The following is a 57,195-nucleotide window of genomic DNA, read 5'->3' on the forward strand; positions in this document are numbered from 1 at the left end:
GAGATCGAAGCCGTCATCCGCGCGATCGGCCTCGTCGACGAAATCACGGCCCGCGGGCCGCTGACAAAGGTCATCGGCGAGCGCCTCAATCCCGGACGGGGGGTCAGCGCGGCCGAGCTTCCCGCCTGGATCCGTGCGGAAACCCAGCACATGTACCACCCGGCCTGCACCGCCCGCATCGGCACACCGGAAACGGGCGTAGTGGACGCGGAACTGCGAGTCCACGGTGTCGCCGGCCTGCGGGTAGTGGACGCATCCATCATGCCGGAGATCGTCTCCGGAAACACGAACGCGCCGACGATCATGATCGGTGAAAAGGGCTCCGATCTCATCCTCGGCCGAGTTACCAGCCAACACGGAAAGTAGACAGCAGTGAGTGGATACGCAGACGGACGTTTTGCCATGGTGGCCGTCGGGATGGGAGATATCTTCTGGCTCGCGCCCCTGGTCGCGCCGGCCGGCTCGAAACGGTGGAAAGATATCGGGCTGGACGATTTCTCAAAAATGTATTATGCCATCAGGTCCGCGCCTCTCGGCCGCGTCCCTGCCGAGGTGGTCGCCTCGGCATTCTACGGATTTCATCCAGCCAAAGTAGCCCGCTACATCCCGGCTGTGTGGGAAACGACGACTCCGGACGAGACGCTCGAAACCCTCCGTTCTATCGCGGACGACGTGTTCCGCGCTCAGCTGGGCGACTGGGTAGGATCGGCCGACGCACAGCAGGCCGCCGACCTTCTGCGGCGCGCGGCGGATGCCAGGTGCGAGGCCGTCGGCGGCCGCCCGCTCTCTGCCGGGTACGCGTCGCTGCCCTGGCCCGACGCGTCTGATCCGCACCTGACGATCTGGCATGCCTTCACTCTGCTGCGCGAGTACCGCGGCGACTCGCATATCGCCGCCCTGGTGGCCAATGACATCGACCCCTGCGAGTGTCACCTCCTGATGGCGGCCGCGACCGAAGGCGGATGCGAATGCCATCAGGCGTTCCGCCAGATGGGTCTCCGTGTGGACACCGAGACCCCGCCTGATCCTGCCGTCCCCACCGACCGGGAGTGGCCGGTCGCCGACCGGCGGGCAGCGCTCGCCCGGCTCTGTGAACGCGGGGTCGTCCGGGAAGACGGAGCGATCACCGAAGCCGGCATGGAACTGCACATCGAAGTGGAGCGGTTGACCGATCGCATCGCGTCGGCGCCCTCGAACAGCGCCTTCGAGGACGCGGAACAGCTGACAGCGCTGATCGCGGACCCGGTCCACCTGCTTCGAAGTGCCGGCGATGTGGCCGCAGTCGCGGCCATCCGCAATGAAGACCGCTGAACTCGAGAGAGAAATGATGTCGCGCCATCGTCGCGCTGTCCCCGTCCACCGAAGGGGCCACGGCTCCTCTCGGTCCCGCCGCGGGGACGGACGGGTCACGCCTGGTCGATGGGTCTCAGCACGATCTCCGCCACGGCGATGCGGCGGGGGTTCTCCACGATGTACGCGATCGCGTCGGCGATGTCCTCGGTGCGCAGCTGCTCGAGATCGCTGAGCAGCGCGCTGGCGTAGTCCGCCATGTAGTCGCGCTGGACGAACAGCTCCGTCGCGGTAGCCCCTGGCTCGATGACGGAGAACCTGACACCGCGCTTGGTGAACTCCTGCCTCCACGCCTCGGTCGCGGCGCTCACCCCGAACTTGGTGGCGTTGTACCCCGCCACGGTGGCGCGAGCGAAGCGCCCCGCGATCGAGCTGATGTTGACCACGTCCGCGACTCGGCGCGGCTCGGTCTCCGCGGCGGCAAGAAGGTGCGGGAGTGCTCCCTTGACCAGATAGAGGACGCCCTTGAGGTTGAGGTCCACCATCATTTCCCAGTCATCCAGGGGAATGTCGAGCGACGGTGCGTTGAACATGACACCCGCCGCGTTGACGAGGGTGTCGAGGCGGCCGAACTCCTCGACCGCGGCCGCCACAGCTCCGAGCGCCTCGTCTCGCTGAGTCACATCCGCCGGCACCACCAGGGCCGTGCCGCCGTCGGCTCGGATGGTCTGCGCCAACTCCTCGAGACGCTCCTTCCGGCGCGCGACGAGCGCGACCGCGGCGCCGTCAGCCGCAAGCCGGCGAGCGGTAGCCGCACCGATGCCGCTCGAGGCGCCTGTCACCAGGCCCACTGTGCCTGCGAGTTCGTTGCTCATCTGACGATGTACCATCCTCTCGATCCGGCCCCGGAAGGCAGTCAGCCCGTCCACCACGATGTTCTGGCTACACGCGGCACTGGACACGATAACAACCCGAACTGGGCGTGAGTGCGCCGCCGGATCCGAACGTTCCTGTCGACCAGGCCACCGACGCCGCCCTTTTCGGTGCGATCGTCGGTCGAGCACGGTGGGAGGTGGAACATCAGCGACCGAAAATCTTGTTCAAAGCTGGTGCGACATCGCGGTGGGTTCGTATCGGAGAGAGGGTGCCGTGCCCGAGCCGAGCCAGGTCGCGACCGAGCGGAAGGTCATGCTCACCGTCCATCTCGAGCAGTACATGCAGCGCACCGAAACGGCGGGCCAGTTCCCGCGGATCAGGACCGGCGTTGTGTACGGCATCGGTGAGCAGAATGGCGGTGCGCCGGTGTACCCCGGAACGGTTCAGCTCTGTATGCCCCACCGATAATCCGAATCCGACATTGGTCAGCCCGCGCGCCGGGATTCGTAGTAGCAACTCCAAGAGCTCGGCCGAGGTGGCAGAACCGATCAACGGCTTGATCACCGCGGCATCCGACCAGAAGGCCACAATTCCGAGTTGGTCACCTGCGGTCGATAGGTCGGCAGAGAGTGCGGCGATCGTCGCTGCCGCGATCCGCACCTTTTCACCACGCATGGAACCCGACACGTCGGCGATGAGCACTGCGGCCTGCCGTGAGCGTGTCCTTTCTCTGACGACGATGTCCGTGTCCTCGAGATGAGGCCGTCCGGCCATATTCTCCAGAGTTCTTTCGAGATCTATGTCGTCGGAGCGGTACGAGTACGGCATCGGGCTCGGAATACCCGCATTTCGCTGCGTTCCCGAGGGGCGAGGTCTGCGGCCTACGGTCAGCCTGTGTGCGATAGCCTGCGCCATAGCAGCCACAGTAGGATCGAGAATCGTATCTTCGAGCAGATCGTCGAGTTCGCACTGCGTCGCCGCCTGCTTGGTCACAAGCGTTCCTTGCCCTCCGACCGGTCCGGATTCATCATCGGCGCGGCGCGACTCGTCGATGTCGGCAACGACCATGCCCGTATTTCCTCTGGTGAACAGGCGAGGCGCGGTGTCGATCTTCTTGGGTTTGCGGCGCAGCGGAGCAAGTGGCCGCCGCTCACCGAAATCCGCAGTGGGCAGCGCGACGGCACTGTCGACGTTCAGACTGTTGCGACCCGGCGCTGCCCGCCGGGGTCGCAGAAAAAATGGTTCTCCCAGATTTCGGTGATGACTTGTTCCGGGGATACGTCGGCCGCATCGTCCACGGCCACCCGGGCAGACAGTGCCAGGAGAGCCGCGTCACGCACGATGTGCAGCCGATCGGAATCCGATGCGATTGCTCTCATTGCCGTGGCTATCGCGGCGAGGTCGATCGCCCCGCGGACAGACGATCCGCGCCGAAGATCGGGGTGGATGCGCGTAGCCCGGGTCAGCGCGACGCTGTCGTCGATCAGGTCCTGGTCCGTGCAGCCTGTCTGCCGAGCCACGATGGCGCACTCTTCCTCGGCACTCTGATAATCCACCGCCAGGCGATTCCACCGGTCGTATACGGAGTCCGAAATTCGTGCCGTCCCGATGTTGTCGAACGGATTCATGGATGCCAGCAAGCGGAAGGTCGGCTGCGCGGTGACCTTCCCGACTCGGGGAATATGGACACATCGTTCGGCCATCGCGCCGAGCAACACGTTGAGAGTGTCCTCCGGGGTGCGGTTGAGTTCTTCGATATACAAGAACCCACCGGTCCGCATAGCCTGCACGAGCGGCCCCGCGACGAAATTGTCCTCGGAATAATCTTCGCGCAGGACCCGAGCCGGATTGTGATGGCCCACCAGCCGCGCAGGTGTCAGTTCGGCGTTACCTTCGACGAGAACGAAGGGAACGCCCCAATGATCGGTAATCGCACGCAGTAATGTCGACTTGGATGTCCCCGGAGGGCCCTCGATCAGAATATCCTTGCCGGCAGACACGGTAGCGAGAACCATCGTCAATTCCCGGGTCCGCCCGACGACCGCGTTCGCGATATCTTCGCGCGCCTTCACATCCAGCAACCCACCGGCCTCCGTACGCCGGACCGGTGCCTGGCGGGTCATATCGCAGCCAGACGACGGAAGCGACTGCCATGAAAAATCAATGGAGGCGTATCCGGCTCCGCGCGAAGTCCGTGCACCTGAAGTATGGCGATGGCGTGATCTCCCGCTTCGACCTCGGCATGGAGCGAGCACTCGAGCCACAGGCTCGAGCCGTGGACGAAGATGCCGCCGCCGCGAGAACGGTCCCACTCGACGCCGGCGAATCGATCGCCGGTCTTGTTCGACAAGCTGCGACAGGCTTGATCATGTCCCTCCGCGAGGACACTCAACCCCAATCGGCGGGAACTCCGCAGCCGCGGCCAGGTTTCCGACGTGTCCTGTACGCACACCGACACCAGCGGAGGGGTGAGCGACACCGCGGTGAACGAGCTCGCCGCCATCCCGACCGGTTCACCGTCGACGATCGAACATACGGCTGTCACCCCGGAGGGAAAGCACGCGAAGGCCCGGCGGAGCCCGCCGGCATCCTGGTCGAACGGATCGATCTCAATCATTCTGCGTCACACCTTCTCGGAGACGTTCACAAGTTCTTCCGCGCCGCTCATGCGCTGGCCCGCTCGGCGAGGATCGGGGCCGGCGACCCCGAAGCAAGGTCGAGGGCGGTGAGCTGAGCCGATGCAACACCCAGATCCGACAGGATGCACGCGACAGCGGCGTTGATCCTCTCGGTATCGCCGACACGCGAATGGCCCGAGAGCCCACAGGCATTGGGCGGACCATCGGGTCGTACGTACACGACCACACCACACTTCATACCGGCCACGGTGTCGAGCGCGGCCGCGAGGCGCGTCCCGCAATCACAAGCGCCGGAACCGAATACGTCTCCGGTCAGGCATTCTGTATGCACATGGATGGGAACATCCGCGCCGTCCACGTCACCGCGGACCAGCGCGACGTACTCAGCGGCATCGTGATCGCCGCGATAACCCACGGCACGAAACAGTCCATACGCCGTGGGGAGTCCGGCATCAGCGTGCCTGTGTACCTGGGGTTCGGTGAGTCTGCGGTAGGCGACCAGGTCCTCGATGCCGACCAGTTGGAGATCGTGCTCCGCGGCAAACCGCTCCAGTTCCTCCCCCTGCGCCATCTCACACGGTCGATCCGTCGAGACGATCTCACAGAGACCTCCGGCCGGGCGAAGACCCGCGAGCCTCGCCAGATCGACCGCGGCCTCCGCCCGCCCGGGGCGCCCGAGCACACCGTGCGCACCGACCGCGATCGGTATGACGTGTCCGGGGCGACTGAAATCGTCGGGTTCGGCATGTGCCGAGGAAAGTCCGGCAATAGTACCGGCACGATCGACCGCCGATATTCCGGTGCCATTTCCACGAAGATCGACCGACACTCGATACGCGCTTCCCAGCGTGTCCCCGACACTGTGACTCACCGGAGGAAGTTCGAGTCTCGAGCAATCCTGTTCGGTCAGTGCGACACACACGAATCCCGAGGTGTGGCGAATGGTGAAGGCGAGCAACTCCGTCGTGGCATATTCCGCGGCGAACACCAGGTCACCGCTGTTCCGGTCGGTGTCGACAACCACGACCACGCGTCCGGCTTTCATCGCGGCGACCGCACGCTCTACGTTGTCACGTACCAGCGTGGATGAAACGGGGAGCCGGCGCATGCCTGTCCTTTCTTCGCGAGGCGACACCGGGACTCAGCGCCCTGGGTCCGCAGTCTTGTTCTTTATGAGGGTCCGTAGAGCACGAATACGTTGTTCCAAGGATCGGCGGCGACGGCGCGAACTTCGTGCGGTCCCCGTTCTGCCTGGCGAACGATCCTGCCGCCCGCTCGTTCGACAGCGGCGAGTGCCGCGGTCACATCGGCAACCTTGAAGGACGCCGCCACGCGCTCGGCAAGGTCCTCGCGTGGCGAGACCAGCGCCAGCACCGGCCCGCCGGCGTCGAGCGCGGCGTACCGATCCCCGTCGACGAATTTTGCGACAAGGCCGAGGCTCTCCCGATAGAACGACGCTGCGGCGACGACGTCCTCGACGGGATGCGTGACATTGCCCAGCTTTACCTCGAACGATTCCACTGCGTTTCCTCAGAACGTGGTCCAGCCGGCATCTACCGGCAGCGCCGCGCCGGTGATGAAGGCCGAATCATCGGAAGCGAGAAATACCACGGCGCGCGAAATCCCATCGGGCGGAATGAGACCGTCGGGCAGGAGCGACCGATCGAGCGAGAAGAACCGCGGCTGCCATTCGCTCGACTTCTCGATCGTCCCGCCCCGAAGCATCTCGGTGTCGACCATGCCCGGAAGAATCGCGTTGGCCCGGATGTTGTGGGATCCCGCCTCCCAGGCAAGGGTTTTCATCAACCCCAGCACGCCGTGTTTCGCGGCCGTGTAGGCCACCGAGGATGGCTGAGCCTTGATGCCCATTGCCGACGACGTGAGGACGACGGACCCACCTCGGCCACCTTCGATTATTTTCGGAATGAAAGCCGTTGTCGCCTTCCAAGCCCCTGTCAGGAGAACGTCCACGCTCTCCTGCCAGTCCTCTTCTTCGGTCTCCCAGCTGTTTTCGGAAATGGCCCAGATTCCGTGATTCACCACGAGGACGTCGATTCGACCGAACTCGGTCATCGCCTCGTCGGCAAGCGATTTCAGGGCAGCAAGATCGCGCACATCGACTTTGCGCGCCAAAATTCTCTGATCTTCCTTCTCGACCAGGCGTACGGTCTCGGCCATATCCTCCGCCGTCGAACCCGCGTGCAGCGGCGTGCGCAACTTTTCGAGAACATCGACCGCGACGATGGTCGCACCCTCCTTGGCCAGCGCAACAGCGTGACTTCGCCCCTGACCACGTGCAGCGCCGGTGACCACCGCGACTTTCCCTGCGAGTCGTCCCATTTCGATAACTCCTTGTATAGACGATATATGGCACTGCTCCGCGCACCATCCCGACGAAGTGCGCCAGAGACGAATCAGAGGATTTCGACGACGTCCACAACGAATGTCATCGTGCTGGATCGGGCGAAAGGCAGCGACTCGAGCGCTTCCTCGAGCGCGGCGGCATCGGGAGCCTCCATGATCAAGAAGGCGCCGGTGTCGTCGGTACGCCGGATCAACTGCTCGATGACGCCCGCAGCGCGCAGTTCATTGACACGAGCAAGTTCGGCGGCCATCTCGGGTGCGGGATCCTTGCCCTCGACGAAGCGTGCGTCTACGTGGAACTTCACCGGTACTCCTCCTCGGACCGCCGCTACTTGAGGAGCAGACCGGCGTCGATCGGCAAGGTGATCCCGGTAATCAGCCGGGCATCATCGGAGGCCAGGAAGACGACGGCCTTGCTGATATCGAGCGGGTCGGCGACCGCCACCGGGAGAATGTGCAGCGAGGCCGAGGCTTCCTCGAAGTCCTCTTTCGTCGGATGCTCGAGATCCGGCCGGAAGATCTTGTACGTCTCGTTGTTCATGATCATCGGTGTATCGACCTGAGTCGGATGCACGCTGTTGACACGAATAGAGTGCTGGCCGAGTTCCGCGGCCATTGTCTTCATCAACCCGACCACCCCGTGTTTCGCGGCGCTGTACGCGGCAATCCCCTGATAGACGCGCAGCGCGGCCGCCGAACTGGTGAGGATCATCGAGCCGCCGCGGCCGCCCTCGATCAGGTACGGCACTGCGGCTCGGCAGGTCTTCCACACTCCGGTCAGGTTGATCGCGAGCATCTGCTCCCACTGGGCTTCGGTGATCTCGTGAGCCGGGATCGACGAGGCCGCGATTCCGGCGTTCGCGACCACGATGTCGAGCCTGCCGAGTTCAGCGACAGCGCTTCGCAGCGCCGCACCGATCGCTTGACCGTCACGGACGTCGACATGCGCGGTGACGACCCGCCGGTCGAGGTTTTCGACCTGTTTCGCGGTTTCGGCGAGTTCCTCTTGCGACCCGAGCGGATACCCGAGTCCCAATTCCGGTTCGTCGTGAGCGATATCGACCGCGATGATATCGGCGCCGGCTCGCGCGAGTTCGATTGCGTGACTTCGTCCCTGGCCGCGGGCGGCTCCGGTGATGAAGGCGACTTTGCCTGTCAAATTGTTCATGAAACGACCTCTGTTCAGGAAGCGGCGGCGGTTTCCGCGGCGTGCTTGGCCATGGCGTTCTCGACGCTCTTCATCTGTGCGCCGCCGAGGTCGCTGCGGGTTGTCGCGGCCCATTCGGCGCTCGCGCGCAGCGCCTCGACGCTCCCCTGGAAGGCGGGGAATACCCGCTCCGCCATCAATTCATAGGAATGCAGGGTAGTTGCCCAGTCAGCCCACTCGTGCGTCATCACCAGATACGCTCCGAATCCGCCCTTGGACTGGGCCTCGAGCTTCGAGATCTGTTCGATCGCATCGTCGGGCGTGCCGATCACCCCGAGACCGGAGTTGATCACGAAGTCGATACGCTCCTCGGTGGTTCTGCCGGCAACGTTGAAGTGGACCGCGGCCTGCACGTCCTGGAAGTAATCGAACCAGGCATCGATGCCGTGGCGAACCTGCTCACGGGCCAGCTCCCGGGTCTCCGCGATATGCATCGGACCGACGAGGCGCCACTTGGAGCGATCCGCGACCTGACCGAACTGGGCAGCGCGCTGCTCCATGACATCCCAGTGCAGAGCAAGGGTGTCGACGCCATCGGGCGCCATCGCCGACATGGTCGCGCCGATCGACAGGACACCGTCACCGTACTTACCCGCGATCCGCGGACCGGTGGGCGATGCCACCGCCGCGACGGCGACCTCGAAATCCGAATAGGGCCGCAATTGGGTGCGGGCCTCGACCAATTCGTAGCGAGAGGTCTTGTGGCTGACGGTCTCACCGGCAAACAGGCGCTTGAGGATATCGACGTCTTCCTCGAGGGCGTTGCGCTGCTCCAGCGGATCGATGCCGATCATATAGGCGTCGGTGGTGAGTGCACCCGGTCCGAGACCGAGCATGGCGCGACCACGGGTCAGGTGGTCGAGCAGAATGAAGCGATCGGCAACCCACAGCGGGTGATGGTAGGGAAGCGACAGCACGCCCGTGCCGAGCTTGATCGACTTCGTCTGAGGCGCCACGTTCGCGATGAAAGTGATGGGATCACTGATGATCTCGCATCCACACGAGTGATGCTCACCGATCCACGCCTCATCGAAACCGAGATCGTCGAGATGCTGGATGAATTTGATATCACGATGCAAGGCAAGATTGGGATTCTGGCCCATCGGCAGGTGGTACGGCGCGTGGAACACACCGAAGCGGAGCCGGTTCGTCATAGGATTCTCCTTGTTTACTGCTGAGTCAGGAAACGATCGCAGGGCGGGCCGAGAGATCTGCCGTACGCGCGTTCCTCGCATCGATTGCCGAGCGAGCGGATCGCCACGGCTGCTGTCGCTTCCGCGTCGCCGCGTTGGCGACCTTTACGTTCGCATTCGACGCTACGAGGTAGATGAGACCCGCGTCACTGTCGTTTCCGACAGGATCCGGGTCACGGTTGTCATGGTCAGCCCACTGCGGCGGTGGCCGACGTGTCGACACCGTCCAATAGGAAAGGCCTATATCGGTTGGCTGCTATTTCGTCGCATTTGTCCCGATATCGATCGAGGCCCCCGGCGTAGGGAAGGAATCGACGTGGCTTACCAGGGACGTTTTCGCCGGTGTACCACGACTTGGCCTTCACATAGAGGGTGGTCGAAGCGATCTCGTCGACATGCTGGGCCCACTGCTCGTCGAACTCCGCCGTCGATTCGATCGTGGAGAGGCCGTTCGTGCGCAGATAGTCGATGCAATCGGTGATCCACTCGACATGTTGCTCGGCGAAGGCGACGACGTTTCCGAGCACGGAGGGGCTGCCGGGTCCGTTGACCAGAAAGAGGTTCGGGAAGCCCGCGACTTGAATGCCGAGCGCCGCCTTCGGCCCTTCGCGCCAGTACTCCAGCAGCCGGCGATCGCCTCTCCCCCTGATGTCCATTTCCAGCACGGCGCCGCTGATCGCGTCGAAGCCGATTGCGAAGATGATCACGTCGACGGGGTACTCCACCCCGCCACTGACAAAGCCGGTGCCCGTGATGCGCTCCACGGGGTTCTTCAGTAGATCGACCAACTCCACATTCGACCTGTTGAAGGTCGCGTAATAGTCGGTGTCCGCACAGAGCCTCCTGGCGCCGAACGGGTAGTCGGTGGGGCTCAAGGCCCTCGCAGTCCGAGGGTCGTCGACGGTCTGCGTGATCTTGGACCGAGCGAAATCACCTACGGTGGCGTTGACCTCGAGATCCGCCAAACCGTCCGAGAATGCTCGTAGCACGGCAGGCGCCCCTCCGATTCGCCAAGCTTCTTCGAGCACCTCTCGACGCTCTTCCAGTGTGAGATCAGCGCCCGGCCTGGGCTCCAGGAGAAACGGCATTCCGCCCGGCGTGCGGCGCGTGCGAGTCCGGCGTGCGGCGTAGTCGGCCTTGACGGATCCGAGTTCATTGTCGGTCAGTCGCCGATTCCGTGCCGGCACGGTGAAGTTCGGGGTGCGTTGAAGCACGTAGAGGTGTTCTGCCTCCTGCGCGACTTTCGGGATGACCTGGATTCCCGTGGATCCCGTGCCGATCACGGCGACCCGCTTGCCTGCGAAATCGACTCCCTCTCTCGGCCAGCGGGCAGTGTGGAACCATTCTCCCCGAAAGCCGTCGAGGCCTTCGAACTCCGGACGCTTCGGCGCCGACAGCCCACCGGTCGCCATCACGCAAAAGGTAGCGTGAACGATTTCACCTGTAGCGGTCTCGATTTCCCAGCCGCCCCCGATGAACCGGCAGCCGGTGATCCGGGTGTCGAACACGATGTGGCGGCGAAGATCGAAGCGGTCGGCGACATGGTTGAGGTACGCCAGGATCTCCTCCTGCGCCGCGTACCGCTCCGACCACACCCACTCCTGCTGGAGTTCCTCCGAGAAGGAATACGAGTAGTCGACGCTCTCCACATCACAACGGGCGCCGGGGTAAGTGTTCCAGTACCACGTACCGCCCACGTCCGCGCCGGCCTCGAACACGCGAACCCGCATGCCCATCCGCGTCGCGCGGTGGGCCAGATAAAGCCCGGAAAAACCCGCGCCGACAACAACCACGTCGAAATCGGGTTCGTGCGCTGTGTGCTGCACTATCTGTGATCCTTTCTGTGCAGATCAGCTGCGAGGGAGCGTGAAGGGATCGCGAGTCCCACCCGACAGTTCGAGCCACACGGACTTGACCTGGGTGTAGTCCAGGACTGCGTCGAGGCCGTTCTCCCTTCCGAAACCGCTTTTCCGCATACCGCCGAACGGAACGTGTGGTGAGTAGTTGCGGTAGCAGTTGATCCAGACGACCCCGCACTTCAGACGCTTGGCCATCCGGTGAGCGCGCTGCACGTCCCGTGTCCACACACCACCGGCGAGGCCGAATTCGGTGTCGTTGCCGAGTTCGACGGCATGCGCCTCGTCGCGGAACGGGATGACAGCGAGCACCGGGCCGAAAACCTCTTCGCGAGCCAATCGCATATCGGGCCGGACCCCGGCAAAAATGGTCGGCTCGACGAAATACCCACCGGAAACCTGTTCGGGAGTAGCTCGCCTGCCACCGGTGACCAGGGTGGCTCCCTCGTCCACGGCACTCGCGACCAGGCCGAGAACCTTGGTCAACTGCGCTTCGCTGACCAGCGGCCCCATCTCGCTGGCCATATCCTGTGGGTCACCGAGCCGGATCTTCTCCGCCCGCGCGCGAAGCCGCTCGACCAGCTCATCGTGGACCTCCTCCTGTACGAGCAGACGTCCGCCGGCTATGCACATCTGTCCCGTCGAGGCGAACACTCCGCCGATGACACCGTTGACAGCCGCATCGAGATCGGCGTCCGCGAAGACGATGTTCGGCGACTTGCCACCCAATTCGAGGGTCACCGGCGCGACATGCTCTGCGGCCGCCTTCATGACCTTGGCCCCTACCGCCGTTGAGCCGGTGAAACTGACCAGCGCGACACCGGGATGCCTGGCAAGGGCGTCGCCGACGACACCCGTTCCGGTCAAGACATTGAATGCTCCCGCCGGAAAACCCGCTTCTTCGACGAGTTCGGCCAGGAGAAGGGTAGAAGTGGGAGTCTGGTCCGCGGTCTTGATGACCACCGAACAGCCGGCAGCCAATGCCGGAACAACCTTCATCGTCGTGATCAGGAGCGGGGAATTGAACGGGATGATCGCTCCCACGACACCGACCGGTTCGCGCGTCGTGTAGACGAAGTAATTGGAGTCTCCGGTGGGGAGCGTATGACCGGCGATCTTGTCCGCGGCGCCGGCGAAGTAGCGAAGCCACGCCACGACCTGCCCCACGACCGGTCGGGTCTCGCGAATCAACTTGCCGTTGTCGCGTGTCTCGACGGCCGCCAAACGGTTGGCATCACGTTCGACGAGGTCTGCCAGCTTGTTGAGCAACCGTGCCCGCGCCGGGCCTTGTGTTTCGCCCCACTCCCCCGCCAACGCGTCGGTCGCGGCGGCGACTGCCCGGTCGACGTCAGCGGCATCCCCGGCCGGCACGCTCGTCCAGGCCGTGCCGGTCGATGGATCGATGGATTCCAAGACCGCACCGCAGTCCGCGGCCGTCCATTCCCCTCCGATGTACATCGAGTCGGGAAGGTTGCCGAACAAATCGGCCTGCGATTCGTCTTTTGTGGTGGAGGACATACATTCACGCTACGAGTCCGGGGATGCTGCCGAACCTGTTGCATCCGTCAGGGTTTCGATGGACGGCAGGCGTCGGAGATCGCGACCGCGACCGCGCGAACGGCGTCGTCGGCGACTGTGAGAGCTCCGACCATGGAAAAGAACCCGTGAGCCATCGTGTCGTAGCGATGTACCGTCGTCGGTACGGATGCCTCGCCCAGCCGGTGTGCGTAGTCGAGGCCCTCATCGTGCAGCGGATCATGTTCCGCGACAACGACTATCGTTGGCGGGAGCCCGCGCAGGTCTGCCGACAGACCGGGCGAGGCGCCGACCTCGCCGCGCATGGCGATATCGGGGACGTACTGTGACCAGAACCAGTCCATATCGTCGGCACTGATGAGCAGGCGTTCACCGCGATCGCGATAGGAAGCCGTGCTCATTCGATGGTCGAGAACCGGATAAACGAGCACTTGCAGAACGATCTCCGTACGTTCCGACCTGCTCGCGTGCTGCACGGCCGCCGCGACGAGGTTGCCGCCGGCACTGTCGCCCATCACCACCAGCGGTGCTTGCGCGGCTATCGTGTTCGAAACCCAATCGACCGCATCGACGGCATCATTGGCTGCCGCTGGATAGGGGTGCTCGGGCGCGAGCCGATAATCGACGCTGACAACGTCACAACCGGTCAGACCCGCGAGCAGGCGACAGAGCCCATCCGATTCGTCGATACCGCCGAATACCCATCCGCCGCCGTGGAAATACACGACCACACCCTGCGCCGGTCCACTCTGCGGACGATAGTGGCGTGCCGGAATGCCACAGTCTCGACCAGGAATAACGAGATCCACGACGGCCGCGAGCTCGCTCGTCGGACTTGCACCGCGACTCAGCGCAGCCCGGCGCGCACGGATCTCGGAGGCTCCGAGAACACGCATGGGTTCGTCGAAGTGCTGTTGAAACATTTCAACCACCGCTCGCATTTGCGGATCGAGCGCAAGCCCCAGGTGATCGTCGCGCAGAGCGGGACTCACTCGTCCGACATCAGTCATCGCAGGACTCCTATCGAAACAGGGAACACATCGGTCCTCGGATACGGATACCGCATGCCCTCCATCGTGTAGACCGGGGTAATCCTGCGGCAACTGGCGCTTACGCCAGTTGACGTCGCTTCCCCGGCATCTCGATGATGACTTCGACGCCCCCGGCGGGCCCGGGCTTGAGCACCATCGACGCGGACTGCTCGGTCAACTTACGGCGAGTGGAGGTCAGTCCGTAGCCGGGTGCCGCACCCCCGAGCCCGACACCGTCGTCGGACACTCGAAGAATCACCCGGTCCGGAATTCGGCGGGTCAGCGTCGCAGAGATCGTGCACGGACCCGCGTGCTTCGCGGCATTGATCATGGCTTCCCGCCCGGCGGCAAGCAGCGCCGCGGACGCACGGGCGCCCAACTCGGGCAAGTCGTCCCCATCGGGCAGATCGACTCCGATCTCGATGCCGAACTGCAGTTCGACCTCGGCCACTGTGGCGAGCAGTTCCTCACACAGGGATCGCCCGGGGTCGGCCGCTGCCGCAAGGTGGTTGATCACCTGTCGAACCTCGTAGTCGCTGCGCTCCATCAGGTCCAGCGCGCGTCGCACCTCCAGGGATCCTGGATGATTCGCGGGCATCTCGCGTTCGAAGAACTCCTCTAGACTCTGCAGAGATAGCTTTCCGGCGAAGAGCAACTGTGCTACCCGATCGTGGATATCATCCGCGATACGCAACCGTTCCTTCATACGCGCGGTCTCTGCCTGCTCACGCAAATACCGATCGGTCGTCCATCCCAGTGCGATCGTCTCGGCCATTCGTCGGGCGGCGTTACGCTCGTGTCGGCGGAACGGTAACCAAGGCGTTCGGAGCAACGCCAGCGTTGCGCGCACCTCACCGTCGACCGTAATGGGAACCTGAATGGAGACCCATCCGAATTCGCCGGGCAACGCGGGCCTGTACATCGCACTACGCAGACCGGAGGACTCCGCGTCGATCCCTTTCAGGAATCCGGTCACCGACTCCACCGATTCGGGATCGCCGGTGATCGCCCGATGCCCGGTTTCCCGGTAGGCGACCACCGCGGACACGCAGGACAGCACCACTCGAAGTTCGTCCAGAAACGGCTCGATCTCACCGAGACCGCGCCCCGATGCGATAGCGGCGGCCGCACGACCGACGGTGGCTACCAACTCTTCGCGTTGTTTCATTTCGAGGCGCTGACGAACTTGCGCCACCGCCGATGCTATGAACGGTGTGAGGCGCTCGGCCAGATGCGCGTGACGCCAGGTGAATGCGGTCGGCCGATTGGCGACGTGGACGACACCCAGTCTTTCTCCCCCGACATTTATCGGCAGCGTGATGAGGCGCTCGACCCGGAAGGCCGCATACCACTCCGGAAAGCGAGGGATCTCGACCTCGGGATGGTTCGACAGCATGGTCTCACCGCTCCGGAACACTTCGGCCGTCGAAGTGGCCACATCCGTACGCTGCACGACAGCCGCGGCCACGAGATCGCCGGACGCCCCGAACGAGCCGGGAAGTACTTGGAGGATATTGCGGTCGTTGAGCACCGATACCCCCGCGGATGTCCCGTCGACGAGAGCGCCCAATGCGGCGGTCACACCTCCGAGCAGCTCTTCGATCGACTCCACCGTCAACGCGAGCTCAGCCAGGATGTGGCCACCGGCGACGATCAGGCATTGTTCAGCCGGCCGGGTGTTGTCGACAGCGGCCGCCGCAAGGCGTGCCAGTGCGCGAAAGGCCACCGCTACATGCCGTTCGACGACGGGCGTGTAGGTCCATTCCGCCGTGAGCGTGTAGCGGCCGTCGGCGCCGCTGGACACGGTGGCGACTGTTACGTCGCGAGACCTGTAGTGCTGCAACGGAAAATCCGCGCACAACCGGGATCCGTCCACCGGCGCCGGCGAGCTCAATCCGGTGGGGAGGCCGCAGCACGCCACAATCGCGTGCCGGTCCGACAACGTCACGGTCTGTGCACCGAGTATCCCGCGTGCGGTCTGCACGAACCGGAGCGCTCGCACGTCGTCCACGGTATCGGCGGAAACAGAATTCAGCGCAGACATGTGGTTTCCCCTGCTGTGGCCACTTCGGGGTCGATCAGGCCCTCGCGAAGAGCGGTGACGATGAGTTCGGGCGTCGTTCTGACCCCGACTCTTTCCTTGATTCCGTTGACATGGAAGCGAACTGTGGACTCGGATATGTGCAGGCGTCGCGCTATCTGACCATAGGTCAGTCCTTCCGCTACCAGCTCCAATACCCGTATCTGGTGCTGTGTCAGCGCCCGGCCGCCCTGTATCGGCCGAGAGTGTTCCGATGTGCCGGGCATCAGGTCACGACGCACCACACCTACCTGACCGGCCAGCACGGCGGTGAGCAGACCCCGAAGCTCCTTCAGACCCGCACCCTTCGTGGCATATCCCGCGGCTCCGGCGCGAAGGCACCGATGAATGACGTCCTCCGCGTTGGAGCTGCTGACGACGACCACTGCTGTATCCGGCCGCGCCTGCAGGAGTGCCTTGCACAATCGGTCACCGGACATGTCGGGAAGGCGATAATCAACGAGAAAGAGCTCGGGCCGTTCGAGGGACTGCACCTTCAAGGAATCCGCGCCTGTGCCCACTTCCCCCACGATCTCGACGTGGGGGTTTTCGAAGGCGCAGAGTATCGCTCGCAGGCCCTCTCGCACAACCTCGTGATCGTCGACGATGCATACCTTCACCACTGTTTCGTCCTTTCGCGTCCGATTCAGATGACGCTTTCTTCCCGCAGTCGGCCGATATCTTCGGGGGACATCTCGAGGAATGTTCGAAGTACCTCCTCGGTGTCTTCGCCGAGCAGCGGCGCAGGAGCGGCGGGCGCCGGCGAGTCACCCATCTGCAGCGGGCTTCCGAGCACGGTGCACGCACGCTCTCCCTCTCCGATCTCGGTGAGCATCCCCCGATCCCGCAGCACCGGATCGTGAATCACCTCGTTCAGAGACCGGACCGGCGCGGCCGGAACGTCCGCGGCCTGCAACAGACGGAATGCCTCGGCCTTGTCCAGCCCGCGAGTCCACGCCGACACGGCGTCATCGATGTCATCCATCTTCAGAACCCGGCCGGCCGGAGTCGCGAGTGCCGGATCGTCCGCGAGATCGTCACGGCCCATGAGACCGCAGAGATCGGTCCAGTGCTTCGGACGTAAGCACAGGATTGCCAGCCAGCCATCGATGACCGGGTAAATGTTGTACGGGCACACCGCGAGACCACCGTGCCGATTGCCGGTGCGCTCGGGAAAATCACCGCCGGCTTCGAGCAGACCCGCGATATTGGATGTCAATGTCGGGACGATGGCGTCCTGCATCGCCACCTCCACGTGTTGCCCCTCCCCGGTCCGCTCCCTTTGGAACAGGGCAGCGAGAACCGCGGACGTCAGGTGGCTCCCGGCAGCGAAGTCCACGACCGCGGGCCCGGCCTTCACCGGAGCCTGGTCAGCGAACCCTGTCGTGGTCACGACCCCGGACATGGCCTGCACCGTGACGTCCATCCCCCGCATTCCTTCGGCCGCAGGGTGGTCGCCGTAGGCGCGACCCGACGCGAGGACGAGTGTCGGTCGCACCGCGTGCAGCACATCCCAGCCGATGCCGAGCCTGTCCATGACACCAGGGGCGAAGTTCTCCACGACGACGTCCGCTCGACGTACCAGCTCGAGGAAAAGATCTCTGCCCTGCGGTTTCTTCAGGTCCAGACGCACGCCCTTCTTACCCGCGTTGAGCATGAGAAACGCCTGTCCGGATGTCGCACCCGAGGACCGCCAGCGAATCGGCTCACCGCCGAAGGGCTCGATCTTGATCACTGTGGCACCGAGCGACCGCAAAAGATGGGTGCAGTACGGCCCGGCATAGACCTGCCCCAGGTCGAGCACGACGATCCCCGCGAGGGCGCCTCGGGGCGAACCGAGGTCTTGCTCGCGAATGGTCCCCGCGTGGCTGTCGTTCATGCCGCTCCGTCCGTATATCCGGATACAAATCCGTACCTACGGATACGATAAGTACGGCGGACCACGCCGTCAATGTCCTCACCGTTAGAGTCGGAACGATGCCGCCACGTCACCACCGCACTGTCGATCGAATCGCCGCCATCCTCGACGCGGTCGCTCCGGTGACCCCGGGCCTGACGCTCGCCGCGCTCGCGGACCGTCTCGACGCGCCGAAGAGCTCGATCCACGAACTGGTCAACGGGCTCCTCGCAACGGGATACCTCGTCGAGAGAGATCACCGGGTCAACCTCGGTCCCGCACCCTTTGTGCTGACGCTGAACGGAAACCGGATGGCGGCCCGGGAGATCGACCGCGATCTCCTCCCGCGGATCCATGACGCCGTCGGGTGCAGCGTGCTGATCGGAATCCAGGTTGGCATGTCGCTGGTTTACATCGATCAGCTCGGCGACGAGCCGGCACTCGAATTCGCCGCCCGGAACCACAACAGGCGCTCGCTGTACGGAACCGCGTCGGGAAAGGTGATCCTGGCGAATCTTCCCGGACGCGACATGGATGCGCTGCTGCACTCGGCGACTCCGGACGAACGTGAAGAAGTGGACCGCTTCCTGACCGAACTGCCCGACATCAGGGCCACAGGACTCGCCTATAATCCGGGATTGACAATTCCCAATGTATACTCCGTGGCCACCGCTCTGCGCAGTCCGGACGGTCTTCCCGTCGCTGCCGTCTGCGCCATCACCCGGAGTGAGCGGAAAGAAGAACTTCCAGGAATCGGGCGAAAGATGCGCACACTGCTGGCCGGAGCCGAGACCATTCCCGACGCTTCCGGCCTGCGGTGCTAGAAACAGGATTCTCGTAGCTATCGCACGCCGAGCCGTTGCGCGACCAGATGCCGGTTTAAATGTGAGCATCGTTCACACGCCTCGCCGCCATCGATTGTTCCGGCCCCGCACCGTGGCTGCATGCAAGGGATTTCCCCAAGCATGCAGCCATGGATTCACTTCTTCAGGAGGAAGCCGGCATCCACCGGCAGCGAAACTCCCGTGACAAACCTGGCATCGTCCGAGGCGAGAAACACGAGAGCGTTGCTGATGTCGACCGGGTCCACCCATGGAATCGGCAGGATATTCGCCCGCACATAATTCGAGTCCGGAAGCTCGGCGTCGGCGCGCGTCGGCTTTTCGAGATGAGGCATGAACAATTTGAGAATTGTCTCGTTCTGGATCATGTCCGTGTCCACGTTGGTCGGGAGAATAGCGTTCACACGGATGAATTGAGGACCCAATTCCAGCGCCAGCGTCTTCATCAACCCGAGTACGCCGTGCTTTGTGGCGGTGTAGTGTCCGAGATTCGGCACAGCCATAAGGCCCATAGCGGAGCTGGTGAAAGTGATCGAGCCACCGCGTCCGCCGGCGATGATGTGCGGAACAGTGGCCTGCACAGTGTGAAAGGCACCGGTGAGATTGACGTCGATCACATCCTGCCAGCTCTGTTCCTCCAGATCGAGAACCTGGGATGTCGACGCGATACCCGCGTTGACCGAAACGACGTCGAGGCGGCCCAACTCGCTCACGCAGGCCGACACCGATTCTTCCAGGGCGGCCCGGTCGCGAACGTCGGCCTTCGCCGTGACGATCCGCCGGTCGAACTTCTCTACAAGACTCACTGTCTTCTGCAGATCGTCCTCGGTCCCCATCGAGTGACCGGCACTGGCGATCTGATCACAGATGTCGATCGCGATGATGTCCGCGCCCTCTTCCGCGAGCCGCACCGCATGACTGCGTCCCTGCCCCCGAGCAGCCCCGGTGATCAGGGCGACTTTGCCGTCGAATTTTCCCATTTTGCGCTCCTGCAGTTCAGATCTATATCGAATTCACGAAATTCGAGTCGTGTCGACGTATACCCGGTATCCACTTATCCGGTCGCCATCGAAATCGAGAAAAGAACTGCCCTTGACCTTTTCGATACGTCCGTCTGTGAACTTGTAGGAGACGATCAATTCCAGACCCACCGACCCTCGGGCCGAATCCGTGGTGAGGCTGACGATCTCGTGCGTAACGGATGCGAAATTTCCTTTCCAGTCTACGACGAATTTCCCGATCGCGTCACGTCCGGATACCGGGTCATAGTCGTTGAAGGCGAAGACGGCGTCTTCCGTGAGCCGCCGTTCGAATACACCGGGATCATTCGCGTCGAGTTCGCGGTAAAAATCGGTGGCTGCGGCCGCGTGGTCGAATGTTGTTCGAGTCATGGACTTCTCCTTTGGAGTCGGGTATAGCAAGAAACTATTTTGTGGCAATCGAGGCGGGGCCTGCTTCCGCACGGGCCACCACCTCCTGAGACTCGGTCCGACCGGTCACTTTCCGGATCAAAGCTGGAACATCTTCGGGCAACCGATCTCCACGCCAAGCGACGTGACCGTCCGGTCGGACCAATACCAGATCCCGCTCGTATACGACCCGGGCGTTCGCATCGTCGACCTCGAGAACTCGCAACGGGACACCAGCGGCCGCCGAAGCCTCCAGCAGCTCTGCGACCGCTGATTTGCCGACGAAGCTGACGATGGTGAAGTTGTTCCGGTAGACGTCGAGTGGGGAAGTCCCACTCGCGAGCATCACGTGCGGTGCGCGCACGCCGGGAGTTGTCGTGGGGGTGTAGCTCGAGCCGTCACCATCCGCCACATCGCTCCCATCGGGGATGATGGCCGACGAACGGTATCGATAGCCCATCTCGACACCGAAACTCTCGTGCTCGCCCGTATTCGATGCGAAGTAGTCGACCAGAAGTTTGCGGTGCGCTTCCGATTCCGCACTGTCGCCCTCGATCAACACCCGGTCGGCGATTTCCTGGGCATTGACGTGAACATTCAGGTGCCGGAAAGACCAGTCGCGCGCGGTGACGGCCACCGGCCGCCGCTCGGTCTCGTAGGTGTCCAGCAGCGCGTCGCCACCGAACCCCTTGATGACGGCGGCGAGCTTCCATCCCAGGTTGACGGCGTCGGCGATTCCTGTGTTCAGCCCGTACCCACCAGTAGGGATCACCTCGTGCGCGGCGTCACCGGCGACGAACAGCCGACCATCACGATAGCGGTCCGCCACCAGCACGTTCGCTTGCCATACGCTGCTCTGCAGCACCTCGTCCACTTCGAGGTGCCGGCCGCAGACCTCGTCGAGGAGTTCCTGCTTGTCGATATCCTCGGTTCGAACGCCGTCGGTAATCGCGCTTGTCTGGAGGGTCCATGTGTCACGCTCGTCCTGAGCGATGATCGCCCCGACTCCACCGCCGACAAAGAACGTGTGCCAGAACTGCCCGTGCGAATGCAGGGTCTCGAGATCCCGCGACTTGAAATGGATCTGACAGAACGTGATCACACCACGCTCGCCTTCCATCTCCAGGTTCATCGCGCGGCGGACGACCGATCCCGCTCCGTCGCATCCGACGACGTAGTCCGCGTCGATCGTATGACCGGCGCCACCGGAAGGAGGAACGACGTCGACCTTCACGCCGCCGTTCGCCCGGTGGACCGCGTCGACTCGCCACGGTCGCAGTACCTCGATGTTCGGGTCAGCTAGGCAGTGGCTCATGAGGAGCTTCTCGACCTCGATCTGGGTGACCCGTTGCCAGGCGTGCGCAGGGGTGGTCCCGTCGTTCGCGGAAGCGATCCTCTTCGACATCTCCTCCACGCTGGGATATGACCAGCGGCCTACCTCCGGGCCCGCCATGGACGTGCAGAATACGACGTCGTGCGAGTGCTCCGCCGCCACTCCGACAGAGCGGATCTCATCCACCAGGCCGAGGCGGTCCAGTAGTTCCATACTGCGTGCGTTCGTCAGATCCATCTTCGGAAAACCCGTGGTCTGCGGCGCTTGCTCGACGATCGTGCTCGTCACTCCATGAAGACTGAGCTCCAATGCGAGAATCATGCCAACGGGGCCCGCACCGGCGATCAGCACGGACCGACGAAACGTCGTGTCGATCGCAAGGTCCCCGGAAGGCGCCTCGCGTTCTGACGAACTATTGGTCGGATGACTCATGAGGATGCCTTTCAAAGCTGATTCGCCGCTGTGGCGCCGGGTGCGTGCAACGCCACCTGGGATCGCCGATGGGGAAGGGGGAGCGCTGGTTCGCCTCTGATGGGCGTTTACCAGGGAAGGCGTGTCATTCGGGAAGCCTCACCTCGACCGATCGAGGCTCGTAGCCCCGATCGTGGCGTCCATGATCCCTCGGGTTCCGTATGTGTCTTGCGCCACAAGTAGAGCGCAGAAGGGACACACACCGCACTGTTGCGTGACACAGCATTGCTGCCTGTTTTTGGTTTTCAGGCCAGTTCGCCCCGAAACGGCCGCACCACCGCCAGCGGCCCGAACGCCCCTATCTCTCGAAGAAGGGGTTCTGGTAGAGCCATTCGTGCACACGCAGCGCGGCACGCAAGTCGGTCGTCGATCCTCCCGTATGCGCACAGAGCGTCAGGGCTTTCTGAACTCTGTAGGTGACGGTGTTCTTGGAGATATGTTCTGCTGCTGCGACTTTGGCGAGACTGTGATCCATGTCGAGATATCGGCGGAGAGTGGAACGCAGGTCTGCCATCCGGGGGTCATCGGAAGCGAGGCGACCGAGGACCCGAGTCACGAACTGGGCGGCAGCGTCGGGATCGGCCAGTAGGAGCACTTCGAGCGCGACATCCTCGTGCGCGACTGCCGTGGCCGGGTGGCCTGAGTGCAGGCGCACGAGCCGCTCGACCGCCCGAGCCTCGAGGTGACTGCGCCGAAAACCTTCCAGACCGTAGGAGAGCTCTCCGACGACGACACACGTCTCACCGAGATCGGCTGCGAACTCGGGAACATCGCCCCGCGGATTCGGGATCACACTGCCCCACGCCCAAATCGCCTGTATGCCGACCGGGATGACGAGCGTGGCGGTCGGAGTGCCCCACCGCCTCAGTACCGGATCGACGATGCTGCGCAGATCGTGCTTCAAATGTCGCCCGCTCCATGCGATCAGCGCGATATGAGGCCCACGGAGAGGATAGCCGAGCACCTGCTCGGCCTGATTGGCGTCGATCTGCTCGGCCGCGATCATCCGGGTCGCGAGGTCCAGGCGTGCCGCGGAGACTCCCGCCGCCCACTCGCTCTGTTCTTTGAGGAACGCGGATGCCGCCACGCCGGTGAAGTCGTCGAGTTCTTCGAACAGCAACATCGAAACACGCCGCAGTTCGGCGCTGCTCTCTCCCGTGACGAGATCGGTCGCCGCATCGAGAAGAGCGGCTGCGAGCACGGCGTAGCCGACTCGAATGGACTTCAGTAGGTCGTTGAGCTCCATACCCCGACGGGCGAATTCGCCTGCGACTTCGTCGACCTCTTCACTGGCGAGAGTGGTGTCCGATTCCCCGATCCCCGCGACCAGCGTTATCGCCTGCAGCGTTGTCGACGTCGTCGCTCTGAGCACCGCGTCTACCGCCGACGCCCCTTCTCGAATTCCCGGTAGCACCCGAGAAATCTCCGCGGTGATGTTCTCACCGACCTCCAGCGCCCAGTTCACCGCGCCGTCGCCGAGGGCTGCGCGAACCCGGTCCGCTTCCGGTCCCAGCCACTCGGGCGCCGACCTCTGTGCACGGCTCGCACGGAGCCTGCTGGTCCAGTGTGGCATCAACACCTTCCAATCAATCACGTCCCTGTTGGTTTACACACCAACGCTCACCGCTTTTGCTGGTTCACAGCCACTAGCGACCCAGCCCGGGGATGGGTTGAACTTATCTCGGTGCCAGGTGACCTACATCACCACTCACCAAGACATGTGTTATCACATGCAGCAATCGTCCGACCGCTGGCGACGCGCGAGAGATGGCTCGAACACCCCCGACGGGCAAACACCAGCGCTTTTCGGGTGCACAACCCGCAATCTGAAGTAGAAGGAGTCGTCGATGACCGCCACGCCCAAGTTCGCACATGTCGTACTGCAAACCAGCCGCCTCGGAGAAATGCGTGACTGGTACTGCACCGTCCTGGACGCGCACGTTGTCTACGAGGGGCACGGACTGTGCTTCATCACTTTCGATGATGAACACCACCGAGTGGCGTTCCTCGAGGCCCCGATACAGCTGGAACCGCGGAACCCCGGCGGTGCGGGCATGCACCACACCGCCTACACCTTCGCCACCCTCGACGATCTGCTCGATCGGCACGACGCCCTGAAGGAGAAGGGCATCGCGCCGAAGGTGCCGATCCAGCACGGTGTCACGACGTCGCTCTATTACCAGGACCCGGATGGCAACTTCGCGGAACTCCAGATCGACAACTTCGCCACCCCCGACGCGGCGACCGCCTACATGAACGGACCCGAATACGGGAACAACCCCGTGGGCGTCGCGTTCGTGCCGGAACTGATGCGCGAAGCACTTGCCGAGGGAAAGCCGGTCTCCGAGATCACCACCCACTCGTGGGCCCTCGAGACAAGCCCTGACCTCCCGAACCCCATGATCGCGTTGACCAGCTGAGTACCTCGCGAGCCCACCGTCGAGCACCTTCGGGACCGATCACAGGAGGACAGCCATGCGCTTGGCCAACCAATCCGGCCGCCTCAAAATCGTCGCAGGCGATGTCGCAGTCGACGTGGAGGATGCCAGCGGCGGACAATTCCGCGCCGAACCACAACAAATCTTCGACAGGTGGGATGAGTTCATCGCGTGGGCGAGTTCGGTCGACGCTACCGTCGGGGCGCCGATCATCGAGTCCGAGTTGCGGGCCCCGGTCCCCAGGCCCGGTCAGATCTTCGCCGTCGGAGTCAACTACGCGGACCATGTCGAGGAATCCGGGCTGGCACTGCCCGATGCGCCTTTCGTGTTCACGAAGTTCCCGGCGTCGATCGCCGGTCCCTACGACACCATCGAACATCCCGGGGGATCGGTGGACTTCGAGGTGGAACTCGTGGCCGTGATCGGCAAGCAGGCACGACACGTCCCTGTTGCCCAAGGCTGGGATCACGTGGCCGGCTTGACGCTCGGACAAGATCTTTCCGAACGAGATCTGCAGTTGTCGGGCCCGGCGCCTCAGCAATACAATCTCGGAAAGTCGTTCGCCGGTTTCGCTCCGATCGGCCCTGTGCTGGTCACCCCGGACGAGTTCGACGATCGCGACGACATCGAGATCTCGACGATCCTGTCGGGCGCGCAGATGCAGAAGTCACGAACTCGGCATCTGATTTTTCCGATCCCTGTCCTGGTCTCGTACCTGTCGTCGATTCTTCCGCTACGACCGGGGGATCTGATATTCACCGGAACGCCTGCGGGTATCGGCTTCACCCGGGAACCCAAGCGCCTCATCGGAACCGACGATGAACTCGTCAGCCGCGCCGAAACCATCGGCGAGATGCGACACCGTTTCGCGAGCACGAATCGAACGCATCCGAGGGAAGTTCAATGAACCACGCGTCCGTCGATGGTGATATCTCACGTATCGCCGCCCGAGTAGGGGATGGCCTGGATCTTGTGGCGCTCGAGGTGATCGAGCAACGCGTGCTGTGGCTTTCGACCTCGATCATTCACCACGCCAACCGCATCCGCCCCAACCCATCGGGATTGAAGGTCGGCGGCCACCAGGCTTCGTCCGCATCGATGGTCTCGATCATGACCTCGTTGTGGTTCGCGCAGCTTCGAGCGGGCGACCGAGTCTCGGTCAAGCCGCACGCCTCTCCCGTGTTGCACAGCATCAACTACCTGCTCGGCGATCTGGACGAGCACTACCTGACCACCCTTCGGGAGTTCGGCGGCCTGCAGTCGTATCCGAGCCGGTCGAAGGACCCCGACACCGTGGACTACTCGACCGGTTCGGTCGGCATCGGCGCCACCGCCCCGATATGGGGCGCGATGGCACGTCGCTACGTCGACGCCCACCTCGGTCCGACCGGAGCCGGTCGCCAGTACTCGCTCGTCGGGGATGCCGAGCTCGACGAAGGCGCGGTGTGGGAAGCAATCACAGACCCCGGGATCGCCGATCTGGGCGAGGTGGTGTGGATCATCGATCTGAATCGCCAGTCTCTGGACCGCGTGGTCCCCAATATCGCCGCAGGCCGGCTCGCGAATATGTTCGACGCCGCAGGCTGGCAAGTCATCACTGTCAAGTTCGGACAACTTCTCGAGTCGTTGTTCACCCGGTCCGGTGGAGAAGAACTGCGCCGGCGAATTCTCGAGATGCCCAACCCCGAATACCAGCGGCTCCTACGTTGCAGCGCTGACGAGGTCCGGACCCGGCTACCCGGCAACGGAACGGACAGTGATGCGATCGCCGCGCTGATCTCGACCCTCGACGACGCCACTGTTTCAGCCGCGATCCGGAACCTCGGCGGCCACGATCTGCCTGCGCTCGTCAACGCGTATCGCCAAATCGACGATACTCGCCCGACCGTGATCATCGCCTACACCGTCAAGGGCTACAACCTGCCGACCGAGGGACATCCCCAGAACCACTCGGCGCTGCTGAGCGTCGACGAGTACGCCCGATTCGCCGAGAGAATGGGGATGGACCCGCGGCAGCCGTGGGGCCGGTTCTCGAATGGCACCGCCGCGGCACGCCTGTGCGAGGAGACTGCGGCACGCCTGCGGCGTGACCCGGTGCCCGCACCTCCGACGGTGGCTTTCCCCGCGGACTTCGGTCGCACCCCCAAGGGCACGTCCACCACCCAGGCCGCGCTCGGGCGCGCCCTGCTGGACCTGACCCGTGAGGCTCCTTCTGCCGCACAGCGTGTCGTGACCGTCAGCCCCGACGTCAGCTCGACGACCAACCTCGGCGGCTGGGTGAACAAGGTGGGCGTGTGGTCGGCCGCCGAACGGCACAACTGGTTCGCCGACGATGCCGAGACGATCATGCACTGGGACGAGCGACCTACAGGTCAGCACATGGAACTGGGCATCGCCGAGACGAACCTGGTCGGTTTGATAGGCGAGCTGGGAGCGACCTGGAGTCGTTGGGGCCAACCTCTGTTTCCGATCGGCGTCCTCTACGACCCCTTTGTCGAACGTGCCCTCGAACCGTGGTCGTACGGCATCTACGCTGGCGGCCAGTCCATTCTCGTCGGCACTCCGTCCGGTGTGACCCTGGCCTCGGAGGGCGGCGCACACCAGTCGATCAAGACCCCGTCGATCGGACTCGAACAGCCCGGTTGCGTCGGCTACGACCTCGCCTTCGCGATCGACGTCGAGTGGACCCTGCTGGCTTCACTGGCACATATGGGGCGGCCGGATGGCACGTCGGCCTACTTGCGTCTGTCGACTCGGCCCGTCGACCAGGCACTGGCAGCGGTTCCGTCCGATCCCGCCGCGCGGGAGCGCCGACGCCGTCAGGTCGTCGCGGGTGGATATCCGCTGGTACGCCGTGACAGCCCACAGATCACCCTGGTCGCGGAGGGCGCGCTGGTAACGGAGGCGCTCCACGCCGGAGACCGGCTCGAGCAGGCCGGCATATCCGCCGACGTCGTCTGTGTCACCAGCCCGGGCTTGCTATTCGAAGCGCTACAGGCCAGAAGAGGCCGCGGCTCGAGCGAGACGTGGATCCTCGACCAGCTCTTCCCCGTCGACCGTGCGGCACCGATGGTCACAGTGCTGGACGGACACCCGCACACCCTTGCGTTCCTGGCCGGAATCAACCGAGTGCGCAGCTGCGCACTCGGGGTGAGCAACTTCGGGCAGGTCGGATCGCTCGAGGATGTCTACCGCTACCACGGAATCGACACCGACAGCATCGTGCGCGCCGCGCTGGACATCCTTCCGTGATCGCCACTCGAACTCTCCGGTAGCGGTCGCATAATAGCCGACCGCTACTCGAATATCGCTTCCGCTATACATCGACACTGCCGGGTTCACCTACCGACGCAAGGTTGAAAACCCCTCTCATCCGCACTACCGGCTCAGCGATCAGCTCAGCCAAACGATCAGCCTTACTTCCCTCGTCCCGGTCGATCGGCGACGTCGATGCGCTGTCGGTAGCTTTTTCCATCTCGATATGCAGCGCCATCCCCGCAGGGGTGACTGACCCATCGGCTTGAAGCAGCCCCCTGTCAACCAGCCTTTGCAACGCGGCCCTCTTTTCGGCAGCCGGCCACTCGCGGTCCGCGAGCACATTCGGATCCGCCGGCGCATCCACGTCGAAAACCAGTCCGAGGTCGTTGAAGAAACTATGACATTCGCACCCGCCGATCGCAGCGGCAGTCATCAGCAAAGCGCACTCGCAACCATCGATACCGTTGGCGACAAGCACTGCGATGTGGGAGTCGCCTCGAAACTCGCGAAGCAGCGTAAATCCGTGCCACAACGTCAGATGAGTGTTTCCTCTGTCCGGCCACGACATAGCCGACAGACCAGCATACAGGGGACGACCCGCAATGTTCCTGCCCTCGGCTGCCCTCCGAACAATTGCGGCCGCCTCCTTGGCATCGGAAGAATCGACCCAATCCCCCAGGTAAACCCGCAATGTTTCGTCAGCCACTTCACGTTGTGCCTCGAGCACTTCAGCCGGAGTCGCCGATGCGAAGACTGAAGGAATATAGCGCTTGATCTTGTCCGGATGGAAGTTATAAAATGTTGCAAGCACCACTTCGGCCGGCACAGCCCCGAGGGGAGCTGACCGCGTGGCAAAGTATGTCTGGGCAGCATCGGTGATGCCGAGACGCTCATAGGGGGCTCTATTTACCGGAGCCAGCCCCGCATTCAAATAGAACTGCTCACCGAGCCCGAAGGCCACCATGACGAAACGACCCGATGCGTAACCACTCATTTGCCTTAACTTCCTTCACTGTCGGAGTAGATGCAGATCTTGCTAAGCCTGCACGACCTCCGCCGTTCATTTGCCGTAATAATGCCGACCGTCGACCGCATTCGATCCGAAACGATTGAGCCCCGAGAAATAGATGCATGAATTAAATCGTTCGGCCCAGGCATGGCCCGCCTGGTCGATGTTATGGCGTAAAGTCGCGAAGTCGATTGGACAACGAGTCTCCTGGTATCGGGACGACGGTCTACGTAGGCATGCTCAGGGGTCGGAAAAAAACGAATGCGATCGGCCTCGACGATCAGCGGTTCGACGCCATCCTCCGGGTCGGTAGCCGGAAGGACTGTGCGCAGTAACGACGGTACAACCTCATTGAGATCTGCGTCACTATCGGATCCGACAGCGTTGCGTTGCGACTGCCTCGTGGAAGTGCTGGCCATCTCGCCGCCATGAGCCTGTCGGACCTGGGACGGAGGATCCCGGTCGCATCGGGAGTGGCTGTCTGACGCACGACACCAGCGGCGCCGCCATGGCCCGGTACTCGGTGGCGCGGCGGCCCGTCAACTGTTGGACGCTCGATCAGTCTGTTGTCCGACAAGATCCAGAACGATGTCGAGAATCATGTCCTCCTGGCCGCCCACGAGCCCACGCCGGCCGACCTCGACCAGGATGCTGCGGGTGTCGACCCCGTACTGGTCCGCGGCTCGTTCGGCATGGCGCAGGAAACTCGAGTACACGCCCGCGTATCCGAGCGTGAGGGTCTCCCGGTCCACGCGAACCGCACGGTCCTGTAGTGGCCGAACGATATCGTCGGCGGCGTCCTGGAGTGCGAACAAGTCGCATCCATGTTCCCAATCGAGCAGGTTCGCCACAGCGATGAAGGCCTCGATCGGGCAATTCCCAGCGCCGGCGCCATGCCCTGCGAGCGAGGCGTCGACGCGCGTGACGCCCTCCTCCACCGCCATGACCGAGTTCGCCACGGACAGCGAGAGATTCTCGTGAGCATGGATCCCGATCTGAGTTTCCGGCCGCAGCACATCGCGATAGGCGCGCACGCGTTCACGGACGTCTCGCATGGTCAGGCGGCCGCCGGAATCGGTGACATAAACGCACTGTGCTCCCGCGGCCTCCATGACCGTGGCCTGTTTCGCGAGCACCGCGGGTTCTGCCATATGCGACATCATCAGGAAGCCGGAGACATCCATGCCGAGCTCACGTGCGGTCTCGATGTGCTGGACAGCGATGTCGGCCTCGGTCGCGTGCGTCGCGACACGAACGGAGCCCACCCCCAGATCGTGGGCTCTGCGCAGTTCCTCGATCGTGCCGATGCCCGGTAGCAGCAGGGTGGTCAGGACCGCGTTCTGCACCACCTCGGCCGCTGCGGCGATCCACTCCCAGTCGGTGTTACTACCGGGACCGTAGGTCAGACTCGCGCCGGCCAGGCCATCGCCATGGGCGACCTCGATCGCATCCACTCCCGCCCGGTCCACCGCCGAGGCGATCACCCGCACCCGTTCGGGGGACAGTCGATGCCGGATCGCGTGCATACCGTCCCGGAGGGTCACGTCCTGTATGTACAACTTCGGCCGCTGAACCTGCTCGGTCATCACGCCCTGCCTTTCTCGGGTGTCCCCGGCCGTCCGGAAAGAGCGGCGGATGGCTCTGCCGACATGACCAGTTGTTCGGCCGTGCGCAGTGCGGCGGAGGTCATGATGTCGAGATTTCCCGCATAGGACGGCAGGTAATGTGCGGCGCCCTCGACCTCCAGGAAGATCGAGACCCGCCATCGGGGACGGGCGGCGTCCCGGATCAACGTCCGCAACGGCTCGTCGGACGCGATCGGTTCGATCTGCACATCCTGCTTGAGCCGATATCCCGGGACGTAGCGCGAAACCTCGGTCCGCATCGACGCGACGCTCGCCCTGATCTCGTCGGGATCACCGCCGGCAGCCAGACACAACACCGTGTCCCGCATGATCATCGGCGGTTCCGCCGGATTCAGGATGATGATCGCTTTGCCTCGCCCCGCACCCCCGACGACCTCGATCGCCCTACTCGTCGTCTCGGTGAATTCATCGATGTTCGCGCGCGTGCCAGGCCCCGCCGACTTCGACGCGATCGAGGCGACGATCTCGGCGTAGGGCACCGGCGTCACCCGTGATACCGCCGCGACCATAGGAATGGTGGCCTGTCCCCCGCAGGTCACCATGTTGACGTTGCGCGCCGCCCGGTGCTCGTCGAGGTTGACCGCGGGCACGACGAACGGACCGATCGCGGCCGGGGTCAGATCGACCAGGATCTTGCCGAGCGGCCCGAGCACCGCGGCGTTCGCGACGTGGGCCTTGGCGGACGTCGCGTCGAAAACGAGGCCGATCTCGTCGAAGACGGGTAGCGCCAGCAGCCCCTCGACGCCGTCGGCCGTGGTAGCGAACCCCAGCCGCCGAGCTCGTGCCAGCCCGTCGGATTCCGGGTCGATCCCGACCATGGCGCCCATCTCGAGCGTGTCGGACAGCCTCACGATCTTCATCATCAAGTCGGATCCGATGTTTCCGGAGCCGACGATCGCTACTTTCGTCTTGATTTCGCCACTCCCGTTCATCGTTCGACACTCGCCGAATTGTTCTCGGCGCCTTGCGGTGTGGGCGTCGGGGCGGTGTCCGGGAACCCGACGGAAACCACCCCGAGACCGGACAGCGTCGCGATGTAGGACCCGCCCGGTTCGGCCGACACCATCGGCCCCAGTGCGCCGGACAACACCACCTCCCCCGCGCGCAGCGGCACGCCGAGGTCCTGACATGTCCGAGCCAGCCAGAGCACCGCGGTGACCGGATCGCCCAGACAATCCGCACCGGTACCGTGACTCACCTCGACGCCTCCGCCGTCGGCCAGTTCCATCCGCACACCCGTGAGATCCAGGCCGTCGAGGGGTGTGCGGGTCCGCCCGAGCACGTAGAGCCCGCTGGAGGCGTTGTCGGACACGGTGTCGACGAACGTGATGTCCCAACCGGCGATACGGCTGTCGACTATCTCCAACGCGGGGACGACGTACTCGGTGGCAGATCGGACCGCGGTCTCGTCCAGGTCCGGCCCGTCGAGATCAGCGCCCAGCACAAAGGCGATCTCCGCCTCGACCTTGGGCTGCAAGAGCAGTCCCGAGTCCACCACCACGCCGTCGTCGACCGCCATGTGGTCGAACAGCACGCCGAAGTCGGGGCGGTCGACACCGAGCTGCTGCTGCACGGCGGGCGATGTCAGCCCCACCTTCCGGCCGACGATCCGCCGCCCTTGCGCCAGGGCCGCCCGCGTGAGCACGTTCTGCACCGCGTAGCCCGTCTGCGCGCTCCCGTCGGGCAGTAGATCCCGGACCGGTGCACAGGGAATCCGGGTGCGGGCCGCGTCGAGCAATCGCTCGGCCGCCCGTTCGATACTGTTGTCGCTCAAGGCAATTCCTCTACGATGTGCCGCGGGCTAACCGCGCTCGACCAAGGGCAGTTCGGGGCGCCGATCGGAAACTCCGGCCTTGTCGGCGAGCACACCGGAGACGGTCCCGGTACCGAAGAATTCCGCGAAGATCGGATTGAATATGTCCGGCCGATCCGTCTGGCCCTGATGCCCGCAGTCGTCCGGATAGAAGAACTGCACGTTCGGGAGGTGATCCTCCTGGACATATCCCCATTCGACCGGGGTGAGAATATCCTGACGCCCGTAGAGATAAATGCCGGGAATATTGATCCGGTCGAGACGTCCCGCGGTGGCGAGCCGTGCCGCGCGATTCTCGTCCGCCCACGGAACGATATGCCGATATTGCAGGAGGGTCGGCCAGAACTGCGCGTGCGCCTCCAGCCGCTCGCTCGCCGACCGATAACGCATCTCGACCAGATCGTCACTGACGGCCGTCTTCCGATGAATGATGGCCTCCATCATCGACCGCATACCGTCACGGGTTCCGTCGTACGCGGTCATGTGGAACTGGCCCTTCGGCGGCGCGACGTCCTCCGGCACGACATCGCCAACGTCCCCGGCGATCAGCGCGAAACTGATCACCCGGTCGGGTCGCGACAGCATGTAGTTGACGGTGTTCATGCAGCCCATGGAGTTCCCCGCGAGATGGAACCTGTCCAGGCACAGGGCGTCGGCGAACTGGCCGATGAACTCGACGAAGCTCTCCATCCCTTTCGGCCAGTACTCCCTGCGCACATCGGAGAGGCCGAACGCGGGCATATCCGGGCAGTAGACCCGGAAACCCCGCTCGGCGAGATACGGCGCCATGAAGCGCCAGCCGGCCAGCCCGGATGATCCGGGAAGCCCGCCGTGGAGCAGGACGACCGAGGGGCCGGTATCACCCGCTGTCATGTAGTGCGCTCGGGATCCGTCGGCCAGCCGGACCCAGCGGCTCGCCAATCCGGGCACATCGATCAAATTCTCATCGGTAAGCGACACGAGTATCTCCTTCGGATCGTGGTGCGTTGATATTTCAGAAATCGCCCGAAATTCCCAGGAATTCGAGGGCGTTGCGAACGAGGATGCCGGAGGCGACATCTCCGGGGAGCACTCCGGATTTGCTTGCGTCGTCGATGCTGCGCATCGACTTGCGCATCTGGTCTCGGAAGAAGGGAGCGTCACTTCCGATCAGCAGTCGCTCGGGCCCGAATCGGTGCAGCAGCAGCCGGAGGTGCTCGTCATCGAAGACCAGTGTGTCCGCGTAGAGCCGCCGAACCATCCGGTCCCCGGCCGCCGGGTCACCGGAGCCGAAAATGCCTGCCGCGGCACGCAGTCTCGGATAGGCCCAGGGGAACGCTCCACATCCGTGCGCGAACGCCACCCGGAGGCTCGAATACCGCTCCAGCACGCCCCCGAAGACGATCGCCGCGGCGGCGATGGCGGTGTCGGTGAGCATCCCCAGGCCGAGGTCGAAAGGTTGCCCGGCCCGCCGGACAACGCCTTTCCCGCCACGGATCGGATGGACGAATACCGCCGCGCCGGTCCGATCGCACGCCGCCCACAGCGCGTCGAGTTCGGGTGCGTCCAGGTCGTGATCCCCGATCCGGGTTCCGATCTCGATCCCACGCAGACCCAGCTCGAGGCACCGGTCGAGTTCCGCTACCGCGAGGGACAGATCAGCCGACGGCAGGCAGCCCAGCCCGATCAGCCGGCCCCCGGACCGGTCGCACGCGGCCGCGATCGAATCGTTCACCCAGGCCGCGTAGCGCGGATCGGCCTCGGCGCCGGCCGCATACTCCATCATGACCGGGACGGGTGAGATCACCTGATGCGACAGGCCCGCCTCGTCCATCCCGCGCAGTCGCTCCGCGACATCCCACAGCTCGTCGGTGACTTCGCGAAACACTGTGTCCCCGAGCATTATCCGGCCATGCTCGGGACCGTCCACGAACAACGTCGGCGCGAGCGCGGTGCGTGCGGAACTCGGCGGCGGATCGACTCCGAAGTAATGCGCATGGACGTCGATGGCCGTTGCGACAGGCATGTTCTTCCTCCGATCGGAGAGACGTCGGGCGAGGTAGCCGCTTCGCTGATGGACGCTAATTGCGACTCATTCCGGATGTGCGGACGGTTTCAGTGGCCGGAACTGGCACACTGGGACAGACACCGACCTGTGCAGTGCGTCACAGCGAGGTCGCTGTACGACGTGTTTCGCTGTCCGCCCGGGGACAGCCCGAAGATGCTGGTGAGTCGCCATGTATGAACAACTTTCCGATACCGACGACCGTCCTACGTCGATCCTGTCGAAGGCCTTCGACGTACTCGCGGTCTTCAACGCCGACCAGCGGGTGCTGACGCTCACCGAGATCGCGCGCGCCAGTGGCCTGCCGAAATCCACGACCCATCGACTGCTGCGACGCCTCATCTCCCTGGGTGTGCTCGAGCCGCACGGCGCGGGTTTCAAGATCGGGTTGTCGATGCGCCGGCTGGGCTCGGCGATGCCGATCGAAAGTCTGCGCGAGTCCGCGCTCCCTCACCTCGGTTCCTTGCACCGCTGGTCCCAGCGACATGTGCACCTGGGTGGGTTGCGCGGTGACCGCGTGATCTTCGTAGAACGCTTCCTGGTTCCGGGGCGGGAGCTGCCGTCGGCCAGCCCTGGCACCGATCTGCCGGCCCACACCACCGCCCTGGGCAAGGCGATGCTGGCCTTCGCCACCGACGATGAGCTGGACACCGTGCTGACGAAGCCGATGGTGCCGGTGACGCCGAAAACGGTGACCGACGCTCGTGTGCTCCGCGCGGAACTGCACGATATCCGCACCCACCGGTTCGCCGTGGCCGTGGGCGAATCGCATACGGACGTGAGCTGCGTGGCAGCGCCGATCCTGATAAAAGGCCGGGCGGTCAGCGCGATCTCGGTGTCGACGACGGCCGCGGAGGGTGGTGTCGACCGCGCCCTCATCGACGCGGTGCGGGTAACCGCCGACCGAATCAGCCGAGACAATCAGAAAGTCCTCGCGGAGGGTCACGAGGGCTGGTTCCCCGCCATCGACTGATCCGGCGATGGCGGACCCCTACCCGAACCCGGCGAGGTGCGGGTCAGCCACCGTAGAGGGCAAAGGGCTTGTTGGAATTGAACACATCCGTGGTGACCAACGTCGACCAGGTCCGCGCGAGCCCCAGTTCCTGAACGGCGCCGAACAGACAGAACCAGTTCAGTATCTCGTGCTGACCTGCCTCGACCACCGCGCGACTCGTCGTCGCGCCCAACTCGTCGTAACGCTCCTGCACCAGGAGTTGGTAGAGGCGCTCGTCCGCGGCCGTATCGGGCCGGATATGCCACAGCGAGTCGGCCAGGAACGCGTGTGACCAGCTCGACGACGCCACGAACGCGACCTTCGAATCTCCCTTCCGGAAATGCCGCGCCACCGCGCGACCGACCGCCATACAGCGGGCCGGGGTCGGGCCCGACGGATCGAGCTGTTCGTCCCGGATGTCGGCGAACCGCGCCAGACCTCCTCGGCGCGCGATCGCGTGCTGTCCATAACAGTTCACCGTGATCGGCAGCAGCCGATAGGGAAACTTCGCACCCGCGTTCTCGTAGTCCAGGAACAGCTGGGTATTCAGAATCGCGTGCGGAAAGTGGGCCGCCACCCGTTTGCGGTAGGAGTACGCCATATCCACGCCGTCGTTGATGAGGCCGTCCGTGAGCTCACGTGCCCGGCTCGCGTCGCCGCGCAGGGTGATCTCGAAGTCGTCGGGCAGACCCCAGACATTCGGGCTGCCGCGCTCGTTCATCACCTCGAACGCCGGTACCTGTAGGTCGTCGTAGGCGAGTACGCAGAATGGGGGGATCACCTCCTCACGGAAGTTCTCGTACTGGTCGTCACCCCAGACCACGATGATGTCCGGAGCGAACGCATCCAGCGCCGCGCGGCACTCGCGCAAACCTTCGACGAGCCTGGCCCGGTGCGCGGCCGCGGACGCACGTCCCTGGTCCTGCTCCCATTCCGCGCGCATCTCCGGCGGCCAGTTCGCGGGATCCTTCTCGGCGTCGGGGATATTGGGATCGGTCAGGGTCCATCGGAGCAACCCAGCCATATGCTCATCGGTGCCCGCGAGTAGCGGATAGTGGGTCATGCCCACGCCGAGGAATTGGTTCACCTCAACAGCTTTCCGTGTGTAGGTCCAGAGCCGGATCGATTGCGGCGCCGCTGTTCGAGCGGTCCGCGGCGGGAGTGACGACGACATTCGCGGAGCCGATGTGTTCCCACCGGACACCGTCGTCGTCGGGCTCGTGCGGGAGGACCTCGATCGTGGTGAACGGCGTCCCATCGGGGTGATGAGTACCGATGATGATGTTGACGTCACACCCGATCGACCGGATGTGCAGGATCTTGTCGGGCCCGTCGGGCGTGGTGTGATCGACGATGCGCATCCTCCGGACGCTAGCCGCGCATCCCGCCGCTCGAGGCCGCCGTTCCGCTGCCTGGAACCTCACTCGGAGACCGCCATCACAACGGTGTTCCATCTGCTGGAACCACAGACCCACGGTGGTTTCCGGCCTCATATCGTCGGGACATCGCTTGGTTGGCGTGCCCGCCGCACAGCCCGCAATCCGCAACGCACGGACCGCTTCCCGTCCCTCCCAATGAAGGGAGTCGCAATTGTGACCGCACCCTATGTAATCGACGACCGAGAAAAGTCGCTGTTCCAGGTCCATCGAGAAGTCTTCACCTCGAGAGAAGTGTTCGAGAAGGAACGAGAACTGATCTTCGCCGACGCGTGGCTCTACGTGGGGCACGAATCGGAGATCCCCGACAAGAACGATTTCCGGACCCGGGATGTGGGCGGCCGATCGGTGATCTTCAATCGGGACCGGCACGGAGACGTCCGCGTCCTGCTCAATACCTGCCTGCACCGCGGCGCTTCGGTATGCCGCCATCCGCGTGGAAACCAGAAGATTTTCACGTGCTTCTATCACGGCTGGGCATACCGCAACTCCGGCGAACTGGTCAACGTACCGTCCGGCGACGACTATCGCACCGCACCGGCGGACACCTATGGCGGCTTGTACTCTCCGAGAATCGAGTCCTACCGTGGATTCTGGTTCGTGAACTTCTCCGACGACGCACCCGACCTGCATACCTGGCTGGGCACCTCGTCGTACCTCCTGGACCTCGCCGTCGACCAGTCCGAGGACGGCATCGAGATTCTCGAGGGCACGCACAGCTACACCCTCGCCGCGAATTGGAAGCTGCTGATCGAGAACAGCATCGACGGTTACCATGCCAAATCGGTGCACCATACGTACTTCGAGATGATGATGGAACTCGGCCAGACACCGCCGATGCTGGGCGACGGAACGGTCAACGGCGTTCCACCCGCGGGTATCGGCACCGAGTTCGGCAACGGCAACGCCACCCTGATCTATCCGGGGAACGGGCTGCCACTGGCGAACGAGAACGTCGCACAGTCACTTGCCGAATTGCGTGGGAAGGCAGTCGGCAAACACGGCGAATCGTACGCATCGGCCGTGTTCGACCTGGCGCGCAACTCGATCTTCTTCCCGAACTTCGTGTTGATCGATCTGAACTTCGGCATGATCCTGCGGACGATCATGCCGCTGGGACCGGACCGGACCCAGGTGACGAGCTGGCAGATCGCACCGCGCGGCCTCGACCTGGAATCCCTGCAGTACCGGATCGACAACGCGCTCACCTTCTGGGGCCCGGCCGGTCTGGCGACCCCGGACGACGTCGAGGCCCTCGAACAGGCACAACGCGGGTTCAGCACGAGACGCGAGGTCCCGCTCTCCGATATCTCCAAGGGCATGGGCAAGCAACGGCCCGCCGCCAACGACGAACTGCAGATGCGGGCCTGGTGGCGGCAGTGGGATTACGTCATGACCGGTGAACGGCACGCGGCGGAAGTCGCGGAATTCGTCCCGTTCGAGACCCGCGAGCAGCAGGAGGCCGGCGCATGACGAACACCACCACCCCGGCCTCGGCGATCCGGCCGACCGGCGAGATCACCCGCGCCGAGGTCGAGGACTTCCTGTACTTCGAGGCCATGCTGCTCGACGACTGGCGGCTCGAGGAATGGATCGAACTCTTCACGATCGACTGCACCTACGAAGTCCCCGCGACCGACGCACCGAACTCCGACCCCGGCCTGACCTGGTCGCTCATCCATGACCGCCGGACCATGCTCGAGCAGCGGGTCATCCGGCTGAAAAAGCCGGAGGCACACGCGGAGTTCCCGCATTCCCAGACCAGCCGAATCATCGGCAACGTTCGAATCACCGAGCGTTCCGAGCAATTCCTGCTGGTTCAGGCCAATTTTATCGTCTCACGCATGAAGGCCGGCAAGTTCGACCAATTCGTGGGCCGGCACTATTACGAGCTGGTCCCCGCCGAATCGACTTTCTCGATCCGGCGGAAGAAAAGCGTCCTGGCACATGATCGACTGGATCCGCAAGGAAAGATCTCCTTCGTCTTGTGACGTGCCGATGACACCGGTGACACAGAGAGAATACGATGGTAAACAATACTTCCTCGACCGAACGGGTATTCGCCTGTAAGGTCGACGACCTCGAGGACGGCGACAGCATGACCGTCCGGGCCGACGACGAATCTGTTGCTGTCTATCGCATAGCGGACGACTTCTACGCGACTTCCGATACCTGCACCCATGAACAGTGGTCACTGGGCGAGGAAGGCGATCTGGACGGGTTCGAAATCACGTGCACTCTGCATAACGCCCGCTTCGATGTCCGGGACGGAAAGGCCCTGTGCTTCCCGGCCACCGTGGACCTCGTGCGATATTCGACGATTGTCGAGGACGGCAAAGTGTACGTCGTAGCGGTGGAGCGGTCGGCATGAGCCTGCGACGTTTCACCGACCGGGTGGCCGTGGTCACCGGCGGCGCCAGCCCGATCGGGTTCGGCATCGCCGAGCGCCTCGCCGCCGAAGGCGCGCACGTGGTACTCGGTGATGTCGACTCGGAACGGCTGGCCGAGGCGGGCGAGAAATTGGAGGCCACGGCACCCGGTCGTGTGCACGCGGTACTGGGAGATCTGAGCCGGCAATCCGATGCCGCCGCCCTCATCGCCGCGGCGGCCGATCGCTGCGGGCGACTCGATGTGCTGATCAACTGTGCGGGCGGCGGCGTCATTCGGGCGACTCCGGAACATACCGAACAGACACTGCGGGCGACCATCGACCGCAATCTGTGGACAACGGTGTACTGCTCCCTCGCGGCGCTGCCGGTCATGGCCGCGGCGGGATACGGCCGGATCGTCAATATCGGCGCCGAATCCGTCCGCAACGGCCTGTACCGGCACGCGATCTACAACGCCGCCAAGGGGGGTGTGCACGCGCTGGCCACCGGTCTGGCGCGGGAGTACGCGGGGCAGGGCATCACCGTCAATGTGGTCGCTCCGGCGTGGATCACCACCGCGGAAGCCGAAGCACGCCTGGTGGTCGCGTCCGAATCCGAACGCGCGGACTGGGATTCGTTCACCACACAGATGCGTTCGACCATTCCGATGGGCAGGCCGGGCACCGTGCCCGAGGTGGCCGCTACCGTCGCCTTCGTCGCCTCGGACGAGGCGTCCTACATCACGGGCCAGACGATCAGCGTCAACGGCGGAAGCTCGATGCTGTGAGTCCGGCACGCACAGTCACTGTGGCCGGTGGTGGCCTGGCGGGTTTGACGGTCGCCCGGGAACTGCGCTCCCGTGGATTCGACGGCACAGTGCGGATCGTCGATCCCGAGGGGCTGCCCTACGATCGACCGCCACTGTCCAAGGCATATCTCGCCGGTACAACCGATCGTGCCGCACTCCACCTCGCGCCGCCGGACTGGTTCACCGACAACGATATTCGGATCGTCGAGGATTCCGTGACCAAGCTCGACACCGGCCGGGGTTCGGTCCTGCTGGCGTCCGGTTCGGAGCTGATCAGCGACGCGGTCGTACTGGCGACCGGAGGACAGGCCCGCAGGCTTCCGGTGCCTGGAAGCGACCACCCCGGTGTGCTGAAGTTGCGCACCCGCGCCGACGCTGATCAGCTGCGCGACAAGCTTTTTCCCGGTTGCCGGCTGGTCGTTGTCGGAGCGGGCCTGATCGCCGCCGAAGTCGCTTCCACCGCAACCGGTCTCGGCGCACACGTCACGCTGATCGATCCGATGCCGGTGCCACTCGTACCGGCCGTCGGCGAGGAGCTGGCCCGGGTGCTGCACGAGATGCATTCCGCGCACGGCGTCGAGGTACTGACCGGAAAACCCACTCGGATTGCGGCAGAAGGTAAGTCGCTGCTGGTCGAGGTGGAACACTCCCACGGCGCGGACCGGCTCGCCGCCGATCTGGTCCTGGTGGCGATCGGCATCGAACCGGACACCTCCCTCGCCGACGCCGCCGGGCTGCGCGGCGACGCCGGAATAGAAGTAACAGCCACGGGCCTCACCTCGAACCCCGGAATATGGGCCGCGGGCGACGGAATCCGGATACGCACAGCAGACGGCCGTCTACTCCCCCGCAGCGAGCACTGGGAGGCCGCGATCCTCAGCGGTACCGCCGTCGCGTGCGGCCTGCTCGGAGAGCAGGCGCCACAGCGCCCACCGGCCTGGTTCTGGAGCGACCGCTACGGAGTGCACGTCGAGGCGGTCGGGTCGATGACCACGCCCGGTTCCACGGTGCTCAGGAATGCCGGAACCGATCGGCCGATCGCGTTCCGGGTGGACACCGACGGTGTTCTGGTCGGCTGTGCCGCGATCGATGGCGGAAAGGTTCTGCGAGCAGCGAAACGGTTGATCATGCGCAGGGCCCGAGTCGGTCTCGACGATCTCGTCGACCCGGCAGTAGATCTGCGCAAGGTCGACCGGTAATCGATCCGCGTGAGTCCTGCGGCCGGACGTCCGGCCGCAGGACTCACGCGGACTCGTTCAGCCGCCGATTACCGAACCGGTCGCGAAAACATCCCGAAGTGACACCCCCGGGTCCGCCAACGCGACCGGATCGACGGGGACACGCGCGGCGATGAGCCTCTTCCCGCCCATGAAATCCCTCGGACTGTTCGCGGTCTCCACCGCGCACACGGTTCCATCGGCACGGAGGTGGAACAACGCGAAGGCTGCGGGCGTATCACCGAGCCGCGCTATCGTGGTACTCCCCTCCTCCAGCAGACCGGCGATCTTCAGCTTCAGGTCGAACTGATCCGACCAGAACCACGGCGTCTCATGAGATCCCGAAACATCCCGGCTGATCACGGCGGCCGCATGTTTGGCCTGCTCGACAGCGCTCGGAATGGATTCGAGACGATAGCGTCCGTCGAGTGCGTCGTGTGGCCTGCGGGTGACATCACCGATGGCCAGGACACCGGGCACATTCGTCCGTCCGACCCGATCCACGAGGATGCCGCCGTCGCAGGCCACCCCGCATTGCTGTGCCAGTTCGACATTCGGCACAGCACCGACGCCGACGAGGGCGTAGTCGCAGGGCACCACCGATCCGTCCTCGGCCTCGACGGCGATCACGGCGCCCTCGGCCGTCCGGAAACCTGCCACACCGAAATCGGTGATCACGCGCGTGCCCTTCGAACGGTGATACTCGGTGAGCCGTTCGGAGAGTTGAGCACTGGCGACCCGGGACAGAATGCGTTTCTCACGCTCGATCACGACAACCGCGATACCCGTCGACCGAGCGACCGCCGCGACTTCCATGCCCACATATCCGCCACCGATCACCGCCAGCGAGTGCGCGCGCTCGAAAGCGTGGCCGAGCGCCCGCGCATCCGCGATCGTGCGCAAACTCATCACGCCGGCGGCATCGCCTCCGGGCACCATGAGCTTTCGTGGTGTGGCGCCGGTCGCGATGACGACGGTCCCGAATCGGCGATACTCGCCGTTGTCGAGGTACACCCGGCGGGCATCGGGCTCGATCCGGGTGGCCCGCACGCCCAGGAGCAGTTCGATGTCGTTGTCCGCGTAGAAATCCGGCGGTTTGAGCCACTGGATCATCGAGTCGTCGGTGAACTTCTTCGACAGCGGCGGCCGGTGGTACGGCGGATCCGGTTCGTCACCGACCACCGTGATCGCTCCGTCGAACTGTTGCTGTCGCAGCAGTGCGGCCAGCGTGCCGCCCGCATGCCCGGCACCGACGATGACAACCGGGTCCGACCGTCCGGCAGGGAAATAGGCGGCATGGCGGACATAATTTGCCATGCCATCACCGGCTGTCGGCCACGCGAACGTGGATCTCGCGGTCGGCGTCACCGACGATGAGCTGGCAGGACAGCCGAGACTCGCCGGTGGAGCCCTCGAGATACTCGATGAGATCGACCTCTTCCTCGGTCGGTTCGGCGAAAATATCGCCGTACTCCGGAGACAGATAGACGTGGCAGGTCGCGCAGGCACAGCTGCCCCCGCACTCGGCGACAATGCCGGGGAGGTTGTTCTCGATGGAGGCGCTCATGATGCTTTGTCCTCGGTTGACCTCGACCCGAGAGAAGGATCCGTCCGGCAGGTGATAGGTGACTCTGGGCATCGTCCGTATTTCTTTCTGTGCGAGGAAAAACGGTGCGCCGCGACAATCGTCACGACGCACCGCGGCAAATCAGGAGAAGGTCAGGCGCACCGGCAGGCGCCTGAGTCCGCCCACGAAGTTGGTCTGGATCATCTTGGGGTCACCCGTGACCTCGATTTCGGCCAGGCGCGGCAGCAATTCCTCGAGCATGATCTTCAGCTCCAGCTTGGCCAGGTGCTGTCCGATACACATGTGCGGGCCATAGCCGAAGGCGATCTGCTTGTTGGGCCGCCGATCGGGGTCGAAGGCGTCCGGGTTGTCGAAGACATCCGCGTCCCGATTACCCGACTGGAACAGCAGCATCAGTCGATCGCCCGCCTTGATCCGCTGGCCCCGAAGTTCGTAGTCCGAGAGCGCGATGCGGGTGAACTGCTTGACCGGCGAGACGATCCGCAATGCTTCCTGGACCAGGTCGGGAATCAGCGCGGGGTCGTTCTTGGCGCGCTCGAGCACATCGGGACGGGCCGCAAGCTGATGTAGGAGACCGGCCAGGGTACTCGCGGTGGTGTCGTGCCCCGCCGTGGCGATCGCGACGAACCAGCCGTAGGCGAATGTCTTCGGAAAGTATTCGCCGGATTCGTCTTTCGCGAGTGCGATGAGTGAGGCCAGATCATCACGAGGCTGCGCTCGCCGGCTCTCCACCAGCACGTCGAAATACGCGTAGAAGTCCGTGATCGCAGCCGCCCACTGCTTCGCCGCGGCATCGGGGCTCAGGGGCTCGACATCATCGCGCAACGCGTCCGGGTCCGCGACCCCGAACAGGTCCTGTGTCAGTCCCATCATGCGCGGTTCGTCCTCTTCGGGCACACCGAACAGCGTCATGATGACCCGCAAGGGGAAGAAGACCGCGAACTCCTTGACCGCGTCGAGGTCCGAGCCACCGGATACGAGCCGTTCGACGGATATCTTCGCGGTCTCGCGGATCTGATCCGACCACTTCTTGAGGTTGGCCGGCCGGAACCAATCGAAGGCGACATCCTTGATCGTCGTGTGCTCCGGCGGGTCGAGATACGGCAGGGCGTCGAGAATCCGGAGGCTGCCGCCGGTCAATTGTTTGGTGAATTCGTCCCCGGCCTGATTCTGCAGAATCGGGTTGTGCGATCCTTTATTTTCACCACCCCCGGCGCTGAAAATCTGAGGCTGTCGTTCGACTTCCATCAGATCGGCATGTTTGGTCACCAACCAGAGCGGGTCGTAACCTTCGACGTGCACCTGGGCCAACGGCTGATTCTCCCGCAGCCAGCGGTAGGCATCATAAAGCTTCGCGTCGTCACTGTGCCCCTCCGGAAGCACAACGCGCCGCGCGATCTCGTCAGGGACCGTCCGGGCACCAGTAGATTCTACTGCCGTCATGATAATCCTTCTCTCGGTTCTCGATCAATCGCGGAGAACGTGGTACGGCCGGGCAATCCGTACCGCACCATGATCCAATTCTTGTGCATTGCATCACCCGGCGCTTCACCACAACGAGGGGTGTTGGCAATGCTTCAGAGGGAGGGCGACTCCGGGCGGAGGCCCTCGGATAGCTCTTCGAGATACTCGCTGTCGGCCATGGATTCCAGAATCGCGTTCTGGGCGGTGGCAGGAAGCGATGGGAGAATTCGGCGCACTCGATCCTGGCGACGAATCTCACCCTGCCGGATCGGCATTCCCGGAGTCGGTCGCATCTGCGGGATCACGCCCTCGATATCTTCCACGCCGCCGGCATGGTGACCGGCGGCGACCAGCGCGCGCTCGTGCGCCATCTGCGCTTCGTCCTTCTCTTCGGACATGCCGATCGGGCCTATCATGGTTCCGTTGAGGAACTGCTTCACGACCGGTTCGTCGCTGGTCAGAAGAACTTCACGAGGTCCGAACATCACCAGCTCCCGACGGAAGAGCATGCCGATGTTGTCCGGCACGGTACGGGCGAGATTGATATTGTGCGAAACGATCAGAATCGTGGCGTCGATCTGCGCGTTGATATCCATCAGAAGCTGGCTGATGTACGTGGTACGCACGGGATCCAGTCCGGAATCGGGTTCGTCGACCAGGATGATCTGGGGGTCGAGAACCAACGCTCGGGCAAGGCCGGCACGTTTGCGCATACCACCCGATATCTCACCGGGAAGCTTCGTCTCGGCCCCGGAGAGCCCGACCAGCTCCATCTTCTCCATCACAATTTCGCGGATCTCCGACTCGCTCTTCCTGGTGTGCTCGCGCAGCGGAAAGGCGGTGTTGTCGAACAGATCCATGGACCCGAACAGAGCACCGTCCTGGAACAGCACGCCGAACAGCTTCCGAATCTCGTACAACTGTTTGCTCGAGCATTGCAGGATATCGACGCCATCGATGACGATAGAACCCGTCTCCGGACGCAACAGTCCGATCAACGATTTCAGGAACACCGATTTTCCGGTGCCCGAGGGGCCGAGCAGAACACTGACCTCACCTCGTGGCAGCGTCAGTGAGACATCCCGCCAGATATTCTGCGTCCCGAAGGACTTCGTCAAACCCTCGACTGCTACCTCGACACCACTCATGATTCCTCCGGCAATTCGATGAGAACATATCGGCCCGATACATTCGGTTCGGCCATGTCGTGACTGCCGCTACACCGGTTCGAGTCCGGAGATCAGCCATCGGTCACCGACCCGGTCCATGTGGATTCGCACGCGACTGGCATCGAGCCGGGGTTGCGGCGTGTCCTTGCTGGTGGTCGACTGGTCGATGAACAGCAGAACAGTGACCGAATCCGATGTGCCGTCCACGACCGATCTGCCTACTACCGTCGCAGTGGTGACGGTCTGATGTTGTTTCGCAGCCGGAATGATCGTGTCCTTGATCAGTGTTCGAAACCGGTTCTCGAAATCGCCGGTGAGGAGATTCGCGGCGGAGTCCAGATCATGGTCGGCGGTTTCGGCCCGATATGACAGGATCTTCGGCACGTTCGTCTCCGCGGCCGCGAGAGCGGCGCCGCGCGCCGCGCGCACGTCATCGTAATCGTGGATTCGAACGCCCAGTACCGTCGCGGCGGCGATCAGGCCGATCGTGACCAGGACCAATGGTGTGAGGACAAGCGTCTTCCTTCGGCGCGACCACCCCTCGACGCGTCGCGCGAAAGTCCTCGGGGCCAGTCGAATCCGAGTAAAGAGCGCTGCGCGAGGTTCGGTCGCGGCCTTCGCCTCCTCGACTTCGTCTACGGCATGCTCCGCGGATTCGGTCGCCGCGGCCTCTTTCTCCACAGTTGTCATGAAACGAACTCCACATCCGAGACGAGCCATCCGCCGCCTACGTGCTGCAAACTGACCTTCATCCGATACACCCGCTCTTGCCCATTGGGGGCGTCGGAATTGCGAACCGTCGAGGTGGACGCCACCAGGACCTGCGCGTGATCGTCATCGGCGCTGATCACACCGCTCTCGGCCACCGAGCCCGTCGAATCGACCGCGCCCTTTGCGATTACTTCCCGGAAGCTGTCGGCCTGGTGGGTGAACTGATCCCGGAACGAACCGGTCGTCTCACCGAGAATGCGGGTGATATCGGGCTCCACCGACGTCCGGTTGAGCGTTGTCAGGTCGGCGACCATGCGACGGGCCGCCGCGGTCACGGCCGCATCGCGCTGCTCGTGCGCGTCGTTCGCATGGTTGTCGACCAGCAGTACGGCCGTGATCGCGATCAGGGCGATGATCGCCACGGTGAGGACCGTCAGGCCGGCGACCGTGCCGCCCGGTCGACGAAGCCCCTTGGACCACAACCCATTCCCGGCAGATTCCGCCACCGGTTCGGCATCGTCGTCGTCCGGTTCGGCGGGTGGACTCGCGCCTGCCGAATCGATGCCGGGGGCATCTGGCGACGGGGCGGCCCGCGAAGTCCGGGACGACATATCGTCCGCGATGTCCTCGCTCCCCAGTTCGTCGTCGGTCCTCAGTTCTTCGTCGGATCGATGAGCAAGTCTTGCCATCGCCGGGCCTCCTTCTGTGTGGTGCCGACCGACGAGATCGTGTATGCCTTTCCGTCGGGTGCCACGAAACGTCCGGTCGTCGGGTCGTAGGGAACAGCACCCGGTGCATCCGCGGGCCGGGCGATCAGATCCGGCGCGGGATGATCCGGCTGCGGTGCGGACGGCCGCGCGGTGCCGGGCGGCGGGGTCGGCGGGGTCCCTGCGACACCGGGCCGCGACAGCATCCCGGGCCAGGTCGACGGCGGTCCCCCGGGACAGTCGGCCTGCACGGCCGTGCGCACCGCGGGATCCGATACACACGGCATGTTGCGCGACCCGCGAACAGCCCGCACATCGTCGTGCGGCAGTTGGCACCGCGCATCGGTGTTCGCCGGCGCCTCACCGACGTCCGAGGGATCACGGCGCTGCGTGCCCCCGTACCCGTCCGTGCAGGTCACAGGACCGAAAGTATCCAGCAACTTCACATCCAGCGGTGCCTGCGGGCCCAGCGGATCGCCGCCACGCTGCAACCCCTGGTGCTGCACGCTGTAGTTGAAGGATGCCGTGATCGCGGGATAGACGACCAGGATCTGCCGCAAGCCCGGTACGTTCACCTTCAGCACTTGGCCGACGGTCTGCAGGTTCGCCAGCACGTTCGGCAGGGGTGCGGTCAGATCGGTGAGTGTCGATCCGACAGTGTCGGCGAAGCCTTTGCCCTGGTCCAGGACCGAGCGAAGATCCGGGTCGTCGCCGGCCAACTGCCGAGTGAAAGACGCCAGGTCGCGGACCGAGGTGGTCAGGTCGGTCGCCACCGTATTGCCCGTATCGAGCAGCGGTTCGGCGTCGTGGATCAACGTCCTGGTCTGCCCGAGATTCGCTTGGGCCTGGGCGATCAGCGAGTCGGCCGAGTCGATGAGCCGGGAACTCGGAGCTCCGTTGCCGTCCAGTGCCTGGGAGCTCTCGGCCAGCGTCCGCTCCAGGTCGTCGTGCGGGGTGACCTTCAGCAGGCGATCGACATCGTTCAGCAGTGTGGCGGCGGGCACCGGTATCGTGGTGTGCTCGACCGGAATCACGCTGCCCGCGTGCAGATATGGACCCTGCGCCGAACCGGGCGTCAGATCGACATACTGTTCGCCGACCGCCGACACACTCTTGATCGCGGCGTGCGTGTCGGCCGGTACCGGCTGGTTCGACCGCAACTGTAGCTCGACCGCGATTCCGCTGTCGGTCAACGACATCGATCGGACCGTGCCCACATCCGCGCCCCGGTAGGTCACCAGCGCGTTCGGATACAGACCCGCGCCGTCGGTGAAATTCGCGGTCGCCAGGTATGTGCCGATACCGGTTTGGCGTTGCACGCCACAGTAATTGATGCCGACGTAGGTCAAGCTCACGGCCGAAACAACGGCGAATGCGATCAATTGCAATTTGATCATTCGTGTCGTGTGCATCAGTGTCCTCCCCCGGTGGCCGGGTGCGCGGGGGCCGGGAAAAGCTGCGGCAGCAGGTTCGGCAGGCCCGCAAGCGCGGGAAGTGGCGGCAGTCCGGGGATCGCGGGGGCCGGCCCGGGGACCGGTGTCCGGGTGGGGGCGATCAGCGGATCGACGACATGGTCGATGGCGACAACGCTCTCCAGCGCGCCCTTCGGGATACTGGGCAGAATCTTGTTGAGGACACCGTTCGCACTCAGGTCGACCGTCAGATACAGGTTGATGAAGTCGCCGCGAATGGCTCGGTCGATCGTGGACACCGGGAAGGGGATAGTCGCGGCGATATCCAGGGCCTTCGGCAGATTGGCTCCAGCGGCGGAGAGCTGGGCCAGCACCGGGCGCAGGTTGTTCAGATCATCGACCAGGCCGCCACGGCTGGCCGCCAGAACCTGCTGGGCGATCTGCCCGAACCGCCCCAGGCTCCCCAGGGTGTCGGTCAGCTGATGCTGTTGATCCTCGAGCACACCGAAGGCCGGCGCCAAGGTGGTCAACCCCTTGTCGATGGTATTCGTCTGCGCGGCAAGGGTGCCCGACAGCCGGTCGACCGAATCGACGGCGCGGACGATATCGCCACGCTGAGCGTTCATTCCCGTGACGAAGGTGTGCAGATTCTCTATCAGCTCACGCAACGTGTCCTGACGACCATCGATGACGTCGTCCGCCTGGGCGACAATGGTCCGAATCTGTTCCAGCCCACCGCCGTTGAGCACCACCGACAGGGCCGACAGCACGCGATCGGTGGACGGGTACGCCGCGGTACGGGCCAGCGGGATCACATCCCCCGCGTGCAGAAGACCATTATCGGCTTGCTGTCCCGGTGGTACATCCAGTTCGAGGTATTGCGCACCGAGAATGCTGGTCTGCCCGAGCTTGGCGGACACATTCGCGGCCAATGCCGCAGAATCGTTCAACCGCACCGTCAACCGAGCATGCCAGCCGTCCAGTCCGATCGACTCGACGATCCCGACGTCGACATTGCCGGATTTGACGACCGAATTGTTCACCAGATTTTGGATATCATCCATTTCGACGACGACATCGAAGCCACGGCCCTTCAGCTCGGTCCCGGGCAGTTGAACCGAATTCACTCCCGAGAAGCGGCTACATCCGGACAATACGGTCAACGAGCCGACTATCGCCAGCGAGACCGCCGCGAGTTTCCTTTTTCGTATCCGTGTCGCGCACATAGTCAGTTACCGCCCGTCCGAGGAGCCGGCAGAGTCGGAATCCCGGCGGACGGCGGTGTGCCCGCAGGCGTGCCCGCCCCCGCGACCATCTGCCCGAGCAACGATCGAGTCGCCGTCTGGCACATCTGTTGCGGCGCGTTGACAGTGGTCGCGAGGACACAGATCAACGAGCGGCCGTCGGGAATGTCGGGAAGGGCGAGTCCACCGGTCAACGAGGCGGTCTGCGGGTCGTATATGTTGTAGAAATCGTCCAGCGCCGTAGGTCCGCTGTGCAGCACCTGCGCGAGATCATCTTCCTTGTCGACAAGCAATTGCGTGATGCGGCCGAGCGAGGACACATCCCCGACGAGCTGAGCGTGATTGTTCGCGACAAATCTCTGGATCTGCCCCATCTGGGTAGACAGACTGTTCAGCAATGCGTCCAACTCGGTTCTATTATCGGCAAGCAATTCCGATACCGATGACAGCTGCCCGGAGAATCCGACGATCTGCCTGTCATTCGCGGATAGCACGGAGACGAAACTCTGGAGATTCCGCAGCGTATCGAACATATCCGGACTACCCGTCTGCAAAGTCACCGCCGCAGCGGACAACGCACCCAGGGTTCCGTTGATCGTCGCGCCGCGACCGCCGACGGCCCCCGCCGCGGCGGTCACTGCATCGGCCAAGGGGCCGTTCCCGTTGTGGCCGTCCGGACCCAGCGCCCCGATCAGCTCGTCGACCTGCTGCTTCTCATCGTCGAAGGACACCGGCACCGCGGTGTGCTCGAGCGGAATCGCCGCACCGTCGGCCAGCGCGGGACCGCCCCTGTACACCGGCGCGAGCTGCACATACCGGCCCGATACCAGCGTTGGCGCGATAATCGCCGCCCGCGCGTCCGCGGGAAATCGACGGTCGCCGTCATAGGTCATGTCGACCCGCACACGATCGCCCTGCGGACTCACCTTGTCGACCGTGCCGACCTTCACGCCCAGCACATCAACGGCGTCGCCGGGGTATAGACCGGTGGTGTTACGAAAGTAGGCGACGACGTGTTTCTTCGAGGGCCCGCCGAAATTGACGGTCGCCGACACCGCCACGACCGCCACGATCAGACCGGCGGCCATGAGGATGTATCGAGTCTTCCTTTTCATCGAGCTCCCCCTGCGGGGCCGGGCCGCGGATCGTTCAGATTCGCGGGCGTAATATTATCCAGCAGAACATTGAAAAACGGCCCGCTCGCAACGACATCGCTGAGCTGTGTGACGAAATTCGACAGGCCGGATATCGATGCGTTGATATTCTGATAGTTCTTGTTCAGGGTGTCGATGGTCCGGCCCAGTTCACTCAGTGCGGGACCGATCGTCGCCGAATTATCCCGCGCCACGGCACTCAACTCGTCGAAAACCTGCGTGGCACGGATCAGCACAGCGTGAATCTGTACCGCCCGCGAATTCAGCGCATCGAAAAAGGATCGGCCGTCCGCCAGCAATAACACGAACTGCTGATTCCGCTTCGACAGAATCGCGCTGACTCCGTTGGCATGCGTGAGCAGATCCTGCACCGCCTGGTCTCGCGAGGCGACCGTATCCGACAACCGACCCAGCGCGGTTACCGACGAACCGAGATCGGGCGCCGAGGTCCGCAACAGCTCTCCGGCCTTGTCCAAGGCGGCACTCAGCTGCTGCTTGTTCGTCTGCGCCACCGTATTGGACACCTCGGCCAGCGACTCCGAAATATCGTAGCCGGACGTCGTTCTCGACAGGGGAATTGTCGCGCCCGGATTCAGGCGTCCGTCTCCCGCCGAGGTGAGTTCGAGAAAGCGCTTTCCGAGAAGTGTCGCGACCTTGATCGACGCCCGGGTCCGGCCGCCCAGAACCACCCCGTGAAAATCGCCGGAGAATTCTACATCGACGTGATCGCCGGATAGCCCCACATCCTTCACCTGCCCGACCACCACGCCGGCGACCTGAACATCATCCTTCGCATATAGACCGCTGGCATCGGCAAATTCCGCATGGTAGGTGGAACCGCTGTCGATTCCCGGCAACGAACGGTATTCGAACACCGCCGCCAGCAGCACCAGCACGATGAGCGAGCCGACAATGCCGATCCGCACGCGGTTTCGTTCCCGCATCGGCAATCTTGCGCGCAATCCGAAGCCGAATACGCGATTCACAATCCTTTTCATTATTTACACCTGTCTGCCGGAGCCGTGGCCATCGGGGTGTCGGCGCCGCCCTGCAGTCCCGGATAACGAATGGCCATACCGCAGACGAAAAAGTTGACGAAATTCCCGTAACTGCTGGCCCGGGAGATCTTCTGATACGCATGCGGCAAACCGGAGAGCAGAGCCATCAGTGAATTCGTCTGTGCATTCAGATTTCCGGCGGTATTTCCCAGAGTGGAGATATCGGCGGCCAGCGGTGACCGCGCCTGTGCCAGCGTCCCGCTCAATGTCGTTGTGACCGCGTCGATCTGGTCGACCGCATTGGTCACCGTCTGCCGGTCACCGTTGAGCCCGGTCACGAGTTCCTGGAGATTCGTCACCACATCGGAGAGGTCCTGCCCCCGTTGGTCCGCGGTCGCCAGGACCGCGCCGAGGTTGGTGATGACCGCACCGATGGCCTGGTCCTTATCGGCCAGGGTGCCGCTCAGCGATCCGACCTGGCGAACGACATCGGTTATCTCGTCCGCCTCCCCGTTCAGGACCGCTACCAGCGATGCGGTCAAACGGTTGGCGGCATCGGGATCCAATCCCTGTAACAGTGGCCGGAAGCCGTTCACCAGCCGGTCCATTTGAAGGCCGGCATTCGTCCGGCTGGCCGGAATCACCGATCCGGGTGGCAGAATCGCCGTCGTATCCGGCCCGCTGGTCAATTGCAGGTAGCGGTCGGAGATCAAATTCTTGTACCTGATCTCGGCCTTGGTCGTCACGGTCAGCGGCCGATCGGAATCGACCTGGAATTTCACCAGAGCACTGTGCGGTCCGGTGAGTTCGACCGATTTCACCTTACCGATCGCCATGCCTGCGACTTTCACATCGTCGCCGGATTTCAATCCGGACGCATCGGTGAACACCGCACCGTAGGATTTCACCGGATTGAACCGAATATTTCCGACGGTTGTCGCTACCAGAAATCCAGCGAGTGTCGTGATCGCCACGAAGACGACCAACTTGATCAGGGATCCGCGTATGGTCATTTCACATGTCCGAACAGGAGATCGACGAAGTTCTGGGCGGCGCGGGGATCATTCGGTGTTTCATAGGCTCGGCTGCCGTCCGCGAGATCGGTATGCCCCGGGTCGGTGGCGGTGACGCCGTCGTGCGAGCCATAGCAGCTCGGCGGGTTGTCGACCGCACCGATCCGAGGCAGGTTCTGCTGGGTATAAGGCGGGTCTCCCATCGGCACGGTGCCCAGAATGTTGAGGCCCGGCCGCGCGCCGCCCAGAGTATTCTTCAGGTAGGTATCCGTTTGCGCGAGGTCCGACAGCAGGCATTGGTATTCGGGGGCGTAATCGGCCAACACTCCGGTCACCGGATCGAGCACGTTCACCGCTTGCGGCAGCGAATCTCGTGATGCGGTGAAAAAGGCGTTTCCGGCGTTACCGAACCCGGTGAAGCTGAGCAGGAAAGCGGCCAGCTCGGACCGTCTATCGATGATCGTCCGTCCGCTCGTGCTCGCGTTGCCGGTGGCAGCGAGCAGATCCGGCGAAAGATTGTTCAGCGTGTCCGCGTTGTCGGCCAGCTTGGAAAAGTCGCGCTGGAGGGTCGGAAGGGATCCGTTGAACTCGCGCAGGTACTGTGACAGCGTCTGGAGACCCTGCCCCAGGTTACCGCCTCGGCCTCGGACGGCCGTCGCACTCTGCGTCAACACCGTATTCACTTGGGCGGGGTCCACCTGATCCAGCACGGTCATCAAATGTCCGAGTACATCCTGGAATTCGACGGTGACCTTGCGAGCGTCGATAACCGATCCGCTCGCCAACCGCTGCGCCGAGGGGACCGCCGGGCGGATCAGGGCAACATACTTTCTGCCGAACAGTGTCGAGGTGCTCAGATCGGCTCCGACATTCGCCGGAATCGACTTCACCTCGTCGGTCTTCAAGGCCATCTCTATGGTGGCGGCAGAACCGCGATACGAAACTCCGGTCACGCGGCCCACCACCTTGCCGCTCATTTCCACCTGCGAACCGATGTCCATCATCAAGCCGGACCTGTCGGTGCGCACGGCCACCCGAATGGTCGGGGTGAAGGCCTCCTCGTAGACCGCGATCGACAGGACGGTCAAACCGACGAGCAAAACGATCATGGCGACGCCGATGCCGGCCTCGCGAAACCGCGATCGCACGGATTCTCTTGACATTTCATCACCCCGAAATATGAGCGCCGGAATCGGGACCACCGAATACGGCGATTCCCACCAGTAGGTCGATCACCATCACGGCGATCAGCGACGTGCGGACGGCGCGACCGACCGCGACGCCGACGCCCGCGGGGCCGCCGGAGGCATGGAATCCGTAATAACACGTCACACACATGACCACGACGGCCATGACGATCACCTTGAACAGCGACCACCAGACGTCCGAGGGGATCAGGAACTCCCGGAAGTAGTGATCGTAGGTGCCGCTGGTCTGTTCGGTGAATACCAGCGTGACCACTCGGGTGGAAAAGTACCCCATGATCAACGCGACCGCGTAGAGCGGGACCACGGCGATGACACCGGCGATGAGCCGAGTCGTGACCAGAAACGATATCGGCGGCACCGACATGACCTCCAGCGCGTCGATCTCCTCGCTCACCCGCATCGCGCCCAATTCGGCGGTGAACCCCGCGCCCACTGTCGCGATCAAGGTGAAGGCCGTCATCAGCGGTACGGCCTCGCGCGTGTTGAAGAACGCCGAGACGAATCCGGAGAGCGCGCCGACTCCGATCCTCCCCAGCGACGTGTCGCCTTGCTGGCCGACCTCGTACGCGCCGGCCATCGCCATGAACGAGAGGATCACGACGGTGCCGCCGACCTTCGCCAGCGCGCCGGTTCCCAAGCTCACGCTCGCGATCAGTTTCAACACTTCGCCGCGGTATTGGCGAAACGTATGCGGCGCGTACGAAATACTGTGCCCGTAGAATTTCAGCTGTTCGCCCAGATTCGCGAGGCTGTCCACGGGGACGGCCGCCGCGCGGCCGATTCTGCTGACCATAGCTGCCACCTCCTATGCCTGAAGTGAAATAGTGGTGATGATGGAGTTCGTGAGGAACAGCAATACGAAACTCACGACAACCGTCTGATTGACGGCCTCTCCGACACCCTTGGACCCGCCCTTTGCCCGCATGCCGAGGTGGCATCCGACCAATCCGGCCAGCAGACCGAAGACACCCGCTTTGATCTCACCGACGAAAAAGTCGCCGAGCCCGGTCAGCAAGGAGAGACTGTTGACGAACTGGCCCGGGGTCGCGCCTTGTACATAGACACTCACGATGTACCCCCCGGTGATGCCCACCGCCGTGACGACACCGTTCAGGAACACCGCCACGACGGCGGCTGCGGCAACACGCGGAACCACCAGTCGCTGAATGGGATCGATCCCCAGCACCTCGACGGCATCGAGCTCTTCACGAATTTTTCTCGAACCCAGGTCCGCGCAGATGGCGGTGGCGCCGGCGCCCGCAACGACCAGCACGGTCGTCATCGGCCCCATCTCTCGGATGACGCCGACGCCCGCACCGCTGCCACTCAGATCTATTCCTCCGATCTGGTCCAGGATGAGATTGATCTCGAAAATAATCATCGCGCAGAACGGAATTGCCATCAAAATCGACGGCGCAATAGATATTCGGCAGAGGAACCATGCCTGATGAATGAATTCCCGCCATTGCAGCGGACGCTTGAACATGCACCGGAAAGTTTCCCAAGCCGTGACATAGAAGTCGCCGAGCGAGGTAATCCCGACTTTGGCCTGGCTGGACGCCTTCTGCACGATGTTTATTCTGCCAACCCGGCGCTCGCCGCCACTGAGCACAGCCATCCTTCATCCTCATCTGTCAGATCGGCAGGACTCATCCGCCTGAAATATCGAGCAGCGCGCGGGATGGAACAAATCAACCGCACGGAGTTATCCGACCGAGCCGTCGGATGGGCATGGCCGCCAGGTGGATCGAGCCGCGACGACATGCGATCCACCGGCCCGGCGACCGTTGCGACCGATCGTCCCGAGTCGGATCGGCAGCACCACGAAGGGTTCGCTAGAGATAGATCGACTTCGCGACCAGGTAGGCCGACAACGCCTCCGGGCCGAGTTCGCGGCCCAAGCCGCTCGACTTGACACCGCCGAACGGCGCAGTCGGATCGGGCAGATAATTGTTGATGCCGATCGTTCCGGAAGCGACCCTGCGCGCGACCTCTACACCGCGATCGTGGTCGGAAGTCCAGACGCTGCCGCCCAAACCGTATGCACTGTCGTTGGCGATGCGAATCGCCTCGTCGTCACCGCTGTACGGAATCAACGACAGCACCGGCCCGAAGATCTCCTCCTGAGCGATCGTGGAGCGATTGTCGACATCGGCGAACACCGTTGGCTCGACGAACCATCCGCTGTCGAGGCCCTGTGGTCGACCACCGCCGACGGTGATCCGAGCACCGCTGCTCCGGCCGTTGGCAATGTAGGACTCGACCCGATCCCGCTGACTCGCACTCGCCAGCGGGCCGATCTGTGTCTTCGGGTCGAGCGAGTCGCCGACCTGCAGCGAAGCCGCCAGACCGGTGAACATGTCGACGACCTCCTGGTAGCGCGATCGCGGCGCCAGGATCCGCGTACCGATATAGCACGTCTGTCCGTTGTTCAGCAGGGTGGCGCCGAAGAGCTGCTCCCCGATCCGGACCAGATCCAGGTCGGCGTCGTCGAGGATGATCGCCGCCGATTTTCCGCCCAGTTCCAAGGTCACGGGCCGAAGCAGACGACCGCACACCTCCGCGATATCGCGGCCGGCTGCCGTCGACCCCGTGAACGCGATCTTGTCGACGTTCGGATGAGCGACCAGATGTGCTCCCGCTTCGCGACCACCCGGGACGATGTTGATCACCCCCGCGGGAATCGCGGCTTCCTCGATTGCCTCGGCGAGCACGTAGCTGTCGAAAACGGTCTCCGGAGACGGCTTTATCACCAGCGTGCAGCCCGCTGCGAGGCCGGGTGCGTACTTGAACGCAGCCAGCGCCTGCGGGAAGTTCCACGGAACGATGGCCCCCACCACGCCGATCGGCTCGTGCGTGACCAGCGTTGATCCGCCCAGAAGTCCGGGCCGCGTCTCCTCGAAGGACTCCTGGCGTAGTAGACCGGCGTAATAACGGAGCAACAGCTGCGGGAATACTGCTTCCAGCTTCTCGGAGATCGCCACCGGCATGCCGTTCTGAGAACTGACCGCTTCGACCATCTGCGGCGCACGCTTGTCCAGCGCGTCAGCCAGGCGTTCCATGGCGTCGGCTCGCCGAGCCGGAGCCCATTTCGACCATCCGGTCGGATCGTCGAATGCGGCACGGGCGGATGCGACCGCGGCATCGATGTCGGAAGCTGTGCCGTCGGGGACCGAACCGAGTACCTCCTCGGTATTCGGGGAGACGACGGTGATCGTCGCGGCGGAAGCCGGATTCCGCCAACCGCCGCCGATGTAGAACTGCTCGTGTACAGCGCTCATGATGTCAATCCTTCGATAATGCGAATCTGGCGTTCAGTTGGCGGTGAGGACGACTTTGACCGCGTCACCGCGAGCCTGTGCCGCGAGAGCCTCGTTGATGTCCGACAGCGGCATCGTGGTGATCAGCTTCTCGAAGGGGAACTTGCCCTGGCGATGAAGCTCCAGCAGGTAGGGGATGAAGACCTGGGGA

56 protein-coding genes (2 of these 56 running past the window's edge) are annotated in these 57,195 nt (G+C 63.7%); 12 read left to right on the top strand and 44 right to left on the bottom strand.

The genetic code is table 11. The annotated features are described in order from the left end of the window. Positions 1-366, top strand: partial view of a GMC family oxidoreductase gene (locus JZ791_RS04350; RefSeq protein ID WP_216892831.1) — the final stretch only. The gene continues 1,224 nt to the left of window position 1, outside the view; only the last 366 of its 1,590 coding nucleotides appear in the window; the start codon falls outside the window, past its left edge; its stop codon occupies positions 364-366. Positions 367-372: 6 nt separating this feature from the next. Continuing rightward, on the top strand, positions 373-1,311 hold the full coding sequence (locus JZ791_RS04355) for an SCO6745 family protein (RefSeq protein ID WP_216892832.1): 939 nt from the start codon (positions 373-375) through the stop codon (positions 1,309-1,311). A gap of 95 nt (positions 1,312-1,406) precedes the next feature. Here JZ791_RS04355 and JZ791_RS04360 read toward each other — a convergent pair whose 3' ends face one another. The 16 genes from JZ791_RS04360 to JZ791_RS04435 form a co-directional block, all read right to left on the bottom strand. Further along, a complete protein-coding gene (locus tag JZ791_RS04360) occupies positions 1,407-2,165 on the bottom strand; it encodes an SDR family NAD(P)-dependent oxidoreductase (protein WP_216892833.1) in 759 nt (252 codons plus the stop codon). Positions 2,166-2,370: 205 nt separating this feature from the next. Continuing rightward, positions 2,371-3,159, bottom strand: coding sequence for a vWA domain-containing protein (locus JZ791_RS04365; protein ID WP_216892834.1), 789 nt, complete (start codon positions 3,157-3,159; stop codon positions 2,371-2,373). Positions 3,160-3,359: 200 nt separating this feature from the next. Continuing rightward, positions 3,360-4,289, bottom strand: a complete 930-nt coding sequence (locus JZ791_RS04370; RefSeq protein ID WP_216892886.1) for an AAA family ATPase — start codon at positions 4,287-4,289, stop codon at positions 3,360-3,362. Further along, positions 4,286-4,783 (bottom strand): flavin reductase family protein, encoded by a 498-nt coding sequence (locus JZ791_RS04375; RefSeq protein ID WP_216892835.1) that lies wholly within the window; start codon positions 4,781-4,783, stop codon positions 4,286-4,288. Before JZ791_RS04375 ends, JZ791_RS04370 begins: the two co-directional genes overlap by 4 nt. A 47-nt stretch (positions 4,784-4,830) precedes the next feature. Further along, positions 4,831-5,913 (bottom strand): 3,4-dihydroxy-2-butanone-4-phosphate synthase, encoded by a 1,083-nt coding sequence (locus JZ791_RS04380; protein WP_216892836.1) that lies wholly within the window; start codon positions 5,911-5,913, stop codon positions 4,831-4,833. A 62-nt stretch (positions 5,914-5,975) separates the two neighbouring features. Further along, positions 5,976-6,326, bottom strand: a complete 351-nt coding sequence (locus tag JZ791_RS04385; RefSeq protein WP_216892837.1) for a VOC family protein — start codon at positions 6,324-6,326, stop codon at positions 5,976-5,978. A 9-nt stretch (positions 6,327-6,335) separates the two neighbouring features. Beyond that, positions 6,336-7,145, bottom strand: a complete 810-nt coding sequence (locus JZ791_RS04390) for a mycofactocin-coupled SDR family oxidoreductase (protein ID WP_216892838.1) — start codon at positions 7,143-7,145, stop codon at positions 6,336-6,338. 74 nt (positions 7,146-7,219) lie between these two features. Beyond that, positions 7,220-7,474 (bottom strand): muconolactone Delta-isomerase family protein, encoded by a 255-nt coding sequence (locus tag JZ791_RS04395; protein WP_216892839.1) that lies wholly within the window; start codon positions 7,472-7,474, stop codon positions 7,220-7,222. Positions 7,475-7,497: 23 nt separating this feature from the next. Then, the gene (locus JZ791_RS04400) at positions 7,498-8,337 is read right to left on the bottom strand and encodes a mycofactocin-coupled SDR family oxidoreductase (RefSeq protein WP_216892840.1); all 840 of its coding nucleotides are present in this window, start codon (positions 8,335-8,337) and stop codon (positions 7,498-7,500) included. A 14-nt stretch (positions 8,338-8,351) separates the two neighbouring features. Next, the gene (locus JZ791_RS04405) at positions 8,352-9,530 is read right to left on the bottom strand and encodes an LLM class flavin-dependent oxidoreductase (protein WP_216892841.1); all 1,179 of its coding nucleotides are present in this window, start codon (positions 9,528-9,530) and stop codon (positions 8,352-8,354) included. A gap of 227 nt (positions 9,531-9,757) precedes the next feature. After that, positions 9,758-11,395 (bottom strand): flavin-containing monooxygenase, encoded by a 1,638-nt coding sequence (locus JZ791_RS04410; protein ID WP_308162766.1) that lies wholly within the window; start codon positions 11,393-11,395, stop codon positions 9,758-9,760. 24 nt (positions 11,396-11,419) lie between these two features. Continuing rightward, positions 11,420-12,943 (bottom strand): aldehyde dehydrogenase, encoded by a 1,524-nt coding sequence (locus JZ791_RS04415; protein WP_216892842.1) that lies wholly within the window; start codon positions 12,941-12,943, stop codon positions 11,420-11,422. Positions 12,944-12,990: 47 nt separating this feature from the next. Continuing rightward, entirely contained in the window at positions 12,991-13,971 is a 981-nt protein-coding gene (locus JZ791_RS04420) for an alpha/beta hydrolase (RefSeq protein ID WP_216892843.1), read from the bottom strand. 100 nt (positions 13,972-14,071) lie between these two features. Continuing rightward, the gene (locus JZ791_RS04425) at positions 14,072-16,036 is read right to left on the bottom strand and encodes a GAF domain-containing sensor histidine kinase (protein WP_216892844.1); all 1,965 of its coding nucleotides are present in this window, start codon (positions 16,034-16,036) and stop codon (positions 14,072-14,074) included. After that, on the bottom strand, positions 16,024-16,695 hold the full coding sequence (locus JZ791_RS04430; protein WP_216892845.1) for a response regulator transcription factor: 672 nt from the start codon (positions 16,693-16,695) through the stop codon (positions 16,024-16,026). Before JZ791_RS04430 ends, JZ791_RS04425 begins: the two co-directional genes overlap by 13 nt. A gap of 23 nt (positions 16,696-16,718) precedes the next feature. Next, positions 16,719-17,951 carry a CaiB/BaiF CoA transferase family protein gene (locus JZ791_RS04435; RefSeq protein ID WP_216892846.1) on the bottom strand — a complete coding sequence of 411 codons (1,233 nt, stop codon included), beginning with the start codon at positions 17,949-17,951 and terminating at the stop codon, positions 16,719-16,721. A gap of 98 nt (positions 17,952-18,049) precedes the next feature. Between JZ791_RS04435 and JZ791_RS04440 the strand changes: the two genes are divergently transcribed. Beyond that, positions 18,050-18,793: an IclR family transcriptional regulator gene (locus JZ791_RS04440; protein ID WP_216892847.1), complete on the top strand. Its 744-nt coding sequence runs from the start codon at positions 18,050-18,052 to the stop codon at positions 18,791-18,793. Between the two features lie 155 nt (positions 18,794-18,948). Here JZ791_RS04440 and JZ791_RS04445 read toward each other — a convergent pair whose 3' ends face one another. The 4 genes from JZ791_RS04445 to JZ791_RS04460 all read right to left on the bottom strand — a co-directional run bounded on the left by JZ791_RS04445 (position 18,949) and on the right by JZ791_RS04460 (position 23,597). Then, positions 18,949-19,791 (bottom strand): mycofactocin-coupled SDR family oxidoreductase, encoded by an 843-nt coding sequence (locus JZ791_RS04445; RefSeq protein ID WP_216892848.1) that lies wholly within the window; start codon positions 19,789-19,791, stop codon positions 18,949-18,951. 33 nt (positions 19,792-19,824) lie between these two features. Continuing rightward, positions 19,825-20,202 (bottom strand): nuclear transport factor 2 family protein, encoded by a 378-nt coding sequence (locus tag JZ791_RS04450; protein ID WP_216892849.1) that lies wholly within the window; start codon positions 20,200-20,202, stop codon positions 19,825-19,827. Positions 20,203-20,236: 34 nt separating this feature from the next. Further along, positions 20,237-21,985: an FAD-dependent monooxygenase gene (locus tag JZ791_RS04455; protein ID WP_216892888.1), complete on the bottom strand. Its 1,749-nt coding sequence runs from the start codon at positions 21,983-21,985 to the stop codon at positions 20,237-20,239. 337 nt (positions 21,986-22,322) lie between these two features. Beyond that, positions 22,323-23,597: a PucR family transcriptional regulator gene (locus tag JZ791_RS04460; protein WP_216892850.1), complete on the bottom strand. Its 1,275-nt coding sequence runs from the start codon at positions 23,595-23,597 to the stop codon at positions 22,323-22,325. Between the two features lie 274 nt (positions 23,598-23,871). On the opposite strand from JZ791_RS04460, the gene JZ791_RS04465 reads away from it, so the two are divergent. From JZ791_RS04465 to JZ791_RS04475, 3 genes are read left to right on the top strand one after another with little or no spacing between them, the layout of a single operon-like run. After that, a complete protein-coding gene (locus JZ791_RS04465) occupies positions 23,872-24,444 on the top strand; it encodes a VOC family protein (protein ID WP_216892851.1) in 573 nt (190 codons plus the stop codon). Between the two features lie 55 nt (positions 24,445-24,499). Then, positions 24,500-25,369, top strand: a complete 870-nt coding sequence (locus JZ791_RS04470) for a fumarylacetoacetate hydrolase family protein (protein WP_216892852.1) — start codon at positions 24,500-24,502, stop codon at positions 25,367-25,369. Next, a complete protein-coding gene (locus JZ791_RS04475) occupies positions 25,366-27,714 on the top strand; it encodes a thiamine pyrophosphate-binding protein (RefSeq protein WP_216892853.1) in 2,349 nt (782 codons plus the stop codon). Before JZ791_RS04470 ends, JZ791_RS04475 begins: the two co-directional genes overlap by 4 nt. Positions 27,715-27,778: 64 nt before the next feature. Here the strand turns inward: JZ791_RS04475 and JZ791_RS04480 are convergent, their stop codons facing one another. The 6 genes from JZ791_RS04480 to JZ791_RS04505 all read right to left on the bottom strand — a co-directional run bounded on the left by JZ791_RS04480 (position 27,779) and on the right by JZ791_RS04505 (position 34,193). Continuing rightward, entirely contained in the window at positions 27,779-28,714 is a 936-nt protein-coding gene (locus tag JZ791_RS04480; RefSeq protein WP_216892854.1) for an SCO6745 family protein, read from the bottom strand. 554 nt (positions 28,715-29,268) lie between these two features. Continuing rightward, positions 29,269-30,315, bottom strand: a complete 1,047-nt coding sequence (dmpG, locus tag JZ791_RS04485) for a 4-hydroxy-2-oxovalerate aldolase (protein ID WP_216892855.1) — start codon at positions 30,313-30,315, stop codon at positions 29,269-29,271. Continuing rightward, positions 30,315-31,307 (bottom strand): acetaldehyde dehydrogenase (acetylating), encoded by a 993-nt coding sequence (locus JZ791_RS04490; protein ID WP_216892856.1) that lies wholly within the window; start codon positions 31,305-31,307, stop codon positions 30,315-30,317. The genes dmpG and JZ791_RS04490 overlap by 1 nt, the downstream gene beginning before the upstream one ends. Continuing rightward, a complete protein-coding gene (locus tag JZ791_RS04495; RefSeq protein WP_216892889.1) occupies positions 31,304-32,155 on the bottom strand; it encodes a 2-keto-4-pentenoate hydratase in 852 nt (283 codons plus the stop codon). Before JZ791_RS04495 ends, JZ791_RS04490 begins: the two co-directional genes overlap by 4 nt. A 21-nt stretch (positions 32,156-32,176) precedes the next feature. Continuing rightward, the gene (locus tag JZ791_RS04500) at positions 32,177-33,148 is read right to left on the bottom strand and encodes an alpha/beta fold hydrolase (RefSeq protein ID WP_216892857.1); all 972 of its coding nucleotides are present in this window, start codon (positions 33,146-33,148) and stop codon (positions 32,177-32,179) included. Positions 33,149-33,182: 34 nt separating this feature from the next. Continuing rightward, complete coding sequence (locus tag JZ791_RS04505) at positions 33,183-34,193, bottom strand: amidohydrolase family protein (RefSeq protein ID WP_216892858.1); 1,011 nt, start codon at positions 34,191-34,193, stop codon at positions 33,183-33,185. A 211-nt stretch (positions 34,194-34,404) separates the two neighbouring features. On the opposite strand from JZ791_RS04505, the gene JZ791_RS04510 reads away from it, so the two are divergent. Further along, complete coding sequence (locus JZ791_RS04510; RefSeq protein WP_216892859.1) at positions 34,405-35,205, top strand: IclR family transcriptional regulator; 801 nt, start codon at positions 34,405-34,407, stop codon at positions 35,203-35,205. Positions 35,206-35,248: 43 nt separating this feature from the next. Here the strand turns inward: JZ791_RS04510 and JZ791_RS04515 are convergent, their stop codons facing one another. Together JZ791_RS04515 and JZ791_RS04520 are read right to left on the bottom strand one after the other, a co-directional pair. Further along, on the bottom strand, positions 35,249-36,313 hold the full coding sequence (locus JZ791_RS04515) for a DODA-type extradiol aromatic ring-opening family dioxygenase (protein ID WP_216892860.1): 1,065 nt from the start codon (positions 36,311-36,313) through the stop codon (positions 35,249-35,251). A 1-nt stretch (position 36,314) separates the two neighbouring features. After that, entirely contained in the window at positions 36,315-36,587 is a 273-nt protein-coding gene (locus JZ791_RS04520) for a hypothetical protein (RefSeq protein ID WP_216892861.1), read from the bottom strand. A 231-nt stretch (positions 36,588-36,818) separates the two neighbouring features. On the opposite strand from JZ791_RS04520, the gene JZ791_RS04525 reads away from it, so the two are divergent. From JZ791_RS04525 to JZ791_RS46405, 5 genes are read left to right on the top strand one after another with little or no spacing between them, the layout of a single operon-like run. Continuing rightward, positions 36,819-38,135 (top strand): aromatic ring-hydroxylating oxygenase subunit alpha, encoded by a 1,317-nt coding sequence (locus JZ791_RS04525; protein WP_308162769.1) that lies wholly within the window; start codon positions 36,819-36,821, stop codon positions 38,133-38,135. Beyond that, complete coding sequence (locus tag JZ791_RS04530; RefSeq protein ID WP_216892863.1) at positions 38,132-38,653, top strand: aromatic-ring-hydroxylating dioxygenase subunit beta; 522 nt, start codon at positions 38,132-38,134, stop codon at positions 38,651-38,653. The genes JZ791_RS04525 and JZ791_RS04530 overlap by 4 nt, the downstream gene beginning before the upstream one ends. Before the next feature lie 35 nt (positions 38,654-38,688). Beyond that, complete coding sequence (locus JZ791_RS04535; RefSeq protein ID WP_216892864.1) at positions 38,689-39,033, top strand: non-heme iron oxygenase ferredoxin subunit; 345 nt, start codon at positions 38,689-38,691, stop codon at positions 39,031-39,033. Further along, positions 39,030-39,818, top strand: coding sequence for an SDR family NAD(P)-dependent oxidoreductase (locus JZ791_RS04540; protein WP_216892865.1), 789 nt, complete (start codon positions 39,030-39,032; stop codon positions 39,816-39,818). Before JZ791_RS04535 ends, JZ791_RS04540 begins: the two co-directional genes overlap by 4 nt. Beyond that, positions 39,815-41,038: an NAD(P)/FAD-dependent oxidoreductase gene (locus tag JZ791_RS46405; RefSeq protein ID WP_216892866.1), complete on the top strand. Its 1,224-nt coding sequence runs from the start codon at positions 39,815-39,817 to the stop codon at positions 41,036-41,038. Before JZ791_RS04540 ends, JZ791_RS46405 begins: the two co-directional genes overlap by 4 nt. A 57-nt stretch (positions 41,039-41,095) precedes the next feature. Here JZ791_RS46405 and JZ791_RS04550 read toward each other — a convergent pair whose 3' ends face one another. The 16 genes from JZ791_RS04550 to JZ791_RS04625 form a co-directional block, all read right to left on the bottom strand. Beyond that, positions 41,096-42,373 carry an NAD(P)/FAD-dependent oxidoreductase gene (locus JZ791_RS04550; protein ID WP_216892867.1) on the bottom strand — a complete coding sequence of 426 codons (1,278 nt, stop codon included), beginning with the start codon at positions 42,371-42,373 and terminating at the stop codon, positions 41,096-41,098. Positions 42,374-42,377: 4 nt separating this feature from the next. Then, positions 42,378-42,695: a 2Fe-2S iron-sulfur cluster-binding protein gene (locus JZ791_RS04555; protein ID WP_216892868.1), complete on the bottom strand. Its 318-nt coding sequence runs from the start codon at positions 42,693-42,695 to the stop codon at positions 42,378-42,380. A gap of 69 nt (positions 42,696-42,764) precedes the next feature. After that, entirely contained in the window at positions 42,765-44,087 is a 1,323-nt protein-coding gene (locus tag JZ791_RS04560; protein WP_216892869.1) for a cytochrome P450, read from the bottom strand. A 134-nt stretch (positions 44,088-44,221) separates the two neighbouring features. Beyond that, positions 44,222-45,256: an ABC transporter ATP-binding protein gene (locus tag JZ791_RS04565; protein WP_216892870.1), complete on the bottom strand. Its 1,035-nt coding sequence runs from the start codon at positions 45,254-45,256 to the stop codon at positions 44,222-44,224. Positions 45,257-45,325: 69 nt separating this feature from the next. Beyond that, positions 45,326-45,967, bottom strand: a complete 642-nt coding sequence (locus JZ791_RS04570) for a hypothetical protein (RefSeq protein ID WP_216892871.1) — start codon at positions 45,965-45,967, stop codon at positions 45,326-45,328. Next, positions 45,964-46,677, bottom strand: a complete 714-nt coding sequence (locus JZ791_RS04575; RefSeq protein WP_216892872.1) for an Rv1363c family protein — start codon at positions 46,675-46,677, stop codon at positions 45,964-45,966. The genes JZ791_RS04570 and JZ791_RS04575 overlap by 4 nt, the downstream gene beginning before the upstream one ends. Beyond that, positions 46,641-48,107: an MCE family protein gene (locus JZ791_RS04580; RefSeq protein WP_216892873.1), complete on the bottom strand. Its 1,467-nt coding sequence runs from the start codon at positions 48,105-48,107 to the stop codon at positions 46,641-46,643. Before JZ791_RS04580 ends, JZ791_RS04575 begins: the two co-directional genes overlap by 37 nt. Further along, positions 48,107-49,333, bottom strand: a complete 1,227-nt coding sequence (locus JZ791_RS04585; protein ID WP_254205206.1) for an MCE family protein — start codon at positions 49,331-49,333, stop codon at positions 48,107-48,109. Before JZ791_RS04585 ends, JZ791_RS04580 begins: the two co-directional genes overlap by 1 nt. Before the next feature lie 2 nt (positions 49,334-49,335). Further along, positions 49,336-50,466 carry an MCE family protein gene (locus JZ791_RS04590; protein WP_216892875.1) on the bottom strand — a complete coding sequence of 377 codons (1,131 nt, stop codon included), beginning with the start codon at positions 50,464-50,466 and terminating at the stop codon, positions 49,336-49,338. Further along, a complete protein-coding gene (locus tag JZ791_RS04595) occupies positions 50,463-51,503 on the bottom strand; it encodes an MCE family protein (RefSeq protein WP_308162771.1) in 1,041 nt (346 codons plus the stop codon). The genes JZ791_RS04590 and JZ791_RS04595 overlap by 4 nt, the downstream gene beginning before the upstream one ends. Beyond that, entirely contained in the window at positions 51,503-52,516 is a 1,014-nt protein-coding gene (locus JZ791_RS04600; RefSeq protein ID WP_216892876.1) for an MCE family protein, read from the bottom strand. Before JZ791_RS04600 ends, JZ791_RS04595 begins: the two co-directional genes overlap by 1 nt. After that, complete coding sequence (locus tag JZ791_RS04605; RefSeq protein WP_216892877.1) at positions 52,513-53,679, bottom strand: MCE family protein; 1,167 nt, start codon at positions 53,677-53,679, stop codon at positions 52,513-52,515. Before JZ791_RS04605 ends, JZ791_RS04600 begins: the two co-directional genes overlap by 4 nt. A 4-nt stretch (positions 53,680-53,683) precedes the next feature. Further along, entirely contained in the window at positions 53,684-54,517 is an 834-nt protein-coding gene (locus JZ791_RS04610) for an MlaE family ABC transporter permease (protein WP_216892878.1), read from the bottom strand. A gap of 12 nt (positions 54,518-54,529) precedes the next feature. After that, entirely contained in the window at positions 54,530-55,342 is an 813-nt protein-coding gene (locus tag JZ791_RS04615; protein WP_216892879.1) for an MlaE family ABC transporter permease, read from the bottom strand. 217 nt (positions 55,343-55,559) lie between these two features. Then, on the bottom strand, positions 55,560-57,005 hold the full coding sequence (locus JZ791_RS04620) for an aldehyde dehydrogenase (protein WP_216892880.1): 1,446 nt from the start codon (positions 57,003-57,005) through the stop codon (positions 55,560-55,562). Positions 57,006-57,038: 33 nt separating this feature from the next. Beyond that, a protein-coding gene (locus JZ791_RS04625) for an NAD(P)-dependent alcohol dehydrogenase (RefSeq protein ID WP_216892881.1) crosses the window boundary here: on the bottom strand, positions 57,039-57,195 show its 3' portion. It continues 947 nt past the right edge of the window; 157 of the gene's 1,104 nt are visible here — the last part of the coding sequence; its start codon lies off the right edge, out of view; it ends in the stop codon at positions 57,039-57,041.

The sequence above is a fragment of the Nocardia alni genome, from assembly GCF_019038435.1.
GTDB lineage: Bacteria > Actinomycetota > Actinomycetes > Mycobacteriales > Mycobacteriaceae > Nocardia > Nocardia alni.

What these genes read in the sequence shown, in the direction of transcription:
- JZ791_RS04360 (WP_216892833.1), bottom strand. Translation starts at nt 2,165, where the DNA reads ATGAGCAACGAACTCGCAGGCACAGTGGGCCTGGTGACAGGCGCCTCG.
- JZ791_RS04370 (WP_216892886.1), bottom strand. Translation starts at nt 4,289, where the DNA reads ATGACCCGCCAGGCACCGGTCCGGCGTACGGAGGCCGGTGGGTTGCTG.
- JZ791_RS04375 (WP_216892835.1), bottom strand. Translation starts at nt 4,783, where the DNA reads ATGATTGAGATCGATCCGTTCGACCAGGATGCCGGCGGGCTCCGCCGG.
- JZ791_RS04380 (WP_216892836.1), bottom strand. Translation starts at nt 5,913, where the DNA reads ATGCGCCGGCTCCCCGTTTCATCCACGCTGGTACGTGACAACGTAGAG.
- JZ791_RS04390 (WP_216892838.1), bottom strand. Translation starts at nt 7,145, where the DNA reads ATGGGACGACTCGCAGGGAAAGTCGCGGTGGTCACCGGCGCTGCACGT.
- JZ791_RS04400 (WP_216892840.1), bottom strand. Translation starts at nt 8,337, where the DNA reads ATGAACAATTTGACAGGCAAAGTCGCCTTCATCACCGGAGCCGCCCGC.
- JZ791_RS04405 (WP_216892841.1), bottom strand. Translation starts at nt 9,530, where the DNA reads ATGACGAACCGGCTCCGCTTCGGTGTGTTCCACGCGCCGTACCACCTG.
- JZ791_RS04415 (WP_216892842.1), bottom strand. Translation starts at nt 12,943, where the DNA reads ATGTCCTCCACCACAAAAGACGAATCGCAGGCCGATTTGTTCGGCAAC.
- JZ791_RS04420 (WP_216892843.1), bottom strand. Translation starts at nt 13,971, where the DNA reads ATGACTGATGTCGGACGAGTGAGTCCCGCTCTGCGCGACGATCACCTG.
- JZ791_RS04425 (WP_216892844.1), bottom strand. Translation starts at nt 16,036, where the DNA reads ATGTCTGCGCTGAATTCTGTTTCCGCCGATACCGTGGACGACGTGCGA.
- JZ791_RS04435 (WP_216892846.1), bottom strand. Translation starts at nt 17,951, where the DNA reads ATGAACGACAGCCACGCGGGGACCATTCGCGAGCAAGACCTCGGTTCG.
- JZ791_RS04440 (WP_216892847.1), top strand. Translation starts at nt 18,050, where the DNA reads ATGCCGCCACGTCACCACCGCACTGTCGATCGAATCGCCGCCATCCTC.
- JZ791_RS04445 (WP_216892848.1), bottom strand. Translation starts at nt 19,791, where the DNA reads ATGGGAAAATTCGACGGCAAAGTCGCCCTGATCACCGGGGCTGCTCGG.
- JZ791_RS04450 (WP_216892849.1), bottom strand. Translation starts at nt 20,202, where the DNA reads ATGACTCGAACAACATTCGACCACGCGGCCGCAGCCACCGATTTTTAC.
- JZ791_RS04455 (WP_216892888.1), bottom strand. Translation starts at nt 21,985, where the DNA reads ATGAGTCATCCGACCAATAGTTCGTCAGAACGCGAGGCGCCTTCCGGG.
- JZ791_RS04460 (WP_216892850.1), bottom strand. Translation starts at nt 23,597, where the DNA reads ATGCCACACTGGACCAGCAGGCTCCGTGCGAGCCGTGCACAGAGGTCG.
- JZ791_RS04465 (WP_216892851.1), top strand. Translation starts at nt 23,872, where the DNA reads ATGACCGCCACGCCCAAGTTCGCACATGTCGTACTGCAAACCAGCCGC.
- JZ791_RS04470 (WP_216892852.1), top strand. Translation starts at nt 24,500, where the DNA reads ATGCGCTTGGCCAACCAATCCGGCCGCCTCAAAATCGTCGCAGGCGAT.
- JZ791_RS04475 (WP_216892853.1), top strand. Translation starts at nt 25,366, where the DNA reads ATGAACCACGCGTCCGTCGATGGTGATATCTCACGTATCGCCGCCCGA.
- JZ791_RS04480 (WP_216892854.1), bottom strand. Translation starts at nt 28,714, where the DNA reads ATGAGTGGTTACGCATCGGGTCGTTTCGTCATGGTGGCCTTCGGGCTC.
- dmpG (WP_216892855.1), bottom strand. Translation starts at nt 30,315, where the DNA reads ATGACCGAGCAGGTTCAGCGGCCGAAGTTGTACATACAGGACGTGACC.
- JZ791_RS04490 (WP_216892856.1), bottom strand. Translation starts at nt 31,307, where the DNA reads ATGAACGGGAGTGGCGAAATCAAGACGAAAGTAGCGATCGTCGGCTCC.
- JZ791_RS04505 (WP_216892858.1), bottom strand. Translation starts at nt 34,193, where the DNA reads ATGCCTGTCGCAACGGCCATCGACGTCCATGCGCATTACTTCGGAGTC.
- JZ791_RS04510 (WP_216892859.1), top strand. Translation starts at nt 34,405, where the DNA reads ATGTATGAACAACTTTCCGATACCGACGACCGTCCTACGTCGATCCTG.
- JZ791_RS04520 (WP_216892861.1), bottom strand. Translation starts at nt 36,587, where the DNA reads ATGCGCATCGTCGATCACACCACGCCCGACGGGCCCGACAAGATCCTG.
- JZ791_RS04530 (WP_216892863.1), top strand. Translation starts at nt 38,132, where the DNA reads ATGACGAACACCACCACCCCGGCCTCGGCGATCCGGCCGACCGGCGAG.
- JZ791_RS04535 (WP_216892864.1), top strand. Translation starts at nt 38,689, where the DNA reads ATGGTAAACAATACTTCCTCGACCGAACGGGTATTCGCCTGTAAGGTC.
- JZ791_RS04540 (WP_216892865.1), top strand. Translation starts at nt 39,030, where the DNA reads ATGAGCCTGCGACGTTTCACCGACCGGGTGGCCGTGGTCACCGGCGGC.
- JZ791_RS04550 (WP_216892867.1), bottom strand. Translation starts at nt 42,373, where the DNA reads ATGGCAAATTATGTCCGCCATGCCGCCTATTTCCCTGCCGGACGGTCG.
- JZ791_RS04555 (WP_216892868.1), bottom strand. Translation starts at nt 42,695, where the DNA reads ATGCCCAGAGTCACCTATCACCTGCCGGACGGATCCTTCTCTCGGGTC.
- JZ791_RS04560 (WP_216892869.1), bottom strand. Translation starts at nt 44,087, where the DNA reads ATGACGGCAGTAGAATCTACTGGTGCCCGGACGGTCCCTGACGAGATC.
- JZ791_RS04565 (WP_216892870.1), bottom strand. Translation starts at nt 45,256, where the DNA reads ATGAGTGGTGTCGAGGTAGCAGTCGAGGGTTTGACGAAGTCCTTCGGG.
- JZ791_RS04570 (WP_216892871.1), bottom strand. Translation starts at nt 45,967, where the DNA reads ATGACAACTGTGGAGAAAGAGGCCGCGGCGACCGAATCCGCGGAGCAT.
- JZ791_RS04575 (WP_216892872.1), bottom strand. Translation starts at nt 46,677, where the DNA reads ATGGCAAGACTTGCTCATCGATCCGACGAAGAACTGAGGACCGACGAC.
- JZ791_RS04580 (WP_216892873.1), bottom strand. Translation starts at nt 48,107, where the DNA reads ATGCACACGACACGAATGATCAAATTGCAATTGATCGCATTCGCCGTT.
- JZ791_RS04585 (WP_254205206.1), bottom strand. Translation starts at nt 49,333, where the DNA reads ATGTGCGCGACACGGATACGAAAAAGGAAACTCGCGGCGGTCTCGCTG.
- JZ791_RS04590 (WP_216892875.1), bottom strand. Translation starts at nt 50,466, where the DNA reads ATGAAAAGGAAGACTCGATACATCCTCATGGCCGCCGGTCTGATCGTG.
- JZ791_RS04595 (WP_308162771.1), bottom strand. Translation starts at nt 51,503, where the DNA reads ATGAAAAGGATTGTGAATCGCGTATTCGGCTTCGGATTGCGCGCAAGA.
- JZ791_RS04600 (WP_216892876.1), bottom strand. Translation starts at nt 52,516, where the DNA reads ATGACCATACGCGGATCCCTGATCAAGTTGGTCGTCTTCGTGGCGATC.
- JZ791_RS04605 (WP_216892877.1), bottom strand. Translation starts at nt 53,679, where the DNA reads ATGTCAAGAGAATCCGTGCGATCGCGGTTTCGCGAGGCCGGCATCGGC.
- JZ791_RS04610 (WP_216892878.1), bottom strand. Translation starts at nt 54,517, where the DNA reads ATGGTCAGCAGAATCGGCCGCGCGGCGGCCGTCCCCGTGGACAGCCTC.
- JZ791_RS04615 (WP_216892879.1), bottom strand. Translation starts at nt 55,342, where the DNA reads ATGGCTGTGCTCAGTGGCGGCGAGCGCCGGGTTGGCAGAATAAACATC.
- JZ791_RS04620 (WP_216892880.1), bottom strand. Translation starts at nt 57,005, where the DNA reads ATGAGCGCTGTACACGAGCAGTTCTACATCGGCGGCGGTTGGCGGAAT.